General features: G+C 60.2%; 41 protein-coding genes, 1 tRNA gene and 1 pseudogene. 33 read left to right on the top strand and 10 right to left on the bottom strand.

Annotated features, from left to right (window positions below):
- Window positions 1-1774: methyl-accepting chemotaxis protein (locus E1K68_RS22045; RefSeq protein ID WP_212614655.1), on the bottom strand; the 1774-nt coding region annotated here is incomplete at its 3' end.
- Between the two features lie 205 nt (window positions 1775-1979).
- Between E1K68_RS22045 and E1K68_RS22040 the strand changes: the two genes are divergently transcribed.
- Window positions 1980-3458 (top strand): helicase HerA-like domain-containing protein, encoded by a 1479-nt coding sequence (locus tag E1K68_RS22040; protein WP_003193888.1) that lies wholly within the window; start codon window positions 1980-1982, stop codon window positions 3456-3458.
- Window positions 3459-3462: 4 nt separating this feature from the next.
- On the opposite strand, the gene E1K68_RS22035 is transcribed toward E1K68_RS22040, so the two are convergent.
- Window positions 3463-3918 carry a DciA family protein gene (locus tag E1K68_RS22035; protein WP_003193887.1) on the bottom strand — a complete coding sequence of 152 codons (456 nt, stop codon included), beginning with the start codon at window positions 3916-3918 and terminating at the stop codon, window positions 3463-3465.
- A gap of 306 nt (window positions 3919-4224) precedes the next feature.
- Between E1K68_RS22035 and secA the strand changes: the two genes are divergently transcribed.
- The 3 genes from secA to E1K68_RS22020 all read left to right on the top strand — a co-directional run bounded on the left by secA (window position 4225) and on the right by E1K68_RS22020 (window position 9390).
- Entirely contained in the window at window positions 4225-6960 is a 2736-nt protein-coding gene (gene secA, locus E1K68_RS22030) for a preprotein translocase subunit SecA (RefSeq protein WP_003193886.1), read from the top strand.
- Between the two features lie 124 nt (window positions 6961-7084).
- On the top strand, window positions 7085-8302 hold the full coding sequence (gene argJ, locus E1K68_RS22025) for a bifunctional glutamate N-acetyltransferase/amino-acid acetyltransferase ArgJ (RefSeq protein ID WP_137203902.1): 1218 nt from the start codon (window positions 7085-7087) through the stop codon (window positions 8300-8302).
- A gap of 143 nt (window positions 8303-8445) precedes the next feature.
- On the top strand, window positions 8446-9390 hold the full coding sequence (locus E1K68_RS22020) for a Nudix family hydrolase (protein WP_034134379.1): 945 nt from the start codon (window positions 8446-8448) through the stop codon (window positions 9388-9390).
- A 140-nt stretch (window positions 9391-9530) separates the two neighbouring features.
- Here E1K68_RS22020 and E1K68_RS22015 read toward each other — a convergent pair whose 3' ends face one another.
- From E1K68_RS22015 to E1K68_RS22005, 3 genes are read right to left on the bottom strand one after another with little or no spacing between them, the layout of a single operon-like run.
- Window positions 9531-10109 carry a cob(I)yrinic acid a,c-diamide adenosyltransferase gene (locus E1K68_RS22015; protein WP_212614654.1) on the bottom strand — a complete coding sequence of 193 codons (579 nt, stop codon included), beginning with the start codon at window positions 10107-10109 and terminating at the stop codon, window positions 9531-9533.
- Between the two features lie 2 nt (window positions 10110-10111).
- Window positions 10112-12148, bottom strand: a complete 2037-nt coding sequence (locus tag E1K68_RS22010) for an ATP-binding protein (RefSeq protein ID WP_003193882.1) — start codon at window positions 12146-12148, stop codon at window positions 10112-10114.
- Between the two features lie 46 nt (window positions 12149-12194).
- Complete coding sequence (locus E1K68_RS22005) at window positions 12195-13112, bottom strand: putative 2-dehydropantoate 2-reductase (protein WP_003193881.1); 918 nt, start codon at window positions 13110-13112, stop codon at window positions 12195-12197.
- A 123-nt stretch (window positions 13113-13235) separates the two neighbouring features.
- On the opposite strand from E1K68_RS22005, the gene E1K68_RS22000 reads away from it, so the two are divergent.
- A complete protein-coding gene (locus E1K68_RS22000) occupies window positions 13236-13721 on the top strand; it encodes a YajQ family cyclic di-GMP-binding protein (RefSeq protein WP_003193880.1) in 486 nt (161 codons plus the stop codon).
- A 137-nt stretch (window positions 13722-13858) separates the two neighbouring features.
- Window positions 13859-14701, top strand: coding sequence for a mechanosensitive ion channel domain-containing protein (locus E1K68_RS21995; RefSeq protein WP_003193879.1), 843 nt, complete (start codon window positions 13859-13861; stop codon window positions 14699-14701).
- A gap of 181 nt (window positions 14702-14882) precedes the next feature.
- On the opposite strand, the gene E1K68_RS21990 is transcribed toward E1K68_RS21995, so the two are convergent.
- A complete protein-coding gene (locus tag E1K68_RS21990) occupies window positions 14883-16181 on the bottom strand; it encodes an OprD family porin (protein WP_003193878.1) in 1299 nt (432 codons plus the stop codon).
- A 741-nt stretch (window positions 16182-16922) separates the two neighbouring features.
- Between E1K68_RS21990 and E1K68_RS21985 the strand changes: the two genes are divergently transcribed.
- Both E1K68_RS21985 and E1K68_RS21980 read left to right on the top strand, forming a co-directional pair.
- Window positions 16923-17348 (top strand): HIT domain-containing protein, encoded by a 426-nt coding sequence (locus tag E1K68_RS21985; RefSeq protein WP_003193877.1) that lies wholly within the window; start codon window positions 16923-16925, stop codon window positions 17346-17348.
- Window positions 17349-17351: 3 nt separating this feature from the next.
- Window positions 17352-17558, top strand: a complete 207-nt coding sequence (locus E1K68_RS21980; RefSeq protein ID WP_003193876.1) for a SlyX family protein — start codon at window positions 17352-17354, stop codon at window positions 17556-17558.
- Window positions 17559-17633: 75 nt separating this feature from the next.
- On the opposite strand, the gene E1K68_RS28095 is transcribed toward E1K68_RS21980, so the two are convergent.
- Window positions 17634-18236: a cold-shock protein gene (locus E1K68_RS28095; protein ID WP_003193875.1), complete on the bottom strand. Its 603-nt coding sequence runs from the start codon at window positions 18234-18236 to the stop codon at window positions 17634-17636.
- A gap of 427 nt (window positions 18237-18663) precedes the next feature.
- On the opposite strand from E1K68_RS28095, the gene E1K68_RS21970 reads away from it, so the two are divergent.
- The 24 genes from E1K68_RS21970 (at window position 18664) to E1K68_RS21855 (ending at window position 40946) form a co-directional block, all read left to right on the top strand.
- Entirely contained in the window at window positions 18664-19137 is a 474-nt protein-coding gene (locus tag E1K68_RS21970) for a Dps family protein (RefSeq protein ID WP_003193874.1), read from the top strand.
- A 181-nt stretch (window positions 19138-19318) separates the two neighbouring features.
- Window positions 19319-19672, top strand: a complete 354-nt coding sequence (locus E1K68_RS21965; RefSeq protein ID WP_032900853.1) for a ribbon-helix-helix domain-containing protein — start codon at window positions 19319-19321, stop codon at window positions 19670-19672.
- Window positions 19673-19834: 162 nt separating this feature from the next.
- Window positions 19835-20056, top strand: a complete 222-nt coding sequence (locus E1K68_RS21960; protein ID WP_003193872.1) for a zinc ribbon domain-containing protein — start codon at window positions 19835-19837, stop codon at window positions 20054-20056.
- Window positions 20057-20164: 108 nt separating this feature from the next.
- Complete coding sequence (gene aspS / locus E1K68_RS21955) at window positions 20165-21940, top strand: aspartate--tRNA ligase (protein ID WP_032895509.1); 1776 nt, start codon at window positions 20165-20167, stop codon at window positions 21938-21940.
- A 135-nt stretch (window positions 21941-22075) separates the two neighbouring features.
- Entirely contained in the window at window positions 22076-22822 is a 747-nt protein-coding gene (locus E1K68_RS21950) for a YebC/PmpR family DNA-binding transcriptional regulator (RefSeq protein WP_212614653.1), read from the top strand.
- A 171-nt stretch (window positions 22823-22993) separates the two neighbouring features.
- The gene (ruvC, locus tag E1K68_RS21945; protein ID WP_003193869.1) at window positions 22994-23518 is read left to right on the top strand and encodes a crossover junction endodeoxyribonuclease RuvC; all 525 of its coding nucleotides are present in this window, start codon (window positions 22994-22996) and stop codon (window positions 23516-23518) included.
- Between the two features lie 70 nt (window positions 23519-23588).
- Window positions 23589-24200 (top strand): Holliday junction branch migration protein RuvA, encoded by a 612-nt coding sequence (ruvA, locus tag E1K68_RS21940; RefSeq protein ID WP_003193868.1) that lies wholly within the window; start codon window positions 23589-23591, stop codon window positions 24198-24200.
- Window positions 24201-25259, top strand: a complete 1059-nt coding sequence (gene ruvB, locus E1K68_RS21935; RefSeq protein ID WP_003193867.1) for a Holliday junction branch migration DNA helicase RuvB — start codon at window positions 24201-24203, stop codon at window positions 25257-25259. It begins immediately after the preceding gene.
- A gap of 129 nt (window positions 25260-25388) precedes the next feature.
- The gene (gene ybgC / locus E1K68_RS21930) at window positions 25389-25844 is read left to right on the top strand and encodes a tol-pal system-associated acyl-CoA thioesterase (RefSeq protein WP_003193866.1); all 456 of its coding nucleotides are present in this window, start codon (window positions 25389-25391) and stop codon (window positions 25842-25844) included.
- Between the two features lies 1 nt (window position 25845).
- Window positions 25846-26541, top strand: coding sequence for a protein TolQ (gene tolQ / locus E1K68_RS21925; RefSeq protein ID WP_003193865.1), 696 nt, complete (start codon window positions 25846-25848; stop codon window positions 26539-26541).
- 22 nt (window positions 26542-26563) lie between these two features.
- Complete coding sequence (tolR, locus tag E1K68_RS21920; protein WP_161793227.1) at window positions 26564-27016, top strand: protein TolR; 453 nt, start codon at window positions 26564-26566, stop codon at window positions 27014-27016.
- The gene (gene tolA / locus E1K68_RS21915) at window positions 27016-28089 is read left to right on the top strand and encodes a cell envelope integrity protein TolA (protein ID WP_003193863.1); all 1074 of its coding nucleotides are present in this window, start codon (window positions 27016-27018) and stop codon (window positions 28087-28089) included. Before tolR ends, tolA begins: the two co-directional genes overlap by 1 nt.
- A 17-nt stretch (window positions 28090-28106) precedes the next feature.
- Window positions 28107-29387 (top strand): Tol-Pal system beta propeller repeat protein TolB, encoded by a 1281-nt coding sequence (gene tolB / locus E1K68_RS21910; RefSeq protein WP_032874245.1) that lies wholly within the window; start codon window positions 28107-28109, stop codon window positions 29385-29387.
- Window positions 29388-29442: 55 nt separating this feature from the next.
- Complete coding sequence (gene pal, locus E1K68_RS21905) at window positions 29443-29943, top strand: peptidoglycan-associated lipoprotein Pal (protein ID WP_003193861.1); 501 nt, start codon at window positions 29443-29445, stop codon at window positions 29941-29943.
- Between the two features lie 6 nt (window positions 29944-29949).
- Window positions 29950-30780 (top strand): tol-pal system protein YbgF, encoded by an 831-nt coding sequence (gene ybgF, locus E1K68_RS21900; protein WP_003193860.1) that lies wholly within the window; start codon window positions 29950-29952, stop codon window positions 30778-30780.
- A gap of 163 nt (window positions 30781-30943) precedes the next feature.
- The gene (queE, locus tag E1K68_RS21895) at window positions 30944-31591 is read left to right on the top strand and encodes a 7-carboxy-7-deazaguanine synthase QueE (protein ID WP_003193859.1); all 648 of its coding nucleotides are present in this window, start codon (window positions 30944-30946) and stop codon (window positions 31589-31591) included.
- A gap of 123 nt (window positions 31592-31714) precedes the next feature.
- A tRNA-Lys gene (locus tag E1K68_RS21890) sits at window positions 31715-31790 on the top strand.
- Window positions 31791-31972: 182 nt separating this feature from the next.
- Window positions 31973-32245, top strand: coding sequence for a hypothetical protein (locus E1K68_RS21885; protein ID WP_212614937.1), 273 nt, complete (start codon window positions 31973-31975; stop codon window positions 32243-32245).
- A 69-nt stretch (window positions 32246-32314) separates the two neighbouring features.
- Complete coding sequence (locus tag E1K68_RS21880) at window positions 32315-34918, top strand: autotransporter outer membrane beta-barrel domain-containing protein (RefSeq protein ID WP_094774818.1); 2604 nt, start codon at window positions 32315-32317, stop codon at window positions 34916-34918.
- A 287-nt stretch (window positions 34919-35205) separates the two neighbouring features.
- On the top strand, window positions 35206-35946 hold the full coding sequence (locus E1K68_RS21875; RefSeq protein WP_057710560.1) for a helix-turn-helix transcriptional regulator: 741 nt from the start codon (window positions 35206-35208) through the stop codon (window positions 35944-35946).
- Between the two features lie 282 nt (window positions 35947-36228).
- The gene (locus E1K68_RS21870; RefSeq protein ID WP_212614652.1) at window positions 36229-37710 is read left to right on the top strand and encodes a TolC family protein; all 1482 of its coding nucleotides are present in this window, start codon (window positions 36229-36231) and stop codon (window positions 37708-37710) included.
- Window positions 37707-38858 carry an HlyD family secretion protein gene (locus tag E1K68_RS21865; RefSeq protein WP_212614651.1) on the top strand — a complete coding sequence of 384 codons (1152 nt, stop codon included), beginning with the start codon at window positions 37707-37709 and terminating at the stop codon, window positions 38856-38858. Before E1K68_RS21870 ends, E1K68_RS21865 begins: the two co-directional genes overlap by 4 nt.
- Window positions 38851-40398: an MDR family MFS transporter gene (locus E1K68_RS21860; RefSeq protein WP_120248607.1), complete on the top strand. Its 1548-nt coding sequence runs from the start codon at window positions 38851-38853 to the stop codon at window positions 40396-40398. The genes E1K68_RS21865 and E1K68_RS21860 overlap by 8 nt, the downstream gene beginning before the upstream one ends.
- Window positions 40399-40484: 86 nt before the next feature.
- The gene (locus E1K68_RS21855; protein ID WP_212614650.1) at window positions 40485-40946 is read left to right on the top strand and encodes an SRPBCC family protein; all 462 of its coding nucleotides are present in this window, start codon (window positions 40485-40487) and stop codon (window positions 40944-40946) included.
- Window positions 40947-40948: 2 nt separating this feature from the next.
- On the opposite strand, the pseudogene E1K68_RS27930 reads toward E1K68_RS21855, so the two are convergent.
- The 3 genes and pseudogenes from E1K68_RS27930 to E1K68_RS21845 all read right to left on the bottom strand — a co-directional run.
- Window positions 40949-41035: pseudogene (locus tag E1K68_RS27930) on the bottom strand (outer membrane lipoprotein carrier protein LolA); the annotation flags it as partial.
- 32 nt (window positions 41036-41067) lie between these two features.
- Complete coding sequence (locus tag E1K68_RS21850; protein WP_212614649.1) at window positions 41068-46023, bottom strand: hemagglutinin repeat-containing protein; 4956 nt, start codon at window positions 46021-46023, stop codon at window positions 41068-41070.
- 106 nt (window positions 46024-46129) lie between these two features.
- A complete protein-coding gene (locus tag E1K68_RS21845; protein ID WP_244858925.1) occupies window positions 46130-47800 on the bottom strand; it encodes a ShlB/FhaC/HecB family hemolysin secretion/activation protein in 1671 nt (556 codons plus the stop codon).
- 515 nt (window positions 47801-48315) lie between these two features.
- On the opposite strand from E1K68_RS21845, the gene nadA reads away from it, so the two are divergent.
- A complete protein-coding gene (gene nadA, locus E1K68_RS21840) occupies window positions 48316-49374 on the top strand; it encodes a quinolinate synthase NadA (protein ID WP_003193840.1) in 1059 nt (352 codons plus the stop codon).
- The last annotated feature ends 79 nt before the right edge of the window (window positions 49375-49453 follow it).

The raw sequence follows: 49453 nt of genomic DNA, 5'->3' as shown, positions 1-49453 counted from the left end.
TCTCGGTGATGTCCATATTGATCGACTCCACCACCGAGGTCTGTTCTTCAGTGGCAGTGGCGACCGATTGGTTCATGCCGTCGATCTCGCCAATGCGCTGGGTCACGCTGTTCAGGCGCTCGCCGGCCAGGTTGGCGATTTCCACGCTGTCCAGGCTGTGGCGTTGGCTTTCGCTCATGGTGCTCACCGAATCCCGAGCGCCCACCTGTAGCTCTTCGATCATCGTCTGCACCTGTTGCGCCGACTCCTGAGTGCGATGAGCCAGGTTGCGCACTTCATCGGCTACCACCGCAAAGCCACGCCCGGCTTCGCCGGCGCGCGCCGCTTCGATCGCCGCGTTGAGCGCGAGCAGGTTGGTTTGCTGGGAAATGCTGGTGATCACCTCAAGGATCTGGCCGATATTCACCGTTTTGCTGTTAAGTGCTTCGATATTGGTACTGGAGGTGCTGATCATGCTGGATAACAGCGTCATCGCCTTGATATTGCGTTCAACCACCTGCTGGCCGTCCTCGGCGAGGTGCCGTGCATCGCTGGCCTGGTTAGAAGCCTGTGCAGCATTGCGTGCGATCTCCTGGGCTGCCGCCCCCAGTTGGTTGATGGCCGCAGCAACGCTGTTCGTACGGTTGGCCTGTTCGTCTGAATTGACCATCGACGAATTCGAGGCGCTGACCACCCGCAGGGCCACCTCATTGACGTGCTCGGTGGCGGAAGACACTTCGCGGATCGAGGTATGAATGCGCTCCACGAAGCGGTTGAACGCATTGCCCAGGGTGCCGAACTCATCATTGTTCTGGATGGTCAGGCGGCGGGTCAGGTCGCCTTCACCGTCGGCAATGTCCTGCATGGCGCGGGTCATCAGGTGCAGAGGTTGCAGCAAGACGCGGATGAGCATGCCGAGCAGGGCGATAATGATCACCACCGCGATGATCGTGGCGATCACCGCCGAGGTGCGAAACTCACTGAGCATGGCGAAAGACTTGTCTTTATCCACCGAAACGCCCAGGTACCAGTTCACCGAGGGCAGGCCCTTGATCGGTGTGAATGTCACGATATTGGTCTTGCCGTTGGCTTGCACTTCGCTGAAGTCAGCGCTGATCTTTGGTGTGTCTTTTGGATAAACGTCCGCCAGGGTCTTCATCACCAGGGCTTTATCCGGGTGCACCAGCACTTTACCGTCAGCGCTGACCAGGAACGCATAACCCATGCCGCCAAAATCCAACGCGCCGATGTTATCCACCAGGGTCTGCAGGCTCAGGTCGCCACCGACTACGCCGATGCTTTGGCCGCCCTTGGCGCTGGGCGTGGCGACAGAAATGATCAGTTGCCCGGTCGCCGCGTCGATATAGGGTTCGGTCAGGGTCGAGCCGTTACTGGCCTGGGCGCCTTTGTACCAGGGGCGAACACGTGGGTCGAAGCCGTCGGGCATCTTGGTATCAGGGCGGATGGTGAATGTGCCCTGGCTGTCACCGACGTAGGTGGCCATGAATGACGAGGTCAGCGCTTTCTGCTCCAGCAGGCTGGCGACGACAGTTTTTTCAGGGTTGATGGCGATGTTCTGTGCGGCGTTTTCCACCAGGGCGATACGTCCGGTGAGCCAGGTCTGGATGTTGCTGGCGGTGACGTCGCCCATCTCATGCAGGTAATTATTGAGGTCGTCGCGAATCGCGTTGCGCTGCAGGTAGTCGTTGTAAAGGGTAAACAACGCAAAGGCGGCGATGACGATAAGGGAGGCTGCAAGCAGGATCTTGTGGCTGAAGCGCAGATTTTTGTTCATGGCTTGAAGGGTCCGCTAAGGTCTTAATATCCGAGGCGCATCCTATGCGGGAGGCGCAAAATGGCAGCGTCAAAAAAGGTGTGGTATTTCTGGTGATAGCTCCGTTGGTCCGTATCGGAATTATCTGACCGTTTTTTAGTCTTTGTCGGGCTTACATCCGTCTATATCGACCTCGCGGCACTAAAGATTAACCATAGGTGACGAAATGCCTGACTCCACACAACTGCTTATCGGTGCAGGCCTTGACGGCCAGCCCATCGCCCAGTCCATGCGCCTGGCCAACCGTCATGGGTTGATCGCCGGCGCCACGGGCACCGGCAAGACCGTCACCTTGCAGCGCCTGGCGGAAGCCTTCAGTGATGCGGGCGTGGCGGTGTTCGCTGCCGACATCAAGGGCGACCTCTGCGGCCTGGGCGCCGCCGCCAACCCCCAGGGCAAAGTGGCCGAGCGTATTGCCGGTATGCCCTTCCTTAATTACACCGCCCAGGCGTACCCGGTCACCCTGTGGGATATCCACGGCCAATCCGGTCACCCACTGCGCACCACCATCAGTGAAATGGGCCCGCTGTTGCTCGGCAGCCTGTTGGAACTCACCGACAGCCAACAATCGGCGCTCTATGCGGCGTTCAAAGTGGCCGACCGCGAAGGCCTGTTGCTGCTGGACCTCAAGGACCTCAAGGCACTGCTCAATCACCTGCGCTATCACCCGGAACTGCTGGGCGAAGACGCCGCCTTGATGACCACCGGTTCCAGCCAGGCCTTGTTGCGGCGCCTGGCAGTGCTGGAGCAGCAGGGCGCCGAAGCCTTGTTTGGCGAGCCGGCCCTGCAACTGGAAGATATTTTGCAGCCCGCCAGCGATGGGCGTGGGCGCATCCACCTGCTGGACGCCAGCCGCTTGGTGCATGAAGCGCCGAAGGTCTACGCGACCTTCCTGCTGTGGCTGCTGGCAGAGTTGTTCGAACAATTGCCGGAACGCGGCGATGCCGACAAACCGTTGCTGGCGTTGTTTTTCGACGAGGCGCACTTGTTGTTCGCCGATACGCCAAAAGCCTTGCAGGAGCGCCTGGAGCAGGTGGTGCGCCTGATCCGTTCCAAAGGCGTCGGCGTGTATTTTGTCACCCAATCGCCGGGCGACTTGCCGGACACGGTACTGGCGCAACTGGGCTTGCGCATCCAGCACGGTTTGCGTGCGTTCACCGCCAAAGAGCAGAAATCCCTACGGGCGGTGGCGGACGGTTTCCGGCCCAACCCGACATTCGATACCTTGTCGGTGCTCACAGAGTTGGGCACCGGTGAGGCATTGGTGGGAACCTTGCAGGAAAAGGGCACGCCAGAAGTCGTCCAGCGCGTACTGGTTGCTCCTCCGCAATCGCGGATCGGGCCGCTCAGCGAAGCCGAACGCAAAGCGTTGATCGCCAGTTCGCCGCTGTTGGGGCGCTATGACAAGCCGGTGGATCGTGAGTCTGCCTATGAAGTGCTGATGGCCCGCAAGGAACTTGGGCCTGCCGAGCAGGCCGCGCCGGCCGCCGAAGAGCCGAGCTTCACCGACAAGGCCGGTGCCTTCCTGGGGACCACGGCGGGCAAGGCGTTGAAATCAGCCATGCAGCAGGCCGCCAATCAGATGGGGCGTCAGTTGGTGCGGGGTCTGCTCGGTTCGTTATTGGGCGGCAGCAAACGCAAGTAGCGCTTCAGGCTTTGGGCCGGGCATGGGCGGCCAGCCGTTCCAGGGCGGCGCGCAAGCCAGGGTCGTTGATCCCTTCGGCGGTGGCCTGAAGGGTTTCGGCGGCTGTTTCCGACAGGTCCAGGGTATGCCCCACTGCGCCTTGCGGCACGGTGGGTGGCTGCACTTTGAACTGAATGCGCGTCAAACCGGCGAACTCTTCAAACACCATCAACTGGCGCTGCAAGCGTTTTTGCTGATAACGCAAGCGGGTGGCCCAATGACCATCGGTGACGATTAATAGCAGATTGCCTTCCCGCCAGGACGCCACATGACAGTGCTCACGTGCGGCCGGTTGCAGCTGGCTTTCAAGCAGGCGTTGCAAATGGCCCAGGCGCTTGGCATGGCCAAAGATGGCTTTCAACGGCTTGGCTTCGCGAAGCAACACGCCGGGAGCGCGGGCTGTGAGAGGGCGAAATGCCATGTTTAGACACCTTAGGTAACAGAGCGGCTATCTTAGCAGAAAGCGCCTGCACACCCCGAGGCTCTGCGTCGGCTGGGCTTTGCCCATGAAATCAATAAGTAACTTCTGCACTCCATGGGTTGAAGTTCGCGCAAAAGCCCTTATTTTAAACAAGCCCTCTCACAGCGCCGTGCCTGCCTCGGGGAACAACGCCACTTTCCTCACCCACGATTCCGGGTAGAATGCGCGTTCGCAATGCGGCCGTGAGGGCTGCTCGGGCCACTCACGGTGCGCCCTCCATCCCTATGTGTGGAAGAACCTGCCGATATGTTTGCGCCTTTGTTAAAGAAACTTTTTGGAAGCAAGAATGAGCGCGAAGTCAAACGCATGCTCAAGACGGTGCAGCTGGTCAATGCCTTCGAAGAGCAGATGGTTGCTCTGTCGGACGAGCAATTGCGCGCCAAGACCCAAGAGTTCAAGGCCCGCATAGCCAAAGGTGAAACCCTCGACAAGCTGCTGCCCGAAGCCTTCGCGGTCGCCCGTGAAGCCGGTAAGCGCGTCATGGGCATGCGCCACTTCGACGTCCAGTTGATCGGCGGCATGACCTTGCATGAAGGCATGATTGCCGAAATGCGCACCGGTGAAGGCAAGACCCTGGTGGCAACCCTGGGCGTCTACCTCAACGCACTGTCCGGCAAGGGCGTGCACGTTGTGACGGTGAACGACTACCTGGCTCGCCGGGACGCCAACTGGATGCGCCCGCTGTATGAATTCCTCGGCCTGACCGTCGGCGTGGTAACGCCGTTCCAGCCGCCGGAAGAGAAGCGCGCCGCGTACGCCTGCGATATCACCTACGGCACCAACAACGAATTCGGTTTCGACTACCTGCGCGACAACATGGCGTTCAGCATGGATGAAAAATTCCAGCGTGAACTCAACTTTGCCGTGATCGACGAAGTCGACTCCATCCTCATCGACGAAGCCCGTACCCCGCTGATCATCTCCGGCCAGGCCGAAGACAGCTCGCGCCTGTACACCGAGATCAACAAGTTGATCCCGCGCCTGGAGCAGCACATCGAGGAAGTGGAAGGCGTGGTGACCAAAGAAGGTCACTTCACCATCGACGAGAAGACCCGCCAGGTCGAACTCAACGAAGCCGGTCACCAGTTTGTCGAAGAGATGCTCACCCAGATCGGCGAGCTGGCCGAAGGTGAAAGCCTGTACTCGGCGCACAACCTGGGCCTGTTGACCCACGTGTATGCCGGCCTGCGCGCCCACAAGCTGTTCCATCGCAACGTCGAATACATCGTGCAGGAAGGCCAGGTGGTTCTGGTCGACGAGCACACCGGTCGTACCATGCCCGGTCGTCGCCTGTCCGAAGGCCTGCACCAGGCCATCGAAGCCAAGGAACACCTCAACATCCAGGCCGAAAGCCAGACGTTGGCGTCCACCACCTTCCAGAACTACTTCCGTCTGTACAACAAGCTGTCCGGCATGACCGGTACGGCCGACACCGAAGCGTTCGAATTCCACCAGATCTACAACCTGGCCGTGATGGTCATTCCGCCGAACAAGCCGTTGGCGCGTAAAGACTACAACGACCTTGTGTTCCTGACCGCCGAAGAGAAGTACGCGGCGATCATCAATGACATCAAGGACGGCATGGCCAAGGGCCGTCCGATCCTGGTGGGTACCGCCACCATCGAGACTTCCGAGCACGTGTCCAACCTGCTCAACAAGGAAGGCATCGAGCACAAGGTACTGAACGCCAAGTTCCACGAAAAAGAAGCCGAGATCATCGCCCAGGCCGGTCGCCCAGGCGCACTGACCATCGCCACCAACATGGCCGGTCGTGGTACCGACATCCTGTTGGGCGGCAACTGGGAAGTGGAAGTGGCCTCGCTCGACAACCCGACACCCGAGCAGATCGCCCAGATCAAGGCCGACTGGCAGAAGCGCCACCAGGCCGTACTGGAATCCGGTGGCTTGCAGGTGATCGCGTCCGAGCGTCACGAATCGCGTCGTATCGACAACCAGCTGCGTGGCCGTGCCGGTCGCCAGGGTGACGCCGGTTCCAGCCGCTTCTACCTGTCGCTGGAAGACAGCTTGATGCGTATCTTCGCGTCGGACCGGGTGAAGAACTTCATGAAAGCCCTGGGCATGCAGTCCGGTGAAGCGATCGAGCACCGCATGGTGACCAACGCCATCGAGAAGGCCCAGCGCAAAGTAGAAGGCCGTAACTTCGACATTCGTAAGCAACTGCTCGAGTTCGACGACGTCAACAACGAACAGCGTAAAGTGATCTATCACATGCGTAACACGTTGCTGGCCGCCGACAACATTGGCGAGACCATCGCTGATTTCCGTCAGGACGTGCTCAACGCCACTGTCAGCGCGCATATCCCGCCACAATCGCTGCCTGAGCAGTGGGATGTTGCCGGCCTGGAAGCGGCATTGAAGAGCGACTTCGGTGTGGACTTGCCGGTTCAGCAATGGCTGGACGAAGACGACCACCTGTACGAAGAAACCCTGCGCGAAAAACTGATGGCCGAGCTGCTGGCTGCGTACAACGAGAAAGAAGAGCAGGCGAGTGCCGAAGCACTGCGCACCTTCGAGAAACAGATCGTATTGCGCGTGCTGGATGACCTGTGGAAAGACCACCTGTCGACCATGGACCACCTGCGCCACGGTATCCACCTGCGTGGCTACGCCCAGAAGAACCCGAAGCAGGAGTACAAGCGCGAGTCGTTCACGCTGTTCTCCGAATTGCTGGATTCGATCAAGCGCGACTCGATCCGCGTGCTGTCCCACGTTCAGGTGCGTCGCGAAGACCCGATCGAGGAAGAAGCACGCCTGCGTCAGGAAGCCGAGGCCCTGGCGGCGCGCATGCAGTTCCAGCACGACGAAGCGCCGGGCCTGGATGAGCCTGAAGCCTTGGGTGAAGAGGTCGATGTGGCCCTGGCCCAGACCCCGGTTCGCAATGACCAGAAGCTGGGTCGCAACGAACTGTGCTACTGCGGTTCGGGCAAGAAATTCAAACACTGCCACGGCCAGATCGAATAAGATTTTCGCCTGACGCTGCAACACCCCGCGCCGCGACCGGCCTTTGCCGTCGCGGCGTTTTGCCATTAATTCCCACCGTCGATAGCGACGGCACAGACATCACCTATTTTTAAGGAGCGCATTCATGGCTGTTGGTCTTGGTCCTTTGCCCACGTTGCACCCGGTTGCCGGTTTTGAACTCGGTATCGCTTCGGCCGGCATCAAGCGCCCGGGGCGCAAGGATTTAGTGGTGATGCGTTGTGCTGAAGGCTCGACCGTGGCGGGTGTGTTCACCCTCAACGCCTTCTGCGCCGCACCGGTGATTCTGGCCAAGCAGCGCGTGGCCGGTTCGATCCGTTACCTGCTGACCAACACCGGCAATGCCAACGCCGGCACCGGCGAGCCAGGCCTCGTCGCGGCGGCGCGCACCTGCGCCAAGCTGGCCCAGTTGACCGGCGTCGATGCCAGCCAGGTGCTGCCGTACTCCACCGGTGTGATCGGTGAGCCGCTGCCGGTGGAAAAAATCGAAGGCGCCCTGCAAGCCGCGCTTGATGACTTGTCTGTGGATAACTGGGCGGCTGCGGCCACCGGCATCATGACCACCGACACCTTGCCCAAGGGCGCGAGCCGACAGTTTGTGCATGACGGCGTGACCATCACCGTCACTGGTATCAGCAAAGGCGCAGGCATGATCCGCCCGAACATGGCCACCATGCTCGGCTATATCGCCACCGACGCCAAAGTTTCCCGCGATGTGCTGCAACGCCTGATGCTGGACGGCGCCAACAAGTCGTTCAACCGCATCACCATCGACGGTGATACGTCCACCAACGACTGCTGCATGCTGATCGCCACCGGCCAGGCCAACCTGCCGGAAATCACTTCTACCGAAGGCCCATTGTTTGCGGCGTTGAAGCAGGCGGTGTTCGAAGTGTGCATGGACGTGGCCCAGGCCATCGTGCGTGACGGCGAGGGCGCGACCAAGTTTGTCACGGTTGAAGTCAACGGCGGCGGCAGCCATCAGGAATGCCTGGATGTGGGCTACACCGTGGCGCACTCGCCGCTGATCAAGACTGCGTTGTTTGCATCGGACCCGAACTGGGGCCGCATCCTGGCTGCCGTTGGCCGTGCCGGCGTGCCGGACCTGGACGTGAGCAAGATTGACGTATTCCTGGGCGACGTATGCATCGCCAGCCGTGGCGCCCGTGCCGAAACTTACACCGAAGCCCAGGGTTCGGCGGTAATGCAGCAGGAAGAAATCACCATCCGCATCGAACTGGGCCGCGGCGAGTGCAGCGAAACCATCTGGACCACCGACCTGTCCCACGAGTACGTGAAGATCAACGCGGAATACCGTACCTGAAAATGACCCTCCCCCTGTAGGAGCGAGCTTGCTCGCGAAAAACTCAAGGCCACCGCGTTTATCCAGGATGCACGCGTTATCGTTGACGTTCTTCGCGAGCAAGCTCGCTCCTACAAAGGGCTATAACGAGAGGAAGCAGTGGCGTGAAACGAGTGCATGTAGCAGCAGCGGTGATCCGCGGTGTCGATGGCAGGATCCTGCTGGCGCGCCGTGCCGATACTCAGCATCAAGGCGGCCTCTGGGAGTTTCCCGGCGGCAAGGTGGAGGCCGATGAGTCGGTTGCCACGGCCTTGTCCCGTGAATTGCAGGAAGAGCTGGGCATCCAGGTCACCACGACGCGGCCGCTGATCAAGGTGCAACATGACTATCCGGACAAACAGGTATTGCTGGATGTCTGGGAAGTCTCGGCTTTTACCGGCGAGCCCCATGGCGCTGAAGGGCAGCCGTTGGCGTGGGTGGCACCGCGGGACCTGGTCAACTATGAATTCCCGGCGGCGAATGCGCCGATTGTCGCTGCGGCACGCTTGCCTGCCGAGTACCTGATCACCCCTGGCGAGCTGGAAACCCCGACGCTGTTGCGCGGTATCCAGAAGGCTATTGCCGGTGGCATCAAGCTGGTTCAATTGCGTGCCCCTAACGGTTACGACCCCAAATACCGTGACCTAGCGGTGGATGCGGTGGGCCTGTGTGCTGGCAAGGCGCAACTGATGCTCAAGGGGCCGTTTGAGTGGCTGGGTGATTTTCCCGCTGCCGGCTGGCATATGACCTCGGCGCAGTTGCGCAAATACGCCAGTAAGGGTCGACCGCTGCCCAAAGACCGTTGGCTGGCGGCTTCGTGCCACAACGCTGAAGAGCTGGCGCTGGCAGAAATGATGGACGTGGATTTTGTCACCCTGTCGCCGGTGCAACCGACCCAGACTCATCCGGATGCCCAGCCGTTGGGTTGGGAGCAGGCGCAGCAGTTGATCGCCGGGTTCAGCAAGCCGGTGTTTCTGTTGGGCGGGGTTGGGCCGGCGCAGCGGGAGCAGGCGTGGGAGGCTGGTGCGCAAGGTGTGGCAGGTATTCGGGCGTTCTGGCCGCAGGTGTGATGAGCGTTCCCACGCTCTGCTGATCGTGCTGATCGTTCCCACGCTCTGCGTGGGAATGCCTCCTGCGACGCTCTGCGTCACGCTTTGGGACGCGGAGCGTCCGTTGATGCATTCCCACGCAAAGCGTGGGAACGATCTGCTCAGTGTGGCTTGGCCGCCGCCTGCCACAACACTTCCGCAACACCTTGGCGCTTGGCAATCACCCTGGCCGCCACAAACAGCAAGTCCGACAACCGATTGATATACGCCAGCCCCACACCCTCCAACGGCTCCACGGCATTGAGGTGCTGACAGCGGCGCTCGGCGCTGCGCGCCAGGCTGCGGCACACATGGGCCTGGGCGATCAAGGCTGAGCCGCCGGGCAGAATGAAGTTCTCCAGCGGTCCAACCTCTTCATTCCAACGATCAATCGCTGCTTCCAGTCGATCCACTTCCGCCGCATTCAGCGCCTTGTACACCGGCATGGCCAGCTCACCGCCCAAGTCAAACAGACGGTGCTGGCAAGGGGTGAGCACTTCAATCACATCCTTCAACGCCGGATGCTTGCCGCTTTGTTCTTCAAGGTTGGCCAGCAGCAGGCCCAACTGGCTGTTCAGCGTATCCACCTCGCCAATCGCTTCCACGCGTGGATGGTCCTTGGGCACGCGGCGGCCGTCGCCGAGGCAGGTTTCGCCTTTGTCGCCGGTACGGGTGTAGATCTTCGACAGGCGAAAGCCCATGGTCAGTGCTCCAGTTGGGTAAATTCAGTGGGGGGCAATTGGCTGCCGGCCAGAGGCAGGCGCAAGGTAAAGCAGGTGCCCTGGCCCAGGGTGGAATGCACTTCCATCTGGCCCTTGTGGTTGTTGGTGATGATGAAATACGACACCGACAGGCCTAGCCCGGTGCCCTGGCCGATTTCCTTGGTAGTAAAGAAGGGTTCGAACGTACGTTTGCGCACGTTTTCGCTCATGCCGATGCCGTTGTCTTCCACCTGGATTTCGGCCCACGGCGGGTTGAGGCGGGTGCGCAGAATAATGCGCCCAGGTTCGCTGTCGTCTTCCCGCAGGTGAATGGCCTGGGCAGCGTTCTTCAACAGGTTGAGCAGCACTTGCTCCAGCTCGTTGGCGGTGCCGGGTACCGGGCCCAGTTGCGGATCGAACTGGCGGATGATCGCCTGGCCCTTGAAATCGAAACCGATGGTCAGGTCGAAGTCGTTGCCGGCGATTTCCACGGCCTGGTCAATCAGCGCCGGCAAATCGCAGGGTGCCATCTGGCGATTGCTGCGGCGGCTGAAGCTGAGCATGTGGGTGACGATTTTCGCGGCACGTGCGCCGGCCTGCTGAATGCCGTCGAGCAGTTGCGGGACTTCGCGGCCTTGCAGGTAACGGTTGACCGTCTCCAGCTCGATGCCCACCTGCTCGGCAAGCTCCAGGTTCTTGGGCAGCTCGGGCGACAGGCGCCGGCGAATGTTCTGCACGTTATGCAGGATCGCGCCCAGCGGGTTGTTGATCTCATGGGCCATACCCGCCGCCAGGCCGCCCACGGAGAGCATTTTTTCCGATTGCACCATCATTTCTTCCAGGGACAGGCGCTGGGTGATGTCGTCGATTCGGATCACCACACCGCGCCCGGCGCCGCCCATCAACGGGTAGAACGTCAGCGCATAATGCTTGGGTTCGTCGTCCTTGATCCAGGTGACCCGCTCGATCCGCTCCACCGTGTGTTGCTCCACGGTGGCCTTGATCTGCGGCAGGTACGGCTTGAGCGGCTGGAAGGCCAGGAATACCGGTTGGTTCAGGGCTTCGTCCAGGCGCGTACCGGATAGGGCGGTGGCTTCCTGGTTCCACTGGGTGACGTAAAGTTGTTCATCCAGGGCGATCAGCGCCGAGGGCATCGAGTCGATGATGCTGTTCAGGTAGTTCTGGAAGCCCGTGAGCTTTTTCTCGATCTTGCTGCGCACCTGGACTTCCAGTTCCAGCTTGCGGTTGGTATGCCGGGTTTCTTCGGCCAAACCCTGGGCCTGGTCATACGCAGCCTGGGAATCGTCGCGCGCACGTTTAAGTTGCTGCTCACGGGCTTCGATGCGCGACAACATGGTGTTGAAGGCTTCAGCCAGGCTGCCGATTTCGTCACGGTTGCCACGCCCGGCGCGTAACGCGTAGTTTTCCTCGCGGGTCACCTGGCGGGACAGCTCTTCAAGCTCATGAATCGGTCGGGTGATCAGGCGTTTGATCTGCCGGGCGATGACCAGCCACAACAACACGCTGAAAATCAGGATACCCAGGCTCGCGGTCAGCGTGCCGGTATAGAACGCCACCGGCAACTCACTGCTGGCCACTAGCAACAAATGCCCTGAAGGCTGGTTGCCGCGGGGTAGGGTGATGACCTGGTTGCTGCGAAATTCGGTGAGGCGCCAGGCTTCGATATGCCGGTAGTGGTCCGGCAGGTGCAGGCGGTCGCCGTGCTGCATCTGCGCCAGGCGGTTGCCTTCGCCGTCGTACAGGGCGGCGGCGCGCAACGGTGAATAGCTGGTCAGCTCATTGAGCAGCGCCTCGGCCTTGGTCGGAGACTCAAGGGCCTCGGCGGCGAGCGCGGGGTTGGACACCAGTCGACCAATGGACTGCAAGGCCTGGGGGGCCATGCTTTCCTGGGAGATCCAGTAGGCGGCGCTGATAAACGTCAGGTTGGCCACCAGCAATACGGTGGTCAACAACACCAGCAGGGCTGCCAGCAGTTTCTGCCCTACCGGTAGATTTTCAAGACGCTGGCGCAGTGGCATCAGGGGGTTCCCAGGTGATAGACAGGTAGGCAGGGTAGCGCGTGCCTCAGTCGCTGGCCAATCCGCGTGCGCGCAAATGCTCGACCAGGCGCGCTTGCAACTGTTGCAGATGCGGCAACACCAATTGATGGCGGGCGGCCGCCTGGCAGGCATAGCCCAGCAGGTAGCTGATCTCGGTACGCCGTGCGTTGGCCACGTCCTGGTACATGGACGAATAATTGGCCGCAGTGGCCTGGATCACCCGCTGCACTTCGCTGTGCAGGTCTTGTGCGGCGGCGGGCTGGCCGCAGCATTCGAGCAGCTCGGCCAGTTCAGCGCACAAGGTCGCCACTTCACACGCGTGGGCTTGCAAGCCGCCGTTGCGGCACTGGTAAAGCACCGTCAGGGGATTGATAGCGCAATTGAGCGCCAGCTTGCGCCACAGGCGCGTGAGAATATCGCTGGCCCAATCGTGGGGAATGCCGGCTGCTTGCAGGTCGTCCAGCCACAGCGGCGGCGTGGGGTGGCTCGCATCCCCCAGCCAGGTGTAGCCATGGCCGGCAAATACCACCCGCCAGTCGCCTTCGCGAAACGCGCCTTCGGTGCTCGAGGCAAAGATACAACGGGCCGACGGCACTTGTGCGGCCACTGCGTCCTGGCTGCCGAGGCCGTTTTGCAGCAGGATCAGTTCGGCGTCGGGCGCCAGTCGAGGTTGCAACTGGGCAATGGCGCTTTGGGCATCGTAGGCTTTGCACGCGACGAGCAGGCGATGAATCAGCTCTGGGCTGTCAGACGTTTCACCGACTACCGGGTAAGTCTGTTCTACACCCTGCTCGACCAGGGTCAGCCCCTGGCCGGCTCGATAGTCGGCCAGGCGCGCCTCATTGCGCAGGATCAGCCTGACGGGCACGCCCGCGCGCGCCAGCCGTGCGGCCCAGAGGGTGCCCAGGCTGCCGGCGCCAAGAATATGCCAGGGGGTCGACATCAGTGTGTACTCCATAAGCTCGCCAGCGGTGAACGGCGCGAAAGAACCGCTATAATGCCCCGGAATTTTAGCTCGGGCGCGCTCCATCTCTACTGAGCCCGCCCCTTATATTGGAGAAATCACATGCCTTCGTTCGACGTGGTATCTGAACTGGACAAACACGAAGTCACCAACGCCGTCGAGAACGCCGTCAAGGAACTGGACCGTCGCTACGACTTGAAAGGCAAGGGCAGCTTCGAATTCAAGGAAAAGGAACTGACCGTCAACCTGACCGCTGAAGCCGATTTCCAGCTGGAAGCGATGATCGAGATCCTCAAGCTGGCCCTGGTCAAGCGCAAGATCGACGTGCAATGCCTGGAAGTCAAGGATGCCTACGCTTCCGGCAAGCTGATGAAGCAGGAAGCCGTGCTTAAGGAAGGCATCGACAAGGAACTGGCGAAGAAGATCGTCGCGCACATCAAGGACGCCAAGCTCAAGGTCCAGGCCGCCATCCAGGGCGAGCAGGTTCGCGTCACCGGCAAGAAGCGTGACGACCTGCAAGAGGCCATCGCGGCCCTGCGCGCCAAGACGTTTGACATGCCGCTGCAGTTCAATAACTTCCGCGACTGATGGCACTTTGGGGAACCTGTGGGCACTTTTGACGTCCCACGCCCCAAGCATCATTGCCTACAATTGAGCCCTTCGGGGCTCAATTGCGTTGTCAGGCAGTCAATACAGCCTTATCGCCGCACAATAGGAGAAAGTAGATGGATTTGAACGCTGAAATGGATCACCTGATCAAGACCTCCCAGTCTTGGCTCCCCATGATCATGGAATACGGCAGCCGGGTATTGCTGGCGTTGGTCACCCTGGCAATTGGCTGGTGGCTGATCAATGTTTTGACTCACCGCGTGGGCCGTCTGCTGGCCATGCGCAACGCTGACTTGGCACTGCAACACTTCATCACCAGCCTTGCGAACATCGCGCTCAAAGTCATGCTGGTGGTCAACGTGGCCTCGATGATTGGTGTGGCCACCACCTCGTTCGTTGCGGCAATCGGTGCCGCTACCCTGGCAATCGGCCTGGCCTTGCAAGGCAGCCTGGCGAACTTTGCCGGCGGCGTGCTGATCCTGTTGTTCCGCCCGTTCCGTATCGGTGACTGGATCGAAGCCCAGGGTACCTCGGGTACCGTCGACAGCATCCAGATCTTCCACACGGTGTTGCGCACCGGCGACAACAAGACGGTGATCATTCCCAACGGCAGCCTGTCCAACGGCCTGATCACCAACACCAACCGCCAGCCGACCCGCAAGGTCGTGTTTGATGTAGGTGTGGACTATGAGGCAGACCTGCAGAAAGCTCGTGAAGTGCTGCTGGCGCTGGCCGAAGACCCACGTGTACTGAAGGACCCTGCCGCCGTGGCGGTGGTGTCGACCTTGGGCGACAGTTCCATCACCGTCTCCCTGCGTTGCTGGACCAACACGCCGGATTATTGGGACGTGATGTTCATGCTCAATGAACTGGCGCGTGACCGTTTGAAAGCGGCCGGGATTGATATTCCGTTTCCGCAACGGGTTATTCGGGTGATGCAGGAAAGTGCAACGAAATAACTTGGCGTGACGCTATCAAACTTGGCCGAAAAGTCAGCTTTGACAAACTAGTTACTTAGCTTGCTAGTTGTTTTGTGGATTGAAATAAAACTGCAATAAAAAAGCCGCTCCCTGTTGAACAGAGGAGCGGCTTTTTGTTTGAGGCCGAAGCCTCAGGTCATCATTGTAATTAAACGGGTAATTACAAGATGTTCAGCGGGTAGTTGGCGATCAGACGCAGCTCATCGATCGACGGCGAACCGTAGTACACGCCATCACCGGAACGGTAAGTCGCTTGACGCAGACGCAAGCTCAGGTCTTTCGCCGGGCCGCTCTGGATCACGTACTTGGCTTCGATGTCACGTTCCCACTCTTTGCCGTTGCTGGTGGTGCCCGTGTTGGCGCCGCTACCGGTGACATAACGGGTCATGAAGCTCAGGCCCGGAATGCCGAAGGTCGCCATGTTGATGTCATAACGCGCCTGGTAGGACTTTTCGCCTTCGGCGTTAAAGTCAGAACGGGCGATGGAGTTGGCCAGGAACACTGTGCCGCCGCCGTCTACGCCGTAACCGTAGTCGCCGTCACCGGTGACTTTCTGGGCTGCCAGGGTGAAGGTGTGAGCGCCGATGGTGTACGCACCTTGCAAGCTGAATGCGCGGTTGTCGAGCTTGGTCACGCCATCTTTCTCTGCGCGTTGCAGGCCGGCGCCATCGCTCTTGGTGTCGTAGATGTTGAAGTCCAGCGCGAACGACTGATCATCGCTCAGGGCGTGGGTCCAATTCAGGTTGCTGTAGTACTTGCGGAAGTAATCTTCGGTTTTCGCGTAGTACAGGCTGCCGGTGACTTCTGGAGTGAAGGCATACACGCCACCGACGAAGTCGGTTTTGGTCAGGCCCAGGCTGTCGTGGTAGGTCTGGTTCTGCGCGACGCTGGAAGTGAAGTGACCGCCTTCAAGCTTCAGGCCCTTGATCTCGTTGCTGGTGATCGAGATGCCTTGTGGCAGCTCTGGCAGCAGGCGGCTGTCGTCGGAGGCAAACACTGGGGCTGTGGTGTATTGGTCGCCAACCTTCAGCACAGTGTTGGAGATGCGGAACTTGACCGCGCCGCCTCCTTTGGAATAGTCATCTTGCGAACGACCGTCGGAACCAGTAGGGAACAGGCCGGTGCCGGCGCGGCCCTTGCCGCTGTCAAGCTTGAGGCCCATCAGGCCGATCACGTCTACACCGACACCAATGGTGCCTTGGGTGAAGCCCGATTCGTACAGGGCATTGAAGCCCAGGCCGGTTTCTTCAGCACGGCTCTTACGCTTGCCGTTGACGGTGCTGTAACCGCCGCCTGGCTCATTACGGAAGTCACGGCTGAAGTACAGCGCGCGAGTATTGATGCTGAAAGTGCTGTCTTCAACAAAACCCTTGGAATCGTCCTGGGCGGACGCCATTGCGAACTGCGAGGTGCCTGCTGAAACAGCCAGGGCGATCATGCTCCACTTCATCACGCGCATCGTGATTTGCTCCTTTGGTTTTAGGAAGAGTACTGCCGTCCCACCTGTATTTTTATCTGGGCGGCTCTTTCTTTTTGTGTCGGCGCAAAGTTAGCTCACGCAGACCCTATTGACGATACTTACTCAACTATCCTTTCAGCTTCTTTACGAGGCTGTCGTAAATCGCTAGATCCATGTCGCAAATTCACAGCCCAAAATGTATCCAGGCTGACAACTTCAATGCTGCTTTCAGACTTCTTTCAAAGTTTGAACACTTCCCTGATACACATTGAAACGCCACTATTTTTATCGCGAAACACCTGTGTCCAAACGGGTGCCGTTGCCGACGATATGGGGGTGAATGCAACAAGCGTGCTCAAACCACTAACCGAATGTCATTTTTTCGTGAAAAGTGTGATGAACCTGTAAAAACCGCATAAGCACGGGGGTTTTACGCCATTTGGGTTGGGCTTGACGCCAGGGTGTTACCCCGGTTCGGTGGTACCTGAATCCTGTACCTGGGTAAAACGTTACCGGTTGACCCTTATCAGTGGGTAATCGGCGGATCCCTTTGAGGCACAGGTGGGTCATTTTGGTGCATTCCGTTGAGGCCCGGCCTAGCGTTGCTCTGCTGGGTTACTGCCTCTAAAGGGTGCATTCTTTTGCCCGGCTGCCTCAAGGCCGCCAGCATTGCCCGTGAAGCCTTGGGCATTCGAAGGTATGCTGGGCGCCTGTTACCGACCTGCCGAACGGAGTGCCCACGTGTTCGCCTTAGATCAACGCCTGCAACAAGATACCTTGGCCATTGGGGACTTCCCGCTCTGCCGCCTGCTGCTGTCCAATGACGCCAATTACCCCTGGTTCATTCTGGTGCCACGCATCGACGGTATCAGCGAAGTGTTTCAACTGGATGTCGCAGATCAACAAACCTTGTGGCAAGAAACGACAGCCCTGGCGCAGCTGCTTAACGAGGGGCTGGCGGCTGACAAGATGAACATCGGCGCGCTGGGTAACGTGGTCAGCCAGTTGCACGTGCACGTGATTGTGCGCAAGCGCGATGACGCCGCCTGGCCAGCCCCGGTGTGGGGCAAGCACCCGGCCCGGCCCTATACGCAAGAGCAATTGGCCGCGATTCGTACCCGACTGCGCGAGCTATTGCCTGCCGACTTCATCTTTACCCAGGACTGAGCCATGGACCTGCAAGAACGCGTCACCGACCTGGAAAGCCGCCTGGCCTTCCAGGACGACACCATTGAAACCCTCAATGACATCCTGGTTGCCCAGCAGCGGGCCGTCGAACGCTTGCAATTGCAGATGACTGCACTGCTCAAGCGCCAGGAAGAAATGGGCGGGCAGTTTGAGTCATCCGAAGAAGAAGCGCCTCCGCCCCACTATTGAATGCGCACGCAATAAAAAAACCGCGACCCAGCCAAGGCTGAATCGCGGTTTTTTTTTGCTGCGAAGGCTGGGGAATCAGCGACGCGGCAGGGCAGCGATGACGTCTTCGGCTTGCAGGCCCTTGTCACGGTTCATCACCGAGAACTCCACGCGCTGGCCTTCGACCAGGACGCGATGGCCTTCGCCACGAATGGCTCGGAAGTGGACGAAGATATCGTCGCCCGAGTCGCGGGAAATGAAGCCGAAGCCCTTGGAGGTGTTGAACCACTTGACGGTCCCGGTATCCCGGTTGGTCATGTCATAGTTTTGCGACGCGGCCGCTGGAGACGAGCGGTAGAAGCTGATGGCCAGGTGAAGAACGATGGCGACCACAGCAATCACCAGGCTGAGCAGGATGGCCGGATGGCCCCCAACTTCAGGCATGGGCGCCAGGAGGGTGAGGGTTTGTACGACAACAGTCAGCACCAGCAGCGCACTGACCAGGTTTTGCAGTTGATGACGCGTGCCTTTGTTCCAGTAAGGGATTACCGGTGCGAGCGTCAGGTTAAGAAGGCCGAACAAGGCCAGGTACAGGGCGTCGTGTTGTTCCAGATAGGGCAGGCTTTCAGGCTGCAGGCTCGGAATAAAGGACAGCAGCAACGCTGCAACGCCCGTTAGCAGGTGGACGATTTTCAACATTTTGGTTAACTCACGTTAAGACGGATCACAAGGAAGAGCTGACTGGCACGGTTCGCTTCTGAACAATGGGAGGCGTTGAGCACGTGCGCGGGTATCAGCCTATGTGACGTGCCGCAGGAATAAACGGCAGCCACACCGCGTCTATTTAACAGCAAAGGCTGTGCCTACTCAAATCAAGCATTTCGGGGTGTTGCCACGGCCACGGCATTTCTGCGTCAAACGCTTGTCCTAGACAGGTGCGGGATTTTTCATTGGCATGCCCAGACTCTTCCCACAGGTAAACAGGCTTGCCAAGTCAGATCCCGCAGGCGGTGCGGGGCGATTTGCCGCATGTCGCCCGGGTGTGCCGGGCTGCACATGACGCACTCTCTTGTTAGAGTGGAGCTGCACCTGATCAATGAATGCTCGTCAATTGAAGGGGAAACACATGGCAATCGATATTGGTATCAGTGAAGAAGACCGTAAATCCATCGTCGACGGACTTTCCCGCCTGCTTTCCGATACCTATGTTCTGTATCTGAAGACCCACAATTTCCATTGGAACGTCACAGGCCCCATGTTTCGTACGCTGCACCTGATGTTCGAGGAGCAGTACAACGAGCTGGCGCTGGCAGTGGACTCCATTGCCGAGCGTATCCGTGCCCTGGGCTTCCCGGCGCCGGGTGCCTATTCGATTTACGCCCGCCTGTCTTCCATCAAGGAAGAAGAGGGTGTGCCGAGCGCCGAAGAGATGATCAAGCAGTTGGTGGCCGGCCAGGAAGCGGTCACGCGTACCGCGCGAGGCATCTTCCCATTGCTCGACAAAGTCAGTGATGAGCCGACGGCAGACCTCTTGACCCAGCGTATGCAGGTTCACGAGAAAACCGCGTGGATGCTGCGCTCCCTGCTCGAAAACCAGTAACGGTTAAACCCAGGCGGCGCCTTTTGGGCGCTGCCTGCTGGTTTCCCTGCGCTTCCTGGCGTTGTCCTACGACTAACTACTCCCCGTCTTCTGGCTGCTCTGCGCTGGCTGCTGTTTTATAGGCCCATCGTCCAATGGGAGAAACCTGTTGGCTGCTGTTTGGCAATGGAGTGTCAGGTGTATGTCACGTGGAGTGGGTAAGGGAGTGATGGAAGCCTGTGGTTTTCACAAGATAAAAGTTGACCCTTTTTCGAAGGGGTTTGATATGGGACTGGCCAAGCCACTGTCCCGGTCGGTCAGGCTCAATGGGTTTTCTACCTGCCTGCGGCTTGAACAGATCTATTGGAACATCCTGACGGAAATCGCCAGGCTCAATACCTGTTCGGTCAGTGCGTTGTTGTCCTATGTCGATCGGGAAGTGCATTTGCGTTACGGAGGCGTAAAGAACTTCAGCGGGCTGGTGAGGGTGGTGTGCGTGGTTCATGTGCTCAAAGGCCGGGGCGCGCTCACGACGGGAGACACGCTCAAGCAGTAGTCCGGTGGTCGGCCCGTCATCCCGGCGGGCCGGGCCCTGGGCACAAAGCCGGCTGCGCTGTGTTGATTTACCAGATATAATCCCGCGCTTTGCTGCGCATGCCGGGCTTTATGCACAGGGCAGGGCGTGGCGCTGTAACGATCTGATCGCCGAGACATCTCCATGCCCATGTACGACTATCAATGCGCTTCCTGTGGTCATCAGTTGGAAGCCATTCAGAAGATCAGCGCCGCGCCGCTGGTCGATTGCCCTGCCTGCCAGGCACCTGAGTTGAAGAAGATGTTGTCCATGCCGGGCTTCCGCCTGAGCGGCAGCGGCTGGTACGAGACCGATTTCAAGACCGGCGCCAAGAAGAACCTGGCGGGCGGCGACAAAGCAGACTGAGTTGAACTCTACGCGCAGGCTCCTGCATTATCCGTCCCCTGCTTAACTGTACGGTGACGAGGCAGGCCTGCCACCGAATTTCGAATTACGAGAAGTGAAACCACGACCATGATGCGCAGCCACTATTGCGGCCAACTGAACGAGACCCTGGAAGGTCAGGAAATCACCCTTTGCGGATGGGTTCACCGTCGCCGCGACCACGGCGGGGTGATCTTCCTCGACATCCGTGACCGTGATGGTCTGGCCCAGGTGGTGTTCGACCCGGACCGCGCCGAGAGTTTCGCCGCCGCCGACCGCGTGCGCAGCGAGTACGTGGTGAAAATCACCGGCAAGGTACGCCTGCGTCCGGCCGGTGCTGTGAACAAGAACATGGCGTCCGGCGGCATCGAAGTGCTGGGCTACGAGCTGGAAGTGCTGAACGAGTCGGAAACCCCGCCGTTCCCACTTAACGAATACTCCGACGTAGGCGAAGAAACCCGCCTGCGCTACCGCTTCCTGGACCTGCGTCGTCCGGAAATGGCCGAGAAGCTGCGCCTGCGTTCGCGCATGACCACCAGCATCCGCCGCTTCCTCGACGAAAACGGCTTCCTGGACGTCGAAACGCCGATCCTCACCCGGGCCACCCCGGAAGGCGCGCGTGACTACCTGGTACCGAGCCGCACCCACGCCGGCAGCTTCTTCGCCCTGCCGCAATCGCCGCAGTTGTTCAAGCAACTGCTGATGGTGGCCGGCTTCGACCGTTACTACCAGATCGCCAAGTGCTTCCGTGACGAAGACCTGCGCGCTGACCGCCAGCCGGAATTCACCCAGATCGACATCGAGACCAGCTTCCTCGATGAAACAGAGATCATGGGCCTGACCGAGCAGATGATCCGCAACCTGTTCAAGGAAGTGCTGGGCCTGGAGTTCGGCGAATTCCCGCACATGACCTTCGAAGAAGCCATGCGCCGCTACGGTTCCGACAAGCCAGACCTGCGTAACCCGCTGGAACTGGTGGACGTGGCCGACCAGCTCAAGGATGTCGACTTCAAGGTGTTCAGCGGCCCGGCCAACGACCCGAAATGCCGTATCGCCGCCCTGCGCGTGCCTGGCGGCGCGAGCATGCCGCGCAAGCAGATCGACGACTACACCAAGTTCGTCGGCATCTACGGTGCCAAGGGCCTGGCGTACATCAAGGTCAACGAGCGCGCCAACGGTGTCGACGGCCTGCAATCGCCGATCGTGAAAAACATCCCTGAGGCCAACCTGAACACGATCCTTGATCGCGTCGGTGCGGTTGACGGCGACATCGTGTTCTTCGGCGCCGACAAGGCCAAGATCGTCAGCGAAGCCCTGGGCGCGCTGCGTATCAAGCTGGGTCACGACCTGAACCTGCTGACCTGCGAATGGGCGCCGATGTGGGTTGTGGACTTCCCGATGTTCGAAGAGAACGACGACGGCAGCTTTAGCGCCTTGCACCACCCGTTCACCGCGCCGAAGTGCTCCCCGCAGGAGCTGGAAGCCAACCCGGCCGGCGCGCTGTCCCGTGCCTACGACATGGTGCTCAACGGTACTGAACTGGGTGGCGGCTCGATCCGTATCCACCGCAAAGAGATGCAACAAGCGGTCTTCCGCCTGCTGGGCATCAACGAAGCGGAACAGGAAGAGAAATTCGGCTTCCTGCTCGACGCCCTGAAATACGGCGCGCCGCCGCACGGTGGCTTGGCGTTCGGTCTGGACCGTCTGGTGATGCTGATGACCGGCGCCCAGTCGATCCGTGAAGTGATCGCCTTCCCGAAAACCCAGAGCGCTGCGGACGTCATGACCCAGGCGCCGGGTGTGGTGGATGCCAAGGCCTTGCGCGAGTTGCACATCCGCCTGCGCGAGACGCCGAAGGCTGAGTAAGGCTGCTGCGTGAAAGCGCGATAAAGTGGTAGGCAGTCAAAAAGGCGCATCTTCGGATGCGCCTTTGCGTTTAAAAGAGGGAAATCTCGCCTGGGGCGGGATTGATAAGGTTTCTAGAGAATTCGGAGTTGTGTTATGGCTGGCCATTCCAAGTGGGCGAACATCAAGCACCGCAAAGAGCGTCAGGATGCCAAGAAAGGCAAGATCTTCACCAAGTGGATTCGCGAACTGACTGTCGCGGCCCGCCAGGGTGGCGGTGATCCGGGCTCCAACCCGCGTCTGCGCCTCGCGCTGGACAAGGCGTTGGGCGCGAACATGAGCCGCGACATCATTGACCGCGCCGTGGCCCGTGGTGCCGGTGCGGCCGATACCGACGATATGGTCGAGCTGACCTATGAAGGCTATGGCCCGGGCGGCGTGGCGGTGATGGTCGAATGCATGACCGACAACCGCAACCGTACAGCGGCAGCCGTACGTCATGCGTTCAGCAAGTGCGGTGGTAATCTCGGCACGGATGGTTCGGTGGCCTACCTGTTCGAGCGCAAGGGGCAGATCACCTTCGCACCGGGCGCCGATGAAGACTCGCTGATGGAAGCTGCGATGGAAGCGGATGCCGATGACGTCGTGACCAACGAAGACGGCTCCATCGACGTGTTTACCTCGTTCGCCAGCTTCTACGCCGTGCGTAACGCCCTGGAAACCGCTGGTTTCAGTGGCACCGACGCGGAGATCGTGATGCTGCCGACCACCAGTGCCGAACTGGACCTGGACGGTGCGCAAAAGGTGCTGAAGCTGCTGGACATGCTTGAAGACCTGGATGATGTGCAGAATGTGTATTCGAATGCCGACATTCCTGAGTCTGTGGCCGAACAGCTCACTTAAGAACGATGAATATCCACTGTGGGAGCTGGCTTGCCTGCGATAGCATCACCTCGATTTGACAGACGCACCGAGGTGCCCGCATCGCAGGCAAGCCAGCTCCCTCAGGGGTTCTATGCTGTTACACAAATGTGTGCCTGGCACATACCGTTGTAAATCCAACCCGCAGGCGTTATGACTTTAATCCTAGGTATCGACCCCGGTTCGCGCATCACCGGTTTTGGCGTGGTGCAGCAGACCCCGCGCGGCTGCGTGTACGTCGCCTCGGGTTGCATCCGCACCGGTGCCGGCGAGCTGGCCGAACGGCTGCAGATCGTTTATCGCGGCGTGCGTGAAGTCATCCAGACCTACGGCCCGGTCACCATGGGCATTGAAAAAGTGTTCATGGCCAAGAATGCCGACTCGGCGTTGAAGCTCGGCCAAGCCCGTGGCGCCGCCATCGTGGCGGGTGCCGAGGAGGGCATGGAAATCGCTGAATACACCGCGACCCAGGTCAAGCAGGCCGTGGTCGGCACCGGTGGCGCCAACAAGGAGCAGGTGCAGATGATGGTCATGCACATGCTCAAGCTCACTTCCAAGCCGCAGATCGACGCCTCGGACGCCCTGGCCATCGCCATTTGCCATGCCCATACCCGCTCCAGCCTGTTGCCTCACGGCTTGGGCACAGCACGTAGTCGTGGCGGGCGCCTGCGTCTCTGATAGCATCAGCGCAATCGTTATTTTTGCGGTCAGGCCTTGAACTGACCCCCAAGCTTTAAGGATCTGAACCGTGATTGGACGCTTGCGCGGCACCCTGGCTGAGAAACAGCCGCCGCACCTGATTCTGGATGTGAATGGGTTGGGTTATGAGCTGGAAGTGCCCATGACCACCTTGTATCGCCTGCCGTCCGTCGGCGAGCCGATAACCTTGCACACTCATTTAGTGGTGCGCGAAGACGCGCAACTGCTCTATGGTTTCATCGGCAAGCGCGACCGCGATTTCTTCCGCGAGCTGATTCGTCTCAATGGCGTGGGGCCCAAACTGGCCCTGGCCTTGATGTCGAGCCTGGAAGTGGATGAGTTGGTGCGTGCCGTGTCCGCCCAAGACACCTCGGCTCTGACCAAGGTGCCGGGGGTCGGCAAGAAAACCGCCGAGCGCTTGTTGGTGGAACTCAAAGACCGCTTCAAAGCCTGGGAAGTGGTGCCGAGCATGTTCGCCCTGGTACCGAACCAGCCGGATATGCCAGCGGCCCAAGTCGCCAGCGCGGAAAGCGATGCGGTCAATGCGCTGATCTCCCTGGGCTACAAGCCCCAGGAGGCCAGCAAGGCCGTATCGGCCATCAAGGACAAGAACCTGAGCGCTGAAGACATGATTCGCCGTGCCCTGAAGGGAATGATTTAAGTGATTGAAGCCGATCGTCTGATCGCGGCCACCGGCCCGCGTGACCGTGAAGAAGTCCAGGACCGGGCCATCCGCCCCCTGAGCCTGGCCGAATACATCGGCCAGCCTACCGTGCGCGAGCAGATGGAGCTGTTTATCCAGGCCGCGCGCGGGCGCAGTGAGTCCCTGGACCACACCCTGATCTTCGGCCCGCCGGGGTTGGGCAAGACCACCCTGGCCAATATCATCGCCCAGGAAATGGGCGTGTCGATCAAGTCCACCTCCGGCCCGGTGCTGGAGCGGCCGGGCGACCTGGCAGCGCTGCTGACCAATCTTGAACCCCATGACGTGCTGTTTATCGACGAAATCCATCGCTTGTCGCCGATTGTGGAGGAAGTGCTGTACCCCGCCATGGAAGACTTCCAGCTCGACATCATGATCGGCGAAGGCCCGGCGGCCCGCTCGATCAAGCTCGACCTGCCGCCATTCACCCTGGTGGGCGCGACCACCCGTGCGGGCATGCTGACCAACCCGCTGCGAGACCGTTTCGGCATTGTTCAACGTCTAGAGTTCTATAGCACCGCCGATCTGGCGACCATTGTCAGCCGTTCGGCGAGTATCCTTGGCTTGCCTCTGGACCCGGAAGGCGCCTTTGAAATCGCTCGACGTGCTCGTGGCACGCCGCGAATCGCCAACCGCCTGCTGCGCCGCGTGCGCGATTTTGCCGAGGTGCGTGCCAAGGGCCACATCACCAAGGCGGTGGCGGACCTGGCGTTGAACCTGTTGGATGTGGACGAGCATGGCTTCGATCACCAGGATCGGCGCCTACTTTTGACCATGATCGAGAAATTCGACGGTGGCCCGGTCGGCGTAGACAGCCTGGCCGCGGCCATCAGTGAAGAGCGCCATACCATTGAGGATGTGCTGGAGCCGTACCTGATCCAGCAGGGCTACATCATGCGAACCCCGCGGGGCAGGGTGGTGACACGCCATGCTTACCTGCACTTTGGGCTAAACATTCCGTCACGATTGGGAGAGATGCCCGTGGTAGACGAATTCCTCGATGCAGTAGACGATTAAAAAGCTTACGCCGGACGATTTATCCGAGCTTTGTGCTGTCCCAGTGTCTGGCGTCGTCATTTGAAAGCGTTCAGGAATGAAAAAACAGTTGCCCAGCCAATTGGCAACCTGAGGAGTAAGCACTAGAGTATGCGCGCGCAAAACGGGGATCAGTCGTTCGCACATCGCTGTCGCGTTTATTACGAGGACACCGATGCCGGCGGCATCGTTTATTACGTCAATTACCTGAAATTCATGGAACGGGCTCGAACCGAGCGGCTGCGGGAGTTGGGTTTTGCCCAGTCCGAGCTTGTAGGCGAGGACCTGTTATTCGTCGTGCATTCCAGCGAGGCGCGTTACCACGCACCGGCGCGACTGGACGACGAATTGCTGGTCAGTGCCGAAGTCATCGAATTGAACCGTGCCAGCCTGCGTTTCAAACAGCAGGTCAGGCGGGCCACGGATGCAACGCTGCTCTGTGAGGGGCAGTTCCTGGTGGCGTGTGTGCGCACCAACAGCTTGAAACCTCGGGCCATTCCCGAAACTCTACGCGCGGCCTTTGCCGCCGTGAGCGGCGCGGGTCAACAATCAAAGCAGGAGATTTAGCGTGGAACCTACCGTCGTCGACCATTCCTCCATGTGGAGCCTGGTCAGCAATGCCAGTGTCGTGGTTCAACTGGTCATGCTGACCCTGGTAGCCGCATCGGTTACCTCTTGGGTCATGATTTTTCAGCGCAGCAACATGCTGCGTGCCGGTCGACGTGCCTTGGAGAGCTTTGAAGAGCGCTTCTGGTCGGGTATCGACCTGTCCAAGCTGTACCGCCAGGCCGGCAGCAACCCGGACCCGGACTCGGGCGTCGAGCAGATCTTCCGTGCCGGCTTCAAGGAATTCTCCCGTCTGCGCCAGCAGCCTGGTGTAGACCCGGAAGCGGTGATGGAAGGCGTGGCCCGTGCCATGCGCGTTGCCATCTCCCGCGAAGAAGAGAAACTTGAGCAGGGCCTGCCGTTCCTCGCCACCGTGGGTTCCGTGAGCCCATACATCGGCCTGTTCGGTACCGTATGGGGCATCATGAACTCCTTCCGCGGCCTGGCCCAGGCGCAGCAAGCCACACTGGCCACCGTGGCCCCGGGTATTGCCGAAGCCCTGATCGCCACCGCGATCGGCCTGTTCGCCGCTATCCCCGCAGTAATCGCCTACAACCGTTTTGCCGCCACCAGCGAAACCTTGATCGGCCGTTACTACACCTTCGCCGATGAATTCCAGGCGATCCTGCACCGTAAAGTGCACACCAGCGAAGAATAAGCAGGTAATTCCAATGGCTTTAATCGCTCGAGCTCGCAAAAAGCGCAAGCCGGTCGCCGAGATGAACGTAGTGCCCTACATCGACGTGATGCTGGTACTGCTGGTGATCTTCATGGTGACCGCGCCGATGCTCAACCAGGGCGTGAAGGTTGATCTGCCCAAGGTTTCCAGTGAAGCCTTGCCGCAGGACAACAACACTCAGGTCCTGACCATTTCGATCAAGGCTGACAAGACCTATTACTGGAACCTTGGCAGCGAAGTCGACACGCAAAAGCAGCAGGACAAGGCCCTGACCTTGCCTGCAATGACCGATGCGGTGACCAAGATCATTCGCTCCGGCAACGAAGGCGGCAAGCACACCCAGGTGTTTATCCGGGGTGACAAATCGGTCGACTACGGCTCCGTCATGGGCGCCATGGGCGGGCTGCAGAAGGCCGGCGTCGGTAACGTTGGCTTGATTACCGAGGCGCCCTGATGCAGCAACAGCGAGAGCCGTCCGCCTCGGAAAGCTACTTCTGGCCTGGCGTGTGGGCAATTGCCCTGCACGTCCTGGTGTTCGGCATGCTGTTCGTCAGCTTTGCCATGACCCCGGACCTGCCGCCAGCCAAGCCGATCGTGCAGGCGACCCTGTATCAGCTGAAATCGAAAAGTCAGGCCACCACCCAGACCAATCAGAAGATTGCGGGTGAGGCCCAGAAGTCGGCCGCGCGCCAGACTGAAGTCGAGCAGATGGAACAGAAGAAGGTCGAGCAGGAAGCGGTGAAGGCTGCTGCGGAACAAAAGAAAGAAGAGGCGGCTCAAAAGGCCGAGGAATCGAAAAAGGCTGACGAAGCCAAGAAGGCCGACGAGGCGAAAAAGGCTGATGAAGCCAAGAAAGCCGAGAAAGCTGCCGAAGCGAAAAAGGCCGAAGAGAAACAATTGGCTGATATAGCCAAGAAGAAATCGGAAGAAGAAGCCAAGAAGGCTGCCGAAGAAGAGGCCAAGAAAAAGGCCGCTGAAGAAGCCAAGAAAAAGATAGTCGAAGACGCGAAGAAGAAAGCCGCCGAAGACGCCAAGAAAAAAGCTGAAGCAGACGAGGCGAAGAAGAAAGTCGCCGACGAAGCGAAGAAGAAAGCTGCCGCCGACGCCTCCAAGAAAAAGGCCCAGGAAGCAGCACGCAAATCCGCCGAAGAGAAAAAGGCCCAGGCCCTGGCAGATTTGCTTTCCGACACGCCGCAGCGTCAGCAAGCCTTGGCCGATGAGCGTGGCGATGAAGTCGCGGGCAGTTTCGACGACCTGATTCGGGCGCGGGCAGCGGAAGGCTGGACACGTCCACCTTCGGCACGTAAAGGCATGACAGTAGTGCTGCAGATCGGCATGTTGCCGGACGGTACGGTGACTTCGGTCAGCGTGGCCAAGTCCAGTGGTGACGGTTCGTTCGACAGTTCGGCGGTTGCCGCGGTCAAGAATATTGGCCGGTTGACCGAGATGCAGGGAATGAAACCAAGTGACTTCGCTCCCTATCGTTCATTCAAGATGACATTCACACCTGAGGATCTAGCCTTGTGAGAAACCTTCTTCGAGGAATGCTTGTCGTTATTTGCTGTATGGCAGGGATAGCGGCGGCGGATGAAAAGAACATCCTGGTAACCAGCGGCAGTGATCGGGCCACCCCGATTGCAGTCGTGCCGTTCGGTTGGCAGGGCGGCAGCGTGCTGCCGGACGACATGGCCCAGATCGTCAGCGACGACCTGCGTAACTCCGGTTACTACGCGCCGATTCCAAAAGGCAACATGATCAGCCAGCCAACCCAGGCCAGCGAAGTCATCTTCCGTGACTGGAAGGCGGTCGGTGCCCAGTACCTGATGGTCGGCAGCATCACGCCGGCCGGCGGTCGCCTGCAGATCCAGTACACGTTGTTCAACGTGGCCACCGAGCAGCAGGTTCTGACCGGCAGCGTATCGGGTACCGCCGAGCAACTGCGCGACATGGCTCACTACATCTCGGACCAGTCGTTTGAAAAACTCACCGGTATCAAAGGGGCGTTCTCGACGCGCCTGCTGTATGTGACGGCTGAGCGTTTCTCTGTAGACAATACCCGCTACACCCTGCAGCGTTCGGACTACGACGGCGCACGTGCAGTGACCTTGCTGCAGTCCCGCGAGCCAATCCTGTCGCCTCGCTTTGCGCCAGACGGCAAGCGTATTGCCTACGTATCGTTCGAACAGCGTCGCCCGCGCATCTTTGTGCAGCACATCGATACTGGCCGTCGTGAGCAGATCACCAACTTCGAAGGCCTCAACGGTGCGCCAGCCTGGTCGCCGGATGGTTCGCGCCTGGCTTTCGTGCTGTCCAAGGACGGCAACCCGGATATCTACGTGATGAACATGGCCTCGCGTCAGCTCTCGCGTGTGACCAGCGGCCCGGGCATCAACACCGAACCGTTCTGGGGTAAGGATGGTTCGACCATCTACTTCACCTCCGACCGTGGCGGCAAGCCTCAGGTCTACAAGGCAAATGTGAACGGCGGCGGTGCGGAACGTGTGACCTTTATTGGTAACTACAACGCCAACCCCAAGCTTTCGGCCGATGAAAAGACGTTGGTGATGATTCACCGTCAGGATGGTTTCACTAATTTCCGGGTTGCGGCCCAGGATTTGCAGCGCGGAACCGTAAAAATCCTTACAGATACCAACCTTGATGAGTCAGCCACTGTTGCGCCCAACGGCACCATGGTAATCTACGCCACCCGCCAGCAGGGCCGGGGAGTCTTGATGCTCGTGTCCATCAATGGACGCGTAAGGCTCCCACTTCCTACCGCACAAGGCGAAGTCAGAGAACCATCCTGGTCCCCTTACCTGAACTGACGCGGCGCTACAAAAAGAAGTACTTAACACACTGGGGTTCATTAGGAGTTTCACGATGGAAATGCTGAAGTTTGGTAAGTTTGCTGCTCTGGCTCTGGCTCTGTCCGTAGCCGTTGGTTGCTCCTCTAAAGGCGGCGACAATGCCGGTGAAGGCGCAGCTGTTGATCCAAACGCTGGTTACGGCGCCAACACTGGTGCGGTCGACGGCTCCCTGAGCGAAGAAGCTGCTCTGCGCGCTATCACCACTTTCTACTTCGAATACGACAGTTCGGACCTGAAGCCAGAAGCCATGCGCGCTCTGGACGTTCACGCCAAGGACCTGAAAGCTAACGGCGCTCGCGTTGTTCTGGAAGGTAACACTGACGCCCGTGGTACTCGTGAGTACAACATGGCACTGGGCGAGCGTCGTGCGAAAGCCGTTCAGCGCTACCTGGTACTGCAAGGTGTTGCTCCAGGCCAACTGGAACTGGTTTCCTACGGTAAAGAGCGTCCAGTTGCAACTGGCAACGACGAACAGTCGTGGGCTCAGAACCGTCGCGTCGAACTGCGTAAGTAATTCGTCATGCGAACGTGCCGTCGTGCTCTAACTGTATTGGCTCTCAGCTTCGCACCGCTTGCGGTGTGGGCTGCGGTTCCTGTAACGGATAGCAACTCAGGCTATAACAATAGCGGGAGCAGTTATCCGCCAGCAGGTTATGGCACGAACGGCGCCTATGCGGGGGGAGCGGCTACGTCCGCTCCCTCGGCACAGGGCGAACTGTTCAACCAGCTGCAACGCATGCAGGATCAATTGGCCCAGCAACAAGGCGCCATTGAAGTTCTGCAAAATCAAGTGAACCAGCTGAAGCAAGAAGGCTTGGAGCGATACCAGGATCTTGATCGTCGTATTGGAGCCGGTGTTGCACCTGCCGCTACTCCTGATAATTCTTCTGCCGGTGGCGCACCCAGTGCCGCTGCCGGTGGCGCCGCAGCGGGGGCCGCTGCTGCCGCCCCTGCTGCCAGCAGCGAGCCGGGTGATCCAGCGAAGGAAAAACTGTATTACGATGCAGCCTTCGACCTGATCAAGGCCAAGGACTTCGATAAGGCCAGCCAGGCTTTTACCGCTTTCCTGCGCAAATACCCTAACAGCCAATACGCGGGCAATGCCCAGTACTGGTTGGGTGAGGTCAACCTGGCAAAGGGTGATTTGCAAGCGGCGGGCCAGGCTTTTGCCAAGGTCAGCCAGCTGTACCCCAAGCACGCCAAGGTTCCGGATTCGCTGTACAAACTCGCTGATGTAGAACGCCGCCTGGGTCATACCGACAAGGTCAAAGGCATTCTGCAGCAGGTGGTTGCCCAGTACCCGGGTACCTCCGCGGCGCAGTTGGCCCAGCGGGACCTGCAACGCTTGTAAGCCATGCAGCCGTTTAGAAGAAACCCGCGCTTGTCGCGGGTTTTTTCGTTAGAATCCACGCCCTTTTATGAAACACGCTTCCTGGGGTTGACGCGTTGGCGCAATCCCTTGAAGTGCCTGACGGAGGCGGACAGCCTGTTTAGCTGTTACGCCCGTGGCGACTATGCAAGACACATTACGTATTACCGAAGTCTTTTACTCGTTGCAGGGTGAAACGCGCACTGCTGGCCTGCCCACTGTCTTTGTACGGTTGACCGGCTGCCCATTGCGCTGCCAATACTGTGACAGCGCCTACGCCTTCAGTGGCGGCACCGTGCGCACCCTCGACGACATCCTGGAACAGGTTGCCGGCTACCGGCCGCGCTACGTCTGCGTGACGGGCGGCGAGCCCTTGGCGCAACCCAACGCCATCCCTTTGCTCAAGCAACTGTGCGACGCCGGCTACGAGGTGTCACTGGAAACCAGCGGCGCCCTGGACATCTCTGCGGTCGATTCGCGCGTCAGCCGAGTCGTCGATCTCAAGACCCCGGACTCCAAGGAAGCCCACCGCAACCGCTACGAGAACATCGACTTGCTGACGGCCAACGATCAGGTCAAGTTCGTCATCTGTTCCCGTGACGATTATGACTGGGCCACCTCCAAGCTGATCCAGTATGGCCTGGAGCGGCGGGCGGGCGAGGTGCTGTTCTCACCCAGCCATCACGACCTGAACGCCCGGGAGCTGGCGGACTGGGTAGTGGCGGACAACCTGCCGGTGCGCCTGCAATTGCAGCTGCACAAGTACCTGTGGAACGACGAGCCAGGGCGCTGATCAGGCGGCTGCGATAGGCGTTCTACCCACCGAATTACCGTTCAAATGCGTTTTTTCTGATTTATTTAAAATAAGGTGTTGAATAATCCTTAGAAATCAGTATTATACGCGCCACCACACAGCGGGTCGTTAGCTCAGTTGGTAGAGCAGTTGGCTTTTAACCAATTGGTCGTAGGTTCGAATCCCACACGACCCACCATTTTTGGCGGTTTAGAAAATCCGGAAGGCCCACGCAAGTGAGGATTTCCGGGTTTTTTTTTGCCTGTTATTTGGCAAGTCCGAGTCGACGCTGAGTCAGCCCTTGCTCAGATTCCGTTGCAGTCCAAAATATTCCTTAACTCATAAGCGGGCCGGTACTGACCGAATAGTTCGGTCGTTCGTGTGGGTGCTCAATGCCTCGCTTCCCACAGCGTGATGGCCTTAACCCTGCCGGGTGAGGACCTGATTCGCGAGCGGCAAAACCGCCTGTTGGAAGATCAGCAGCGCCGCTTGCCCGGCAAGGGGCTGGGCCGTGTGCGCAAGAGCGAGTCGCTGCGTACCTGGATGCAATTGTTGTTGATCGTTGCCCTACCTTTCCGCCAGGACACCCACGAGGTGGTGCAAGCTCTGACCCGCAGCACGTTGGATGAGGCGGTGCAGCGGCGCTTGTTGTAGTCGTTCGTTTTATATCTGTAATCGCCATGGGTTTATGGCGATGTCTTCTGTCGTACATGGAGTTTTCAAATGAAGCAAAAACCGTTCAAGCAAAAACTGTTGGCCGTGGTGGTCGGTGCAATCAGCAGCCAGGCATTGGCCGTTGAAGTGGATCTGAGTCAAGGCAAAACCTCGTGGAAGGGTGAGACGTTTAACGAATCTCTGACCTTCACCGGGAGGCTGACTGAAGCGACCAATCAAACGCCCACCCCCGACTCTGGCACTACTGCGTTGATGGGTGTCAGTGTTTCCAATACCAGTATTCAAGGTTCGCTGATCAATCGTGCTGATATTGTGATGACCTCTGACGGACGTTCCATTCGGGCGTTTGCCGTGGACCCATTCGGTTTTGCAAACGACGGCTCAACCCCTAGTACGATTACGGGCGATCTGATTCAGGCCGGTAACATCACCATGAACAATGGCGGTTACGAAGGTTTTGAGATTGGTGATGCCGTGATTGGTGGCAGCGTAATCAACTCCGGCACCATTAAAACAACTCCCGTTGTATCGGGCACTTCTGCTTTTGGTGGCACGGTTGGCGGCGAGGGTATGTTCCTGCATAACACGCAAGTGGCAGGCGACGTTGCTAACACGGGCGTGATCGAGGTGGTCGGCGATGAAGTAGTGGCGCTGGCAGTGGATGGCCCGAGTGATTTCCCGATCAATATCGGCGGCAAAATCATCAACTCCGGGACTATCACTGCAACGGGCCAGCGCGCCTGGGGCATAGAAGTTGAAACCACCACGAGTCCACTGCGTATCGAAAACAGTGGCCTGCTGTCTGTGAACGGCGCAGATGCTTCCGGTATTGTTTTTTATGCAGGTACCGTCGACTCCATCCTCAACACCGGCACCCTCGAAGCCAAAGGTACAAACGCCAAAGCGATCGATCTCCTGGGCGCCACCTTCACCCAAAACAGCCCCACCGGCTCCCGCGGCATCATCAACCGCGGCACGATCATCGCCGATGGCACGGCCATCTCTGTCGACGCAGCTGAGCAAACCTCCACCTTCGAAATCAACCAACAAGCCGGTGAAATCCGCAGCAATTCCGGAATCGCTATCGACGCAGCCAACCGCGCCACCCTCAACTGGACCGGCGGCAAAATCGTCGGCGACGTGCTCAACGTCAGCGCGGTGAACATCGCCGGCCAGGCTGACTTTTCCGGCAGCCGCATCATCGCGCCGGTGTCGATCAACTCGGGCTCTCTGAACCTGTCGGCCCCGGGCACGGTGCTCACCGGTGACCTCAACGTCGCCAGCGGTGCAGGCATTGATATGCGCCTGGCCAACAGCGTAGTGCCGACCACGCCATACCTGACGGTCAACGGTGCGGCGAATTTCGCCCAGGCATCGAAAGTGACCTTGAGCGCCAACCCAGGCGATTTCACCCCCGTGCCGAGCGGCACCGAATACACCTTGCTGCAAGCCAGCAGTGTGCAGAACAACGGCCTGTCGGTTGCCAGCACTTCGTCGTTGCTGGACGTGCTCAGTTATTCGGCCGATGCGCAGACGGTCAAGGCCGTGGTGGGGTTGAAGAGCAATCAGCAAGTGCAAGAGGAACTGACCGGCGCGGGCGCCACTGAGCCGGTTGTCACGGTGGTCAACGAAGCAAAAAATGACGTGCTCGGGCAGTTGGCAACGGATGATCCGGTGTTCCAGGCCCTGGCCAACGCGGGCACGGCGCAGCAGTTGGCGCAGGTGGGCGAGCAACTCAAGCCGGACGTCAACCGTGGTGCGCTGGACGTGGCCTTGTCGGGCCAGACGGTGATCAATGGCGCGATCCTCAATCGCCTCTCGGGCCAGCGTGATAATCGCGAAGCCGTGGGTGTGTGGTTGCAAGGCTTGAGCAGCAACATGGATCAGGATGGACGCAGCGGCGACAACGGTTATTCGGCCAACAGCAGCGGCATGGCGGTGGGTGTGGATGGTCGGTTGAACGACAGCACCACGGTGGGTGTGGCTTACAGCTACCTCAACTCCAACATCCATTCGGACCTGGGCACCAAGACCGACGTGCAGGGCCATGCGCTGTCGTTGTACGGCAACTGGTCGCTGCAGAACTGGTTCGTCGACGGCAGCCTGAGCTACGGCCATAACGACAATGACAGCAAGCGTCGTGTAGCGGGCACAACCGCCAAGGGCAGCTACGACAGCAATGTGTTGTCGGCCAGCGTACAGGGCGGCTACAGCTTCAAGCTGTCGGATGCTGCCGTGATTGAACCGCGAGTGGCGGCACGTTATTCCAACGTGCGCATGGACAGCTTCACCGAGAAGGGCTCCTCAGCGGCGCTGAGTACCGGCTCGCAACGCTATGAAGTGGGCGAGTTGGGCGCGGGTGTGCGCTTGGCCGGCAACTTCCCGTTGGCCACTGGCAGCCTGCAACCGGAAGCCACATTGATGGCCTACCACGACCTGATGGGTGACCGCGTGGCGCAAACCTCCAGCTTTGTGCTGGGCGGTTCGGCGTTTACCGTCACGGGCGCTTCGGTCGCACGTGACAGTTACGAAGCCAGCCTGGGCCTGAATTATCAGGTGTCGGCGCTGACCGTGGGCGCCAGCTATACCCGCCAGGCGCGTAGCGGGTTTGATGCTGATGGGGTGATGGTCAAGGCGCGTTACGCGTTTTAGGGTTAAGCCCGAACAGGGGCTCTTTGCGAGCCCCTGTTATCCCCAAAAGCAATAATCTTTTTTTCTTGAAATCTACTCGCCGATATTTTGGTTTTTTTAATTTTTACTCGACGTTTTTTCACAGTCCCCACCCTAATACGCAATTCCCCGCCCCCTTTCTTTGTTTAGTATTGGATCCAGTGGCCACTGAGGCTCAATGGGTCACTCTGTTCAAAAAAGGAGACGCGACATGATGCCCAAGGATCCTTCCAACAGTGGCCGGCCTGACCTGCTCGCGGCTTGCTGAAATGAACGCGCATACCTCTTTGGCAGCCCTCGCCGGTAACTACGTGCACGGCGACATAGTGGCTGCTCATCGACATGACGAGGGCCAACTGGTCTATGCCATCAACGGTGTAATGCTGGTGTCGGTGCAGCAGGCAACCTGGGTGCTGCCTTCCGGGCACGCCCTATGGGTGCCCCCGGCGATGGAGCATCAGATCCGCATGACCGGCGAGGTGCGTATGCGCACTTTGCTGATCTCGCCGGGGGCGCACGGTCGGTTGGCGCAGGCGTGCGAGGTCATCAGGGTTTCACCCTTGCTGCGCGAGCTGATTGTGGCTGCGGGCGATGAGCCTGACAGCCAGCCGGCGTCGTTGCGTCATGTGCAGATTGTCGAGCTGATTTTCTCGGAGCTTGACCGCGCGCAGCGGGTACTGGCGCATGTGCCGATCCCGCATGAGCCGAGGCTCAAATCACTGTGTGCCGACTTTATCGACAACCCTTCCCAGGAATCGAAACTGGAGTGTTGGGCGGTGCAGCTCAATATGAGTTCACGCACCCTCGCTCGGCTGTTCCAGAAAGAACTGGGCATGAGTTACGGCGAATGGCGCAAGCGCACGCGGTTGCTGCTCAGCATGCAGCGGCTGGCCAGTGGCGCCTCCATTTTGGAGGTGGCTTTGGAGCACGGTTACCAAAGCCCTAGTGCATTTACCGCGATGTTCAAGCGCACCCTGGGTTACACCCCGAGTCACTGCCGCCTGGTCTGAATCACAGCGGTAGCCGTGACTGGCACTTTGGCGAGGGGCGACGAAGGTCCAATGTGGGAGCTGGCTTGCCTGCGAAAGCTTTAGTGCAGCAACAGATGCACCGACTGACACACCGCCTTCGCGGGCAAGCCCGCTCCCACATTTCTGAACGAGTTCGACGCGCGATTCAGAAGCGTCGTCCCACCTTGTCCCAATCGAAACGATGGTTGTCCAGAACTCGGGAGATGCGCACCCCGTTGCGCTTTTACCCTGCGTCTCTACTTGGCCTTCTGGATTTCTTTGATGGGTTCGCCTTCTTTTTTCCCACGACATGGCCGTCTCTCGCTGCTCGGTGTGGCAGTGGCGTTGTTGGCGGGTTGTTCATCCTGGGTCGCACATAAGCCGGCACAGCCACATCCTGAACGCATCAATGCCTTGAGCCATCTGCCGCAGGGTGTGTCCGCCCAGGCATTGCCCGAGCGTTGGTGGCAGTTGTACAACGATCCGCAACTCGATGCGCTGGTGCAACAGGCGCTGCTGCACAACCGCGACCTGGCGGCGGCCCAGGCCCATGTGCAGGCGATGCTGGCGGGGATCATGCAGGCCGATGCCGAGCGCTGGCCGTCCACCCAGGCGTCACTGGGTGCCGCTTACGGCAAGACGGCCGATGACCAGACGCTGGCCAAGGCCACCGATAGCCACGCGCCGTCAGAGTGGGCATTCAACCCAGGCTTCGAGCTGGCTTATCAAGTGGATGTCTGGGGCCAGGTCCAGCGCACGATCGAACGAGCCCAGGTGCAAGCCGCGGCGGCGCAAGCTGCCGAAGACTTGCTGCGCATCACGGTCGTGGCGCAAACCACCCGCGCTTATGTAAATGCCTGCGCTTTGGGCGCGCGTGCCAAGGTCCAGCGCCATTCGTTGGACGTGGTCGGGCGCAGCCTGGCGTTGATTGATCGCCAGCGCCAGGCCGGTGTGGTGACAGACCTTGAATACAGCCGCATGCAAGCCCTGCAAGGCGAAACCCAGGCGTTGCTGCCGATGCTGCAGGCGCGCCGACAAGCCGCGCTCTACGAATTGGCCATGCTGACCGGCGTCGCTGATCTTGAAGAAGGCTCTGGCGCCGCAACGTGTGAAGTGGTGCCCCGACTCAATGCCGAGTTGCCGGTGGGCGATGGCTGGCAATTATTGGCGCGCCGCCCCGATATCCGGCAGGCCGAGCGCGCGTTGCAGGCGGCCACGCTGCAAGTGGATATCGTCCAGGCCGACCTGTACCCCAAGGTCACCTTCGGCGCTTCAGTGTCTTCCTCAGCCAACAAATTCCATGAGCTGGGCGATAGCAGTGCGGTGATGTTCGGCATCGGCCCACTGATCACCTGGCAGTTCCCTAATTGGCAGGCCAACCGCGCACGGGTCAACCAGGCGCAAGCGCTTGAGCGGGTAGAGGTGGCGCAATTCGAGGCCAGCGTGCTCAAGGCCCTCAAGGAGGTGCGCCAGGCCCTGGCGTTGTACGACGGCGAACGCCAGCGCCACGCGGCCCTGAGCCAGGCGCTGGAGAGCAGCCGCCAGGCCTACACCTTGGCCCAATTCAACTACGACGCAGGTTCTATCGACTTTCTCGACGTGCTGGACAGTGAGCGTGAGCTGATCCGTTTGCAGGCCACGCGGGCCGACGCCGATGGTCAATTGCTGCAACGCCAGATCAGCCTGTTCCGTGCCCTTGGCGGTGGTTGGCAGTCATCAGCGCCCACCCACGCTTACACCACTCTTTCCGGTACCCAGCCATGAATATCGCCGTTGATGAAACAACTGCTGCCCAGGATGAACAGGCGCCTACTCGCAACCCACGCCGCAAAAGGCATCTGCTCCTGCTGGGCGTCGCCGCGTTGTTGATCGCGGCGGTGGTGTTCGGCCTGTACTGGATGACGGTCGGCCACTACCTGGAGCAGACCGATGATGCCTATGTGCGGGCTGACTGGATTCCCATCAGCCCGAAGGTCTCAGGCTATGTGGCCGAGGTCATGGTAGAGGATGATCAGCCGGTCAAGGCAGGGGACGTGCTGGTGCGCATCGAGGCCCGTGACTACCAGGCCCGCTTGGCACAGGCCCGCGCACAACTGGCCGAAAGCCAAGCCTCGGTGGCGGCGCAAGAGGCCAACCTGCACGTCACCGACAGCCTGATCGCCCAGCAAAAGGCCGGCGTTGCCCAGGCCGAGGCTCACGCCCGCAGCGTGGCCGCCGAATTGCGCCGTGCGAGCTTGGACCAGCGCCGCTACGAAGGTTTGGTGCGCGATCACGCCGCCAGCACCCAGCGACTGGAAACGGCCGCCGCCAGTTACACCCAGGCCAATGCTGCGGTGGAGATTGCCAAGGCCATGCAACTTCAGCAGGAAACCCGCTTGACCGTGGCCGTCACCCGCCGTCAATTGGCCCAGGCCTCGCTCCAGCAGCAGATAGCCCGGCGCAGCCAGGCCGAGGCGCGGTTGAACCTGGCGACGCATGCGTTGGAGGACACCTTGATCCGCTCGCCCATCGACGGCGTAGTGGGGCAGCGCAAAGTGCGAACCCACCAATACGTCGCCCCAGGGTTGCCGCTGCTGGCGGTGGTGCCTGTGCAGCAGGCTTACGTCGTGGCCAACTACAAAGAAACCCAATTGCGCGATATGCGTGCCGGCCAACCGGTGGATATCAGCGTCGACAGTTATTCGGGGCGCAAGCTCAAAGGCCATGTGGTGAGCTTCTCGCCAGGCTCCGGGGCGGTGTTCGCACTGTTGCCGTCGGATAACGCCACCGGCAATTTCACCAAGATCGTGCAACGCTTTCCCGTGAAGATCGTCATTGATGAGCATGACGAAGGCGGGCCAATCCTTCCGGGCATGTCGGTCATCACCACGGTGAACACCCGCCCGGCTGAGCAGGGCGCTGCACATGACTGAATCGGCTGAAAAGAGCGTCTCCTTTCGCGCCTGGGTGGCGGTGATCGGTGGGCTGTTCGGCTGTTTCATGGCCGGCATGAACGTGCACGTGACCAGCGCCGCGCTGCCGGAGATCGAAGGCTCCCTGGGGGCGACGTTCGAAGAAGGCTCGTGGATTTCCACCGCCTACCTGGTCGCGGAAATCGTGATGATCCCGCTGACCGCCTGGTTGGTGCAGGTGTTCTCTCTGCGGCGTGTGATGCTCGTGGGCTCGTTTGTGTTTCTGGTGGCGTCCATAGCCTGCTCATGGGCGCCTAACCTGGAAGTGATGATCATCATTCGGGTGATCCAGGGCGCTGCCGGGGCAGTGCTGATTCCTTTGTCATTCCAACTGATCATCACTGAACTGCCGCCCAGCAAGATCGCGATGGGCATGGCCTTGTTCGCGCTCTCCAACAGCGTCGCCCAGGCCGCCGGGCCGTCCATTGGCGGCTGGCTGACCGATGCCTATTCCTGGCGCTGGATCTTTTACCTGCAACTGGCCCCTGGCATTCTCTTGCTGTTGGCGGTGGCATGGTCGATCGATGCCAAACCCATGCAGTTGAGCCTGCTCAAGCGCGGCGACTGGGGCGGGATCATCGCCATGATCGTCGGCCTGGGTGGCTTGCAGATCGTGCTGGAAGAAGGCGGCCGCAAGGACTGGTTCGGCTCCGTTTTCATTGTGTGGATGTCGCTGATCGCCGGCGTTGCCCTGGTGTACTTCGTGCTGTCGCAGTTGTATGGCAGCCGCGCCTTCATCAACCTGCGCCTGCTCAAGAGCTACAACTTCGGCGTGGCCAGCGCAGCGATGTTCATCTTCGGCGGGGCCACTTTCGGCCTGGTGTTCCTGGTGCCCAATTACCTGTCCCAGTTGCAGGGCTACAACGCCCGGGAGATTGGCATCAGCCTGATCGCCTACGGCATGGTGCAACTGGTACTGGCGCCGTTCATGCCGCGCCTGATGAAGTGGCTCAACCCGAAACTGATGGTTGCCAGTGGCTTTTTCATCATGGCCCTGGGGTGCTACCTCGGTGCGCACCTGGACGTGGACAGCGCCGCCAACGTGATTATTCCGTCCACCGTGGTGCGGGGCATCGGGCAGCCGCTGATCATGGTGGCGCTTTCCGTACTGGCGGTGTCTGGCCTGGCCAAGGATGAAGCCGGCTCGGCCTCGGCCTTGTTCTCCATGCTGCGTAATCTGGGTGGTGCCGTGGGCACGGCGGGCCTGACGCAGATCGTGGCCATGCGCGAGCGCTTTCACTCTGAGCGGGTAGGGGAGTCGATTACGCTGTTTTCCCCGGCCTTTCAGGAGCGCCTGCGCGCCAGCCTGGCTGACAGCGAGGCCTTCATCTTCAACCCGCTGTTACCCACTCAACAGCAGGTGATCGAGGGCTTGATCCACACCGTGCGGCGCGAGGCGTACCTGATGGCCTACAGCGATGCGTTCTACGTGGCCTGTATCGCGTTGATCGTGTGTGGTGTAGCGGCCTTGGCGTTACGGCAGTCAGCCAAAAACGCATAACCACGCCAAGCAGGTGTTGAATGTGTACAGCTCACTGCGTTGGGTAGGAGCCCACTATCGGCCTCCCGGAAAAGAGGAGCTCTCTTATGCAACAACCCGATACCCTGGTCCGTAACCCGGTGGGTAACCCTGTCGTCGCCAGTGTCAGCGTGAACGGCGATGCTCGCAGTGTGTGGAATGTGGTCGGCGATTTCGCCGGTTTCGCGAAGTTTATTCCGGCGTTGTCCCATATCGAAATGACCGGCGAGGGCGTGCGTTCGGTCCGCAAGAAGTTGTTCAAGGACGGCAATGTGGTGATGGAGCAACTCAACAGCCATGACGACCACGCCATGACCATGACCTGGTCACTGATTTACACCTCACTGAACATTGGTAACCTGTGGGCGCTGATGGAAGTTGTGCCACAAGGCCCGACCCAGAGCCTGGCGACCTGGACCATCATTGGCCAGCCGTACACGGGCGGCCAGGAAGACGTACCGGCGTTTGAAGCCTTCCTGCAAGGCTTTGCCGATGACGCGATGAAGAACGTACAGGCACTCTTCAACTGATGTGTAGGAGCGAGCTTGCTCGCGAAAAACCTGAGGACGCCGCGTACTCCAAGCATGCCAGCGTCATCGTTGACGTTCTTCGCGAGCAAGCTCGCTCCTACAGTGGGGTGGGCATTACCCTTTAGTTGGTGGCCTGATCAATCCCCGCCTGCAAGGCCTGGCTTTCACTGTGCCCACCCGCGCGCAGCGGGCCCAGGTTGAAGGCTTGATCCTTGCGCGTGGCGTCGTCGTGTTTCTGGGTCAGTTCGTCCTTGGCACCCAGGGCCAGGTTGACCGGTGACTTCGAAACGTTCAGCCCGACATCGGCACGGTAGTCGCTGCCGGCCAGGGTGGTTGCGGTCACCTTGGAGCCACCCAGCTCGACCTTGCCATTGGGCGCACTGATCCGCGCGCCCGTGAGCTGCGTATCACCCTTGACCTGCAGGTTGACGCCCTGGCTTGCGCGAATGCCTGACGCCTGAGTGACGCTGTCCTTGGCCACATGGCTGACATCCAGATACAGGGTCGGGGTGTAGCTGGTATTGCCGCTCTTGTCACCGAACAACACGCTTTCAGCGGTATTGGCCACCTTGCTGCCAGTGGTGTCTTTGCCACTGACGGTGTAGCTGTCGCTGGTTTTTGACCAGACCTTATCCTTGAAGCCAGACAGGCGCGTGCCCAGGGCGTCGGTCTTGTCTGCCAGGTAAGCCTTGGCCTTGTCCACGCGGGTGCCGAAGGCGCCACGGGGTTGCGGGTTCACGTCATAGCTGCCACTGCGGGTGAGTTTTTCGCCCAGGCGTTCCTTCGCGTTAACCACGCCATTGACCACGCTGTCCTTGGCCGACGCCAGGTGCCCGGTGCCCTTGTCGACGACGTTCTCCAGCTTGTCGCGATGCTTGTCGAACGCGCCTTCAGCCTTGGCTTGTACCTTGTCCTTCAGTGGGCCGCTGGCTTTGGCCAGCTTATCCACCACCCCCGGCTGGTTTTTTTCGACATCCAGCCTGGCGTCGACATTTACCTGGGTGCTGTTGACGTGGTCCTTGCGGCTTTCGACGACGAGGTCGCCGCCCACCGTGCCGCTCACCTTGTCGGCGTCGATACGCGCGCCGGCCAGATGGGTATCACCGGCACTGTTGAGGGTGACGTCACCCGCCGTGATCAGGCTGTTGTGCTGGGTGGTGCCTTGCAGGTGATCCACATCGACCGTGGCCCGCGCATTGATGCCGCGCTGGGTCTTGGGTGTCGCATGTTCACCGGCATTGGCCAAGGTGGTTTTACTAACGCTGCCGCCCGCCCCCAGGGTAACGCCCCAGTTGTTATGGGCCTGGGTCGATTGCGCAGACTCTTGCACGATGCCGCCGTTTTGCGCATCCAGGCTAACGCTGGCTGCGCTGATCTGAGTGCCCTGCAAGTGGATGGCATTGGTTGCCTCAGCGCCGCTGGCGAGGCTGACTTTGCCTGTGCTGTGCAACTGCCCGACGACGGCGCTCTGGTCGTTTTCCGCCACTTTGCCGATGTTGAAGTTGGCGCTGAGGCTGCCGGTCTTGCTGCTGCTTTCGGCGCTGCTGGTCTTGCCGGCGCCGAGGGTCAGGCCACCGCCCAGGTTGCTGCCGTTGCTGACGTGGCTGTCGGTGGCGGCTTGCAGGTTTAGCTTGCCGCCGGCATTGAGGCTGATATCGCCAGCCTTCGCGCCCGTGCTGCCGATCTGCGTGCCTTGCAGGGTCATGTCAGCGCCGCTGCTGAGCTGGATGGGGCCGCTGCCTTGAAGGGTCGCGACCTGGGCCTGGCTGTCCTGGGTGTCCAGGCGCTTGTTATCCAACTGCACGCCGGCACCGAGGTTGATGTTGCTGCCATTCGCACCGGGCGCGGTGCCCACCGTCAGTGAGCCGTTGCCGCGCAGCGTGCTGCTGTTTTTGCTCTGGGTGTTGGTGGCCTGGTTGAGCGCCAGCTCACCGCCGGTCTTGAGGTTAACCCCAGCCTGGCCGCCGTCGAACTGGCTGCCTTCATAACGGGCATCGCCCTTGGCCTCGATGCTCACGCCTTGGCTGGCCACATAGCTACCGACCACTGCTGTGCGGGTGGATTCGCGCACATCGCTGCTGCCGCCCAGGCCGCTGCCGCGCACATTCACGTCTTCGCCGGTGGTGGTATAGACCCGCACGCCAGCCTTGGCGTCCACGCCTTGTTCGCTGCTGCTGTGGGTGTTGGCCGCTGCCGTGGCAAGGTGCTCGCCGGCCTTGATGTTCAGCCCGCCGTCGGTGGCGCGGTATTGGGTGCCCTCGTCCTGCAACGTGCCGGCTGCATTGACCTGCACCGTGGCGCCACTGAACTGGCTGACCGCGGCGGTGCTGTCCTGCGTTGTGCCGGTTTTGTTCGTGTGGCCGACTTCCACATCCAGGCCGACATTGGGTTGCTCGAATGCGTCCAGCAAACCGGGTTGATGGAATTTGGCCTGGGCCACACCCTCGACGGCTTTTTCAATCGGGCGGGTAATGCCTTTGTATTCCACATTGGCGCCGACGTCGGCGGTCCAGCCGTTTTCCTTGTGGGTGCTGGTCTCGGTGGAATGGGCGGCCTGGTTGTTAATCTGGCCAGCGTTGACCTGCAGCTCGGCGCCGGCCTTGGCCTGTGCACCCTCGCTGGTGAAGGTGTTGCCAGCGTTGATGGTCAGCTTGCCGGTCGCGGCCACGGCGCTGGTTTGTGCGGTGGTTTTTTCAGCGGTGTCTTGGCTGCTTTGGTGGCTGAACTGCGCGCCACTGCCTGCCCGATCAATGCCGCCGGTGTAGTAGAAACTGCCGCCGGTGGTGGTTTTGTCGACGGCTTCGGTGTGCTTGTCGTGGGCAGCCAACAGCTCGACGTTCTTGCCGCTGACGGTGGCATCGCCTGCGGTTGCCTTGAGGTCCGAACCCTGGATGCTCACATCGCCACCGGCCTTCACCACGACACTGCCGCCCTTGAGGCTGGAACCTTGCTGTTCGGTGGTGTCGGTCTTGCGGGTTTGCTGCTGGTCTTCATAGCTCAACCCCGCACGGTACTGGCGGCTGACACCCTCGGTTTCCTTGGCGTAGCCATCGAAGCCGCGCGTATGGGTGCCGGTGGTGTCGTGAGTGGTGTTCTCGGCGGCAACGACCTTGATATCGCCTTTGGCATCCGCCTGCAGTTCACCGCCAGCCGACACCTGGGAGCCGCTGACGCGGATGTCCTGGGCGCTTTGCAGCTTGAGGTTGCTGTCCGAGCGCAGGTCGCTGGCAACCACGGTGCTGTCCTTGAGGTTCTTGCGGCTTTCATCCTTGGAGATGCCGAAGAACTTGCTGTCGTTGCTGTAGCGGTTGTCGTGGGAGGTGTCCTGCACGCCGTCGATCACCAGCGAACCTTTATCGCTGATGACACTGGCCTGCTTGCCACCACGGGCCTGGCTGCCGCTGATGCGCACGTCGTCGGCCTTGACGATCAGCTTGCCGTCGGCGTTGACCTTGCTAGCGGTGTTCGACGTCTTGCCTTGGTTGCCGTCGCCGTTCTTGCCGAAGAAGCTGCCACCGGTGAGGTCGCCAGAGTAGGCGTTGTCGCGGCTGCTCTGGGTGCGGCTGGCGCTGGTGATTTCCACGTGCCGGGCGGCCAGTTGAATATCGCCGGGGGTTTTCAGCTCGGCGCCTTGCAATTGCAGCTTCTGTTGGCTGGTCAGCTCCAGTGTTTTTCCGGCCTTGAGGCTGCTGGTGATGCTGCGTTGTTCGCTGCTGGATTTATCCCAGTTGGCTTTCCACAGGTGCTTGCGATGGTTGCCCTGGTCGCGGGTTTCATGGGTTTCGGTGGCGGCGTTCACCTGAAGGTCTGCGCCGCTGTTGACGCGCAGAGTTTTGCCCGCTTCCACATGGCTGGCTTTGATCTCGGTGTTGGCGCCGGAAGACAGCGCCGCATCCTGTTGCGCCACGACCTTGTTGCCGTGCTGGCGCGAGTCTTTGTCGGTGGTGGTGCGGTCGTAGGTTTCGTAGGTGAACAGGAAGTTGCTGTTGTTCCACTGCTCACGCTTTTCCTGGAGCTTGCGGCTTTCCAGGCTGCTGAGGGTCAGGTTGCGGCTGGCGTCGAGTTTGACGTTGCGCCCGCTGACGTCGGTGGCGGCCAGGCTCAGGTCCTTGGCACTGTGCAAGTCGATATCGCCCTGGCGGCTGTGCACGCCAGCGCGAGTGGCGTCGAGGCTGTCGGCACGCACCTGGCCGCTGATGTCGAGGTCGCCGGCCGAACTGATCTTCACCCCGTCAGTGCCTTGCACCTGCACGCCGCCTACACGCACACCGGCGCCTTCGGCGGTGCTGATGATGTTGATGCGCCCGGCCTGCATTGCGCCGAACAGGCGCGCGTCGATGCGTTGGTCCTGGGTCTTGCTGGCCGGGTCCACCTGGCGCACTTGCCCGCTGGCGAAGTCGACCTGGTTACGGCCAACGGTGAGGTTCAATTGATCGCGGGCACTGAGGCGCCCGTCACTGTCGATGCGCGGCGCGATCAGGTTGATGGAGCCTTCACGGTTTTGCAGGCCCTGGCCTTGCACTGTCAGTTGGCCGTTGGCATCGCGGGTGCTCAAGGCTTGCAGCTTGCCGTCGTTGAGTTCGGGGCGACCCACCACCAGGTTGGCGTTGGGCGTATTGATGAAGCTGCCGCCATTCACCGAAATGCCGTTAGGGTTGGCCAGCACGTAATCGGCCGCCTGGCCGAAAATCTCCTGAGCACCGTTGAGGGTCGAGGCGTTGCGGCTGATCACTTCGTTGAGGATCACGCTCGCCGCCTGGCCCTGGAACTGCGGGTTGGCCGCCAGTTGCCCGGCGAGTTGGGACTGGCCGGCCTGCAAGGCGTTGTTCAACACCAGACCCTGGCGGTCGACGTTGTAATCCAGAAACTGGTTATGGGACAGGCCGCCCGCATTCGGCGCGACGATGTTGACGATGGGTACACCGCCCTGGTTTTGCAGTTGCGGCGTGCCGCCAGGCCCTTCGACGACGGTCAAGCCTGCGGCGAGCGCGAGCTGCGGCAGCAGGAACAGGCTGGCAATGGCCCAGCGCAGTTTGCCCTGGGGTGAAAGGTGGAAGCTGTGTGGAGTAGTCGGCATAAATAATCTCGCTCTGTGTTGGCTGATCCACGACGCGCGTTGTGCGTTGCAACGCTGCTGGGGTGGTCAGGTACGGCGGTGACTCAGGCTAAAAACGGGTGTGGGCTCATATCTGCACGCTAAGGCGCGTCAGCCAGACCTCCGGCTCCTGGCGAAAACCTGTGGGGGTGTTGAGGTTGCGTTGGTAATCGACGTCGAGCTGCACGTTCTTCCAGCTCAGGTTGAGCCCCGCGTTGGCGCCGCTCAGGCGTTGGCTCTGGGCACCGTGTTCGTGTTTGACCCAGCCGTTGTCCAGGCCCAGGCGCGGGGTGAGTTTCACCGGCAAGTCAGTGTTGAGTGGCAGGCGCAAGGTGTTGCGCCATACCGCGCCAATAGCACCGGAGCTGCTGTTTTCGCGATAGCCGCGCACGGCCGAGTCATCGGTAATCAGCAGTTGTTCGATGGCGGGCAATGCATCCGGGCTGTACTGCACCGACAACTGGCTTTGCCACTGCCATGGCTGCGCTGACCATTGGCCGTTGCGCCATTGGGTGAGGTTGGCGCGGTACTTGTGGAACTGCGCCTTTGGCCGGTTTTTCTGCACCTGGTCGGCATCCCGATCGGCGCCGAACCAGGTCAGGCCCTGGGCGTAGTTGACGTCCAGGTTCCACACCGCGCTGTTGAGCCAGAACAGGTTCAGGCCCGCTTCGGCCACGGTCAGGGTGGGGCTCTGGATGTCCAGGTGTACCTTCTGCAGGTAGCTGTCGACGTCTTTGTAGGCCAGTTGTAGGTTGGCGCTCAGTTGGTGGCCCTGGTCGCGCCACAGCACACGGTCGCTGCGCAGGCTGACCTGATCGGTGCGGCCACTGTTGTAAAACGTGGTGCGGCTGAGCTTGAACGGCGAGCGGTATTCGGCATGGCTGGCGAACAGGCTGTAGGTCCAGTAGCCGTAGGGGATGGAATAGAACAGGCTGTGGCTGCGGCTGTAGCGCGGCCCATGGTTGAGCGTGTCGCTGAAGCTCAGGTTGAGCGAGTCGTTGATTTGCAGGGGGCTGTCCAGGCTCAAGTTGATGGCATTGCGATCACGCCCGGTGCTGGCGCTGCCGAGGTTATCCACGCCCAGGCCCAAGGCCCAGCGCGAGGCACTGCTGCGTGAGCGCAGGATGATGCGCGACGCGCCCGCTGTGCTGCCTGGGGCGATGTCGGCGGTGAGGTCCACCGAGCGCAGGCGGTTGAGCTGGTCCAGGCCCTGTTCCAGGTCTCGCAGGTTCAGTGGTTTGCCGAGCATTCCGGGGAATGCCCCGCCTAATGAAACCGGCAGGCTCTGGTCGGCCAGTTCGATGGCTTCCAGGTAACCTTCTTCAACGTGAATATCCAGCGGTTGCCCGGCGGCGGGCGCACTGATCAGGTAGGGGCGGCTGGCAATATAACCGGCCTCGACATACAGCCGGGTGATCTCGGCCAGCAGGCGGTTGATCTGCGTGACGCCCATGCAAGGCGCCACGTAGGGCTCGATATGTTTATTCAACTGGGCACGGCTGAACAGCGTGACCCCGGCCAGGCGCGTACCGCTCAAGGGCCAGCAGTGTTCATCCTTGGCGATGTCTGTTGGCAAGGCCGGTGTGACCGCTGGTGTACCGAAGCTGCCACGTTGCATCTGGCGTTGGCGCTGCTCCAGTTGTAATTGCTGCAGGTCGCGTTGCTGTTGCTGCTGCAAGCGCAGGGCTTCCTGGCCTGGCTGCGGCGCCTCGGCGCCAGCCACGGGCAGCGCCCACAAGCAGAGCAGGGCGATGCCCAGGTTCCGGGTACAACACAAGTGTCCGGTTGAGAGCAGGTTTGGCACTCGACATCCTTAACGTAGAAATACACACGATCCATACCGTCTGAGCCAGCGTTGAACTCAGCGGTAATTGCCCTACTTGAGTGAGTGGTCGACGGTTTGTTACATCGTTGTAGGATTTATTACACAAGACGTAAGAAAAATCGCGTAATTAAGTGTGTTAATGCACAAAATTAGTGCGTGTCGGAGTGGGAGGGCCTGATATTCCTGATTTTTCGGAGGTGGGAGAGGGGGAGGGGCAGTTTTGATTGTTGTGCGGGCGTCACCTAATCGGCGTGTCACGGCCAGGGATTGAGCCATTGTCGGGTCACCAGATTAGGCTTTTGAATCCATTGGATATTCTGTAGCCTTGCGCAGCTTTAGCTTTACCCGTGCTTGATGAACAAAAACACTTCGTCCGGCGGCGCCCGAAGGGCTCCGGAGCCGGTGGTACACTCGACTTTCGCGCTACTGCGCCTGCAGGTCTTGCGAACATGACGCACATTTCCGAACGCCTACTGGTTCAAGCCCACCTCGACGCCAAGCAGCCCAAGGTGCTCAGCGCTGCCGAAGAGGCGAGCCTGCGAACCGCCATTGCCGCCGAGCTCAAGGCTCAGGACGCAGTGCTGGTTGCCCACTTTTATTGCGACCCGGTGATTCAGGCCCTGGCCGAAGAAACCGGTGGCTGTGTTTCCGACTCCCTGGAGATGGCGCGCTTCGGCGCCGCCCACCCAGCCAAGACCGTACTGGTGGCTGGCGTGCGCTTCATGGGCGAGACCGCCAAGATCCTCACGCCGGAAAAACGCATCCTGATGCCGACCCTGGAAGCCACCTGCTCCCTGGACCTGGGTTGCCCCGTGGATGAGTTTTCTGCGTTCTGCGATCAACACCCCGAGCGCACCGTGGTGGTGTATGCCAACACCTCGGCGGCGGTCAAAGCCCGGGCGGATTGGGTGGTGACTTCCAGCTGCGCGCTGGAAATTGTCGAGAGCCTGATGGACAACGGCGAGACCATTATCTGGGGCCCGGACAAACACCTGGGTACCTACATCCAGCGTCAGACCGGTGCCGACATGCTGCTGTGGGACGGTGCCTGCATCGTCCACGAAGAGTTCAAGTCCAAACAGCTTGAAGACATGAAGGCACTGTACCCGGATGCGGCGATCCTGGTGCACCCGGAGTCACCGACTTCGGTGATCGAACTGGCGGACGCGGTGGGTTCCACCAGCCAACTGATCGCTGCGGCGCAACGCTTGCCGAACAAGACCTTTATCGTGGCGACTGATCGCGGCATCTTCTACAAGATGCAGCAGTTGTGCCCGGACAAAGTCTTCGTCGAAGCGCCCACTGCCGGTAACGGCGCAGCCTGCCGCAGTTGCGCGCACTGCCCCTGGATGGCAATGAATACGCTGGAGCGTACGCTGCAGTGTTTGCGTGAGGGCAGTAATGAGATCTTCGTGGAACCGGCGGTGATTCCGCAGGCGGTACGGCCGCTCAAGCGTATGTTGGACTTTACCCAGGCTGCACGGTTGAAACTGGCCGGCAACGCCTGATCCTCAGGCTGAGCAAAAATCAAAATGTGGGAGCTGGCTTGCCTGCGATAGCGGTCTTGCAGTCAAAACACCTGTGACT

The organism is Pseudomonas sp. B2021, assembly GCF_018135665.1.
GTDB classification, from domain to species: domain Bacteria; phylum Pseudomonadota; class Gammaproteobacteria; order Pseudomonadales; family Pseudomonadaceae; genus Aquipseudomonas; species Aquipseudomonas lactis.
Note: the sequence above shows the minus strand (reverse complement) of the source record. Positions and strands in the feature narration are given on the sequence as shown.

Coding starts and splice junctions, on each gene's coding strand:
- E1K68_RS22040 (WP_003193888.1), top strand. CDS start 1,980: ATGCCTGACTCCACACAACTGCTTATCGGTGCAGGCCTTGACGGCCAG.
- E1K68_RS22035 (WP_003193887.1), bottom strand. CDS start 3,918: ATGGCATTTCGCCCTCTCACAGCCCGCGCTCCCGGCGTGTTGCTTCGC.
- secA (WP_003193886.1), top strand. CDS start 4,225: ATGTTTGCGCCTTTGTTAAAGAAACTTTTTGGAAGCAAGAATGAGCGC.
- argJ (WP_137203902.1), top strand. CDS start 7,085: ATGGCTGTTGGTCTTGGTCCTTTGCCCACGTTGCACCCGGTTGCCGGT.
- E1K68_RS22015 (WP_212614654.1), bottom strand. CDS start 10,109: ATGGGCTTTCGCCTGTCGAAGATCTACACCCGTACCGGCGACAAAGGC.
- E1K68_RS22010 (WP_003193882.1), bottom strand. CDS start 12,148: ATGCCACTGCGCCAGCGTCTTGAAAATCTACCGGTAGGGCAGAAACTG.
- E1K68_RS22005 (WP_003193881.1), bottom strand. CDS start 13,112: ATGTCGACCCCCTGGCATATTCTTGGCGCCGGCAGCCTGGGCACCCTC.
- E1K68_RS22000 (WP_003193880.1), top strand. CDS start 13,236: ATGCCTTCGTTCGACGTGGTATCTGAACTGGACAAACACGAAGTCACC.
- E1K68_RS21995 (WP_003193879.1), top strand. CDS start 13,859: ATGGATTTGAACGCTGAAATGGATCACCTGATCAAGACCTCCCAGTCT.
- E1K68_RS21990 (WP_003193878.1), bottom strand. CDS start 16,181: ATGCGCGTGATGAAGTGGAGCATGATCGCCCTGGCTGTTTCAGCAGGC.
- E1K68_RS21980 (WP_003193876.1), top strand. CDS start 17,352: ATGGACCTGCAAGAACGCGTCACCGACCTGGAAAGCCGCCTGGCCTTC.
- E1K68_RS28095 (WP_003193875.1), bottom strand. CDS start 18,236: ATGTTGAAAATCGTCCACCTGCTAACGGGCGTTGCAGCGTTGCTGCTG.
- E1K68_RS21970 (WP_003193874.1), top strand. CDS start 18,664: ATGGCAATCGATATTGGTATCAGTGAAGAAGACCGTAAATCCATCGTC.
- E1K68_RS21965 (WP_032900853.1), top strand. CDS start 19,319: ATGTCACGTGGAGTGGGTAAGGGAGTGATGGAAGCCTGTGGTTTTCAC.
- E1K68_RS21960 (WP_003193872.1), top strand. CDS start 19,835: ATGCCCATGTACGACTATCAATGCGCTTCCTGTGGTCATCAGTTGGAA.
- aspS (WP_032895509.1), top strand. CDS start 20,165: ATGATGCGCAGCCACTATTGCGGCCAACTGAACGAGACCCTGGAAGGT.
- E1K68_RS21950 (WP_212614653.1), top strand. CDS start 22,076: ATGGCTGGCCATTCCAAGTGGGCGAACATCAAGCACCGCAAAGAGCGT.
- ruvC (WP_003193869.1), top strand. CDS start 22,994: ATGACTTTAATCCTAGGTATCGACCCCGGTTCGCGCATCACCGGTTTT.
- ybgC (WP_003193866.1), top strand. CDS start 25,389: ATGCGCGCGCAAAACGGGGATCAGTCGTTCGCACATCGCTGTCGCGTT.
- tolA (WP_003193863.1), top strand. CDS start 27,016: ATGCAGCAACAGCGAGAGCCGTCCGCCTCGGAAAGCTACTTCTGGCCT.
- tolB (WP_032874245.1), top strand. CDS start 28,107: ATGCTTGTCGTTATTTGCTGTATGGCAGGGATAGCGGCGGCGGATGAA.
- pal (WP_003193861.1), top strand. CDS start 29,443: ATGGAAATGCTGAAGTTTGGTAAGTTTGCTGCTCTGGCTCTGGCTCTG.
- ybgF (WP_003193860.1), top strand. CDS start 29,950: ATGCGAACGTGCCGTCGTGCTCTAACTGTATTGGCTCTCAGCTTCGCA.
- queE (WP_003193859.1), top strand. CDS start 30,944: ATGCAAGACACATTACGTATTACCGAAGTCTTTTACTCGTTGCAGGGT.
- E1K68_RS21880 (WP_094774818.1), top strand. CDS start 32,315: ATGAAGCAAAAACCGTTCAAGCAAAAACTGTTGGCCGTGGTGGTCGGT.
- E1K68_RS21875 (WP_057710560.1), top strand. CDS start 35,206: ATGAACGCGCATACCTCTTTGGCAGCCCTCGCCGGTAACTACGTGCAC.
- E1K68_RS21870 (WP_212614652.1), top strand. CDS start 36,229: ATGGGTTCGCCTTCTTTTTTCCCACGACATGGCCGTCTCTCGCTGCTC.
- E1K68_RS21865 (WP_212614651.1), top strand. CDS start 37,707: ATGAATATCGCCGTTGATGAAACAACTGCTGCCCAGGATGAACAGGCG.
- E1K68_RS21860 (WP_120248607.1), top strand. CDS start 38,851: ATGACTGAATCGGCTGAAAAGAGCGTCTCCTTTCGCGCCTGGGTGGCG.
- E1K68_RS21855 (WP_212614650.1), top strand. CDS start 40,485: ATGCAACAACCCGATACCCTGGTCCGTAACCCGGTGGGTAACCCTGTC.
- E1K68_RS21850 (WP_212614649.1), bottom strand. CDS start 46,023: ATGCCGACTACTCCACACAGCTTCCACCTTTCACCCCAGGGCAAACTG.
- nadA (WP_003193840.1), top strand. CDS start 48,316: ATGACGCACATTTCCGAACGCCTACTGGTTCAAGCCCACCTCGACGCC.